This window comes from Mesorhizobium carmichaelinearum (assembly GCF_900199455.1).
Classification (GTDB): Bacteria; Pseudomonadota; Alphaproteobacteria; order Rhizobiales; family Rhizobiaceae; genus Mesorhizobium; species Mesorhizobium carmichaelinearum.
The window spans coordinates 510,074-565,502 of sequence record NZ_FZQR01000003.1 but is presented as its reverse complement, the minus strand read 5'-3'; the positions used below and the strand labels follow the sequence as shown (position 1 = coordinate 565,502).

Below are 55,429 nucleotides of genomic sequence, written 5' to 3'. Positions count from 1 at the left end.
AACCCACCTTAAAACGAGTATTCCCTGAGAACCGTGGAAGACGACCACGTTGATAGGCCGGGTGTGGAAGAGCGGCAACGCTTGAAGCTTACCGGTACTAATAGTTCGATCGGCTTGATCGTTCTCATTCCTTATGCCCATCTGACAAAGTCAGATGGTCTTACCAGCGCTCACGCATGAGCGGCCCTTACGGGCCTATGCTCCGCGAGGGCGCCGGAAAACCGGCGACGCGCAGTCGCGCTTGCGGGCTTACGCCCGAAAGCCACAAACGTCGCCCTGGCACAAAAAACAGCTTCTCGAACAACGTGCGTTTTGCCGACCTGGTGGTTATGGCGGAGCGGCTGCACCCGATCCCATTCCGAACTCGGCCGTGAAACGCTCCAGCGCTGATGGTACTTCGTCTCAAGACGCGGGAGAGTAGGTCGCTGCCAGGTCTGCTAAACGCACGTTGAACTCACATCCAATCGGATGTCAGTGAAATCTTCTCTCTACGAACAAGGCCCGCCAAGGGACCACGGGCCGCGTAAGCGGCCCTTTCATTTGGTGAGCCATCTACCTATTTGTAAGCCAGCCTATTCGTAGGCCTTGGCTTACGTCCAAAGCAAGCAAACGCTTGCTCAGATCAGCAAGCAAACGCTTGCTTAGTTCGGCAAGCAAACGCTTGCCTAGAGGTGGCGCGGGGTGGAGCAGCCCGGTAGCTCGTCAGGCTCATAACCTGAAGGTCACAGGTTCAAATCCTGTCCCCGCAACCAACATCAAAATCGGCCCGCATCAAGCGGGCCTTTTTTGTATCCCGTCCACACGCCCCAGCCGATCCAAACCCTCAGCAGCGCTCCGCAAACAGGCCTTGCCAGCCGCGGGACAGAAAACTCAAAGCCTCTCCCCAAAACCAACATAAAACGGCCGCATGGCTCCAAGCCAGCGGGCCGTGCGCGTCGGGGGCTGTTAAGTGCATCAGCGCAGGCAGGTGGTTACGTATCAATGTAACTCTTCACTGACATTATGCACTGCATGTCGCTTCACCCCTTGGCGGCGCCGCGCGCCCGCTTTCTCTCGGCCGCCGCCAGCAGGTCGACGAAGGCGCGTACTTTGGCGGGTCTGAAGCGGGCTGGCGGAAACACCGCGTGGATGCCGCCGGTCGGCAAGGTCCAGTCAGCGAATATCCGCACAAGCCGACCCCCGACGATATCCTCATCGACCGCATAGTCGGGAAATATACCCAGACCGATACCGGCCAGCACGCAAGCATAGGCCGCCGGGCTTTTGTCGCAGACGACGACGGGATTGAGTTCGGTCAGCACCGTCTCGCCGTCCCTGGAAAACAGCCATTGGCCGACGCCGCGCAGTTGGGCGTTGCCGACCCAGGCCAATGACCGCGCCTGACGCGGGGTGACGTCGGGCGGCAGGCTTGCAGCGAAAGCCGGGCTCGCCACCACGACCTGCCGTATCGTGCCCAAGCGCCGCGCCTGGTTGGAGGAATCAGTGAGCCAGCCGACGCGGATACCCAGGTCGATCTGCTCATCGACCAGATTGCTCACCGCATCGTCGAAAATCGCCTCGACCCGCATGTTTGGATAGATCTTCAGATATGCCGCCATCACCGGCGCCACTATCCTGGTGCCATAGTCGAGCGGCGCGGTCAGCCTCAGCATTCCGCTTGGCTCAATCGCGCCGTGCGAGATTTCGCCATAGGCCGCCTCCGCCTCGCGCAGGATGATTACCGCCCGGTCATAGAAGAGCCGGCCTTCCTCGGTCGGCGTGACGCGCCGGGTCGTGCGCTGCAGCAGCGTCGCGCCCAACTCCTCTTCGAGCCTGCCGATCTGATGACTGACCACGGCCTTGGCGACGGCGAGCCGGTCCGCCGCCGCCGTGAACGAACCGGTTTCCATCACCGTGGTGAAGTAGACGAGCCGGTTGAGGTTCAGAAGGTCGGCCAAGGCGAGTGCGTTTGTCTGATCTAATCAGACAGGTTGTATTATTGAGTGGCATTTATCGCAAGACTGCCGCCTGCCACATGTGGGCCAAGACATTCGACCGGCCTCGCAGCCGGTATCCCGCAGCAAGAACGGCAGCGATCGTGAGCAATCCAGACGTCACTTACCTTTTCGACCCGCTCTGCGGCTGGTGCTACGGCGCCACGCCGATGCTGGACCGGCTGTCGGCCAATGGCGTGCACATCGAATTGCTGCCGACCGGCCTGTTCTCCGGTGCCGGCGCGCGGCCAATGGATGAGGGTTTTGCCGCCCATGCCTGGGCGAACGACCAGCGTATCGAGCGTTTGACCGGACAGGCATTCACACAGGCCTATCAGCGCAATGTCCTTGGCATCCGCGGCACCTTGCTCGACTCACATGCCGCGACCCTCGGCATCTGTGCCGCCGGCCTCGAAGACTCCAGCCGCCGGCTCACCGCGCTGAAAGCGATCCAGCGTGCGCGCTATGTCGACGGCCGCGATATCGTGACGGTCGATGGTGTCGCTGCCGTGCTCGCCGACGCCGGCATGGCGGATGCCGCAGTCATGCTGAAGAAGCCGAGCGAGACATTGCTGGCAGCTTACCGCGAACTGGTCGGGCGCGGCCGCGCCCTGTTCCAGCGCCTGCATGCCAATGGCGTGCCCTCACTCGCAATTATCCGCAACGATGCGCCCCGGCTCATCGGCTCCAACGCGCTGTTCGGCAGCTTCGACAATCTCCTCGCCCATATCGCGGCGGCGTGATCCCTCCCAACTGACCTCCAACAAGGACTGGAAAAGACATGGCAAAAGTCGCTCTCATTGGCGCATCCGGCGCTGTCGGTTCGCGCCTGCTCAAGGAACTCTCCGACCGTGGCCATACGGTCACCGGTATTGCCCGCAATCCTGAAAAGATTGCCGCCCTGCCTGGTGTGACGGCCAAGAAGGGCGATGTCTTCGACAAGGAAGGCCTCACCGACCTGATCCGCGGCCATGATGTGGTGATCAGCGCCGTGCATTTTCTGGACAGCGACCCCGATACGCTGATCGCCGCCGTGCGTGCCTCCGGCGTCAAGCGCTATCTCATTGTCGGCGGCGCCGGCAGCCTCGAAGTCGCGCCCGGCAAAAGGCTGGTCGATACCCCCGAATTCCCGGCGATCTACAAGGCCGAGGCACAGAAGGGCGCCGACTTCCTCGACACGTTGAAGACCGTCGGCGACCTCGACTGGACCTTCCTGTCGCCTTCCGCCATGTTCATTCCGGGCGAGCGCACCGGCAAATACCGCCTTGGCAAGGACACGCTTCTCGCCTCGGACAAGGGCAGCAGCATCTCCTTCGAGGACTATGCCATCGTCATGGTCGACGAGATCGAGAAGCCTGCCCATGTCAGGCAGCGTTTTACGGTCGGCTATTGATCAACCGGCGGCGGCCGTGTCTCGATCGAGGCCGGCCGACGCCAGCCGCATCAGCGCTTCGCGGACACCGACGCGCCGATAGGTTTCGGTGGCGAGGCCGTCCTGTCTCAGTTCCTGGCGGCGGCGTTCGACAAAGGCGCGTTCGTCGGCGGTCAAATCGTGCTCACGCTTGCGAAGCCAGTCCTGGTAGGACGAATCGAGTTCCTTGACCGGCTTGGCCGCAGTCGAAACCGAAGCCGGCCGGCTGTCGGTGTAGCGCGGCCGCAAGGCGCTGTTGGGATTGTATTCGGTTCGCTTGTCGTTGCCCGAAATGACAAGATCCGGATCCGCAACCCGGCCCGAAGGGCTGTAGACGAAGGCAGAGGCGATGCGGTCGAGCGCCGCATCGACCTCCTTCGGCCGGTGCACCACTTCGCGTGGCGCGCGATCGGGAACGGCCAGCCTTGTGATGCCGCGATCATTGATGGCGTCGAGCACCTCACGGCGCATGCGCGCCATAACCCTTGCCGATGTGGAAGGCATAGATTTCGGGATAGACCGTCAGCTCCGTGCGGCGGCTCGGCTTGACGTCGTAGAAGGCGGTGATGGCGATCTGCAGCAGATGGGTGGCGCCGATGCCGCCAAGCGCGTCGTCGATCACCAGGCCGAACCGGTCATGCGGGTTCCAGTCCGGCAAGGCCTGCGCGATCGAGGCGGGTTTGCCGTCGATCTCGACGTCGAACATATCAGCCTTCAACAATGTCATGACATGCATTGCGGTCTCCGTCGTCTTGCGCCGATTCGTCAGAACATCATCTGATCACCGACGCTTGCGCTTGTCAGCCGGCATCCGGCTTAACCGTTCGGATCGAGGCAGCGCAGCTGGGTCTTGCGAGACGCCTTCCCCATCAGCGTCGGCATGGTTAATAGTGTCGACTTCGCGGAGGATCGATCATGGAGCAAAGCCGGCTATCGAAGAAGGAGCGGCATGCACTCATCCTGTCGGAAGTGCGCCGCTCGGCCTCGATCCGTATCTCCAGGCTCGCTTTGCGCCTGGGTGTCGCCGGCGAAACGATCCGCCGCGACCTGATCGAGCTTGGCGATGCTGGACTGCTCAACCGAACCTATGGTGGCGCGACGATCTCGCTGGTGACATCCGAGCCGGTGATCGCCGAGCGCAGCCAGACTATGATCGAGGAGCGTGCCCGGATCGGGCGTGGCGCGGCCGGACTGGTCGAGAAAGGCCAGATCGTGATGATCGATGGCGGCTCGACGACCTACGAGGTGGCGCGCAGTCTCTCGCAGCTGAAGCGCGAGCTGACCATCATCACCAACTCCATCGGCGTGGCCTCGGTAACTGGCGCCAATCCGACGTTCCGGGTTATCCTGTGCCCCGGCACCTATGACAGCCGCGAAGCCAGCGTGGTCGGTGAGGATACGGTGGAATTCGTCAGGCGCTATAATGCCGATATTGCCATCATCGGGGCGTCGAGCCTGTCCGCGGACGGGCCCAGCGACATGATCTCGGGGGCTGCGGCGGTCAAGCGGGCGATGATCTCTCGCGCGCTGTCAACGGCGCTTGTGGTGACCAACGACAAGTTCGGCCGCAACAGTCTCGAACGCGTCTGCGCGCTCGGCGAGCTTTCTGACATCGTCACCGATCGCGAGCCGCAGCCGGTGCTGCGCGCCGTCATCGAAGCGGCGGGAACGGAACTTCATGTCTTCAGCGGCGACTGAGCGACCGCTGCGGGAGGATCAGTCGCAATCCGACCCCCGCGGAAGGTTTGCAGCCATCAGGCCGGGAACAGGAAGGCCGAAGCGGGATCGAAAAAGATGCGCTGACCTGATGCAATGGCGCTGTCCGCCCCCTCTGCATCAGAGGTTGGCCTGACGTCGATCTCGTCGCCGCCGGCCAGGCGCGCCACGACGCGGCGGCGGTCACCGAAAAAGGCGGTATCGACGATCTCGACGGCCAATGCCGCGTTCGCCGGTCCCGGCGTGAGGCGGAAGGCTTCCGGGCGGACCATCAGCCGGACCTTCTGGCCTTGGCCGAAGGACGTTGTCGTCTTGACGCCGGTCACGATCGAGCCGTCGGCCAGGCGGATCGTTGACGCGCCACCAGTGGTTTGCAAATGCTCGGCCGGCAGGAAATTCGAGTTGCCGATGAAGCCGGCAACGAACTCGCTCGCTGGCCTGAGATAAAGATCCTCGCCGGTGCCGATCTGTTCGATGCGGCCTTCCCTGAACAGAGCGATGCGATCCGAAAGGTGCAGCGCCTCCTCCTGGTCGTGCGTGACATAGAGGATGGTGACGCCGGTCTCGCGGTGGATACGGCGGATCTCGGCCTGGATCTCCTGGCGCAGCTTCTTGTCGAGTGCCGATAGCGGCTCGTCCATCAGGAGGATCGGCGGGTCGTAGGCGAGCGCGCGGGCAAGCGCCACGCGCTGCTGCTGGCCGCCCGACAGCGCGCCCGGAAAACGGTCGGCGAAGTTTTCGAGACGCACCAGCGCCAGCATATCGGCGACCTTGCGCTTGACCTCGCCGTCGGACCGGCGGCGCACGCGCAGCGGAAAGGCGACATTCTCGGCGACGCTCAGATGCGGGAACAGCGTGTAGCGCTGGAAGACCATGCCGATGTTGCGCTTGTGCGATGGCACCGAGAGCAGCGACCTGTCCTCTAGGAGCACATCGCCCGAGCTCGGATCCTGGAAACCGGCGATGGCGTAGAGCGTCGTCGACTTGCCGGAGCCCGACGGGCCGAGGAACGTCAGGAACTCGCCCTTGGGCACATCGATGGTGACGTCATGGACGGCGACGAAGGCGCCGAACGTCTTTCTCACCGCGCGTATGGACAGGAACGGTCGGGTCATCTGGACAATTTTCTGCGAAGGAGTGCGGTCACGGTCATCAGGCAAAGCGTCAGGCCGACGAGCAGGCTGGAGGCGGCGGCGACGACCGGGCTGAGGTCGGCGCGCAGGCTGCCCCAGATCTTCACCGGCAAGGTCTGCAAGGTCGGGCTCGCCATGAAGATCGCCACCACGACCTCGTCCCATGAGGCTAGGAAGGAGAAGATCGCCGCCGAGAAGATGCCGATCCTGATCGACGGCAAGGTGATCCTCAGCCGTGCCTGCAGCGGGCTGGCGCCGCAAACGATGGCCGCGTCCTCGATGGATTTGTCAAAACCCTCGAGCACCGCGGTGATCGGGGTGATGGCAAAGGGCAGCGCCAGGATGGTGTGGGCGATGACGAAGCCGACCGTGGTGCCGGCGAGGCCGATGCGCAGGAAGAAGGCGTAGATGGCGATGGCGAACACGACGACCGGCAGCACCATCGGCGTCAACAGCACCCCGCGCAGGACTTGGCGTCCGCGAAACTCACCCCTGACCAGGCTGAAGGAGGCGAACAGGCCGATGATGACGGCGAGGATGGCGGCCATGGCGGCAATCCGGGCGCTGGTCAGCGCGGCATCGATCCAGCTCGGGTCGGCCAGCAATTGCTGGTACCATTTCAGCGTCCAGCCGGGCGGCGGGAAAGCCAGCCAGTGCGATGAGCCGAATGAGAGGAGCACGATGAAGATTACCGGCAGCAAAAGGAAAGCCGCGACCGCCGCGGTGAAGCCGACAAGCGCCACGCGCAGCCATCCGAGCCGGTCGTAATCGAGCAGCATCTCAGATCCCTCCGCCAGCGCGGCTGGCGCCGACCAGGCGGAGCTGGATCGCGTAGAGCGCCATGGTGACGACGAGCAGGACGAAGGCGGCCGCACTGCCGAGCCCCCAGTTGAGCAATGACTGCACCGTCTGCGCGATCATCTCGGCCAGCATCATGTTGGATGTGCCGCCGAGCAGGGCAGGCGTGACGAAGTAGCCGAGCGACATGACGAAGACCATCAGCCCTCCGGCGGCGATGCCGGGAAGCGACAGCGGCAACAGGATGCGGCGGAAGGCCTCGAACGGGCTCGCGCCGCAAAGGGCCGCGGCGCGAAGCGTCATCGGGTCGATCGCCCTCAGCGTGCCGACCAGCGGCAGGATCATGAAGGGCAGCATGATGTAGACCATGCCGATGGTGACGCCGGCCAGATTGTTGATGAGCGGCAGCGGCTCATGGATGATACCGAGTGCCATGAGCGCCCGGTTGATGACGCCGGTGCGCTGCAGCAGCACCATCCACGCATAGGTGCGGGTGAGAAGGTTCGTCCACATCGACAGGATGATGATGCCGAAGACGATCGAGCCCAGGGCGGGCGGCATGATCGCCAGCATCCAGGCTACGGGAAAAGCCACCACAATGGTGACCGCGGTGACGACCGATGCGACCAGGAAGGTGTTGAGGAACACCCGCACATAGGTGCCGCTGCCGAACAGCGCGGCGTAATTCTGCAAGCCCGGTTCGGGATCGGTGACGCTGCGCAACAGCAAAGCGACCACCGGCACGATAAAGAACAGGCCGACCAGGAGAAGGGCCGGCAAGGCGCTGCCGCTGCCGGCTGGCAGGCCGGCAATCGAGCTGCGTCTAAAGGAACTTCCCTGCATCGAGCGGTCCTGTCTCGAAACGGGGCGCGCAAGCCGCGCCCCGTCGGTCTGCAACGGTGCTACTTGGTCTGCCAGGCATACCAGCGCGTGGCGATCTCGTCGCGATGCTCGGCCCAGTAGTTCATGTCGAGATTGATCTGGCCATCGACATGGGCATCGGGCAGGGCCTTGACGGCATCAGCCGGCATCTCCGCCTTGGCCTTGGTGTTGATGGGGGCATAGCCGCTTGCCTCGGCGAATTTCGCCTGACCGGTCGGGCTTGTGGCGGCGGCGAGGAACTTCATTGCACTGCCCTTGTTCTTCGCGCCCTTCGGCACGACGAGCACGTCGGCGGCGGTGAGGTTCTGGTTCCAGGCGACGCCGACATCGGTGCCATCCTGCTGCAGGGCGAAGACACGCCCGTTCCACAGCTGGCCGAAGGCGGCCTCGCCGGAAGCAATCAGCTGCTGCGACTCGGCACCGCCGCCCCACCAGACGATATCGGACTTGATGGTGTCGAGTTTCTTGAAGGCACGGTCGAGGTCGAGCGGATAGAGTTTGTCCGCCGGCACGCCGTCGGCGAGCAGCGCGATTTCGATGACGCCGGGTGCTGACCATTTGTAGAAGGTCCGCTTGCCGGGAAATTTCTTGGTGTCGAACATGTCGGCCCAGCCGGTCGGTTCGCCCGGGACGGCGCCCTTGTTCCAGGCGAGCACGAAGGAATAATAGAAGCTGCCGACGGCATGCTCATTGCTGAAGCGCGGGTCGAGATCGGCCTTGGGTACGACCGCATAGTCGATCGGCTCCAGCAGCCCGTCCTTGGCAGCCTTTATGGCGAAATCCATTTCCACGTCGACGACATCCCAGGTGACGTTGCCGGCGTCGACCATGGCCTTGAGCTTGCCGTAGTCGGTCGGCCCATCCTGCAGCACCTTGATGCCGGAGCTGGCTTCGAAGGGGGCCGCCCAGGATTTGGTCTGCGCCTCCTGCGTGGTGCCGCCCCAGCTGGTGAACGCCATTTCATCGGCCTTGGCGGCGGTCGCTGCGAGCAGCCCGGCCAGCAGGCCGGTCAAAATCAGTTTCATGTCATTCTCCTCTGTTGGTCTGTTCTTGTTTTTCTCAGTGCACCTGCGTCCCGCGGTTCTCAGCGCATGACGAAGGGATCGGGGATCGGCTCGTCCGAAGTGTTGATCCAGACGGATTTCGAGCGTGTGTAGTCTCTGATGGCGTCGAGCCCGCCTTCGCGGCCGAGGCCCGACAGGCCGTAGCCGCCGAAGGGAACGAGCGGCGATACGGCGCGATAGGTGTTGACCCAGACGACGCCGGCATGGATGTCGCGCGCCATGCGGTGGGCCTTGCCGAGATTGCTGGTGAAGACGCCGGAAGCCAGGCCGAAGGGCGTGTCGTTGGCGAGTGCCAGCGCTTGCGCTTCGGTGTCGAAGGCAAGCACGCTGAGCACCGGTCCGAACAATTCCTCGCGCACGCAGGGCAGATCGCTGCCGCCGGCGTCGATGATGGTTGGTGCGTAATAGAAGCCACTGCCGGCCGGCCGTGTTCCGCCGGTGACCAGCATGCCACCCGCGGCGAGGCTTTCCGCGACCACCTTCTCGATCCAGTCACGTTGCCGCAGCGTGGCGAGCGGACCCATTTCGGTCGCCGGGTCCTGCGGATCGCCGATGCGGATCGCCTCGGCTTTGCGCTTCAGCCTGCCAAGGAATTCATCCTTCACCGAACGCTCGACCAGCAGCCGCGATCCAGCGACGCAGCTCTGGCCGGTCGCCGCGAAAATACCGGCGACGACCGCGTTGGCGGCGCTGTCGAGATCGGCATCGGCAAAGACGACGACCGGGCTTTTGCCGCCGAGTTCGAGCGTGGTGTGGGCAAGGTTCTCCGCCGTGTTCCTGACGATGGCGCGCGCTGTCGACGAACCGCCGGTGAAGGCGACGCGCGAGACCAGCCTGTGGCTGGTCAGGCGCTGGCCGCATTCCTGGCCGAAGCCGGTGAGGATGTTGACGACGCCTGAGGGAAAGCCGGCCTCCTGGACGAGTTCGGCAAAGGCGAGCAGCGGGGCCGGGCCATCCTCGGAGGCCTTGAGCACGATGGTGCAGCCGGCGGCGAGCGCCGGACCGAGCTTGACGGCCGAGAGGAAGAGCTGCGAATTCCACGGCACCACGGCGGCAACGACGCCGATCGGCTCGCGACGGATGGTGACATCGAGATCGGGCTTGTCGATCGGCACATGCGCGCCTTCGTGCTTGTCGGCGAGCCCGCCATAATAGCGGTAGTAGTCGCCGACATAGGCGATCTGGGCGCGGGTCTCGCGGATGATCTTGCCGGTGTCGCGCGTCTCGAGTTCGGCCAGGCGCTCGGCATTGGCGGCGACGAGGTCGCCGAGCTTGACCAGCAGCTTTCCACGCGCCGTGGCTGTCATCGTCCGCCACGGGCCCGAGCGCAACGCGCGGTGCGCAGCCTCGACGGCACGGTCGACATCGGCTTCGCTCGCCGCCGGCATCTTCGCCCAGGCCGCGCCGGTCGACGGGTCGACACTGTCGAACGTGGCGGATGGCTCGTCGAAGCGGCCGTCGATGAAGTTCCTGAAGAGGGCGTCGGTCATTGGCTGGTCAGTCAAGGGCTCGCGATCAGAGAAAGGCCGGCATCACCCGGTCGATGAACAGTTGCAGCGATTTTTTCTTGCGCTCGTGCGAAAGCCCGCTGTCGATCCAAATCGAATACTGGTCGTAGCCGAGCGCCTCATAGGCCTTCAGCCGGGCGATGACCTCATTGGCCTCGCCGATCACCAGATTCTGCCTGATCTTGTCCGGCGCATATTGCGGCATGGCCGCGATCTCGTCCGCCGTCAGCGGCTCCAATATGCCTTGATGCACCGGCTTCTTGTTTTGGAACCAGGCGCCGAACTGGCAATAGAAAGTCGACAGGTCCTGCGTGAGGCGATCGGCGTCGGCCGCGTCCTCGGCGACGAATGTGTGCATCAGAAGCATGATTTCGGGCCGTTCGATCTCCGGGTGCGCGGCGCAGGCGGTGTTGAAGCGCTGCATCAGGCTCGTCACCTCGTCATCGCCGGACGCCAGCGGCGTCACCTGGACCTTGCAGCCATTGGCGACGGCAAAATCGTGCGAATTCGGGTCGCGGGCCGCCACCCAGATCGGCGGGTAGGGTTTCTGCAGCGGCTTGGGCGAGGAGGTGGTGGCGGGGAATTGCCAGAACTCGCCGGAGAGTTCGAAGTCGCCGTCCCAGAGGCCGCGGATCGCCGGTATGATCTCGCGCATGCGCTGGCCGGCGCCCCAGGCGTCGAGGCCGGGAAAGATGCGTTGATATTCATAGCTGTAGGCACCGCGCGCGATGCCGATGTCGAGCCGACCGCCACTGATGACGTCGGCCATCGCCGCTTCACCGGCGAGCTTGATCGGATGCCAGAAGGGCGCAATCACGGTTCCGGTGCCGAGCCGGATGCGGCTGGTCTTGGCCGCGAGATAGGCGATGTTGATGAAAGGGTTCGGCGAGATGGTGAATTCCATGCCGTGATGCTCGCCGATCCAGGCCGTCTCGAAGCCAGCTTCTTCGGCCATCAGGACCAGTTCTTCGAGCTCGGTCACAAGCTCGGAATGCGGTTTGGCCAAGTCCGACCGTTCCATGTGTACGAAGAGCGAGAATTTCATCCCTGGTCACCTGTATTGACGGCGGAAGCACCGGCCCTGGCGAGCGGCCGGACCTCGCCTTCGACATCGTTGCCGACATAGACGCCGAATGCGTCCACCGAGCATTCCCTGATATAGCGCGCGAGCATGGAGCGGATCGCCGGATCGGCGATCTTCAATCCTTCGATCGCGTCGATCTCGATCAGCCTGATGCCGCGATCGCTGGAAGCGGGCACGTCGAACGTGCCGCGATAATAGACATGCGTGCGTGAAACAGATCCGGCGTCGTCCCAGACGGCGAACAGGAAGCCGAGTTGGGCCTCGATGGCCTTCGCCGCAAGCAGGCCTCGCAGGCTTTTGCCATCCCCGGCCGAGCCCAATCCCCGGCCGCGCGGCAGTTCGAAACCGTCCGCTGTCTCCAGGAACAGGATCCGGCCGCCATTTTCGAGGATGGCGCCGACGTCGGTGCCGGGCTGCGTGGCGGCCAGCGCGTCCTGGCTGAGGCCGGGCGCGACATAGGCGCCGCGGCAATAGCCGAGCGGCTGCGCGGAATTGTGCTCGAAATCGCGGACGCGGCCGATGAGGATCGAATGATCGCCGGCCTCGACCAGCCGCTCCATGTCGCAGTCGAAGCATGCGACGGAACCGTCCAGCACGGGGCTGCCGGTGCGTCCCGGCCGCCAGGCCACGGAAGCGAACTTGTCGGCGGCTTTCGAGGCAAAGATGCCGGACGCCGCCTTCTGACCCTCGTTGAGGACGTTGATGGCGAAGCTTTTCGAGGTCGCGAAGACGGGATGGCCAAGCGCCTTGTGGGCGATGCAGACCAGCACCAGCGGCGGATCGAGCGAGACAGAGGTGAAGGAGTTGGCGGTGAAGCCGCGCGGCTCGCCTTCGGGGCCGATCGTGGTGACGATGGTGACGCCGGTGAGGAAGGAGCCAAGCGCACGGCGGAACTCGCCGCTGTCGAACCCGGTATTGGTCTTCGCAGTGCCGTCTTGTTCGGCCGCTTCGTCCTCTGCGAGGAAGTCAACGATATGGCGCGTGGTGAGGTCCGGTGCCGCCACCGCCATCATGTGCCTCTCGCCAGGCAGCACCGTGCAGCGACCGCGCGGCGCCAAGCGTGCCATAGCGGCCGACATTGCCGGCGAAGAATTCTTGTCCTCGGAGCCGGTCATGAACAGGGCCGGTACGGCCAGCGTCGGCAGGCGGTCGGCATGATCGCCGTCGGCACGAGCGAACAGACGATAGGTGCGGGCATAGCCTTCCGGGTCGACCGCGCTCAGTGCGGATGCCGTCTTCTGCGCTGCCGTTTCCAGATCGGCCTGCACCGGATCGCCGAACCAGCGCGCGATGGTCTGTGCCGAGCCGGCAGCGTCGCTGTGGCCGTTGAGGGCCGCCGCTCGCTCGTGGACGGCCTTGGCCAATTCAGGCGGGCGCCGGAACACGGCATTGAGGGAGACGATGCGGCGGACGCGCTCCGGTGCACGCAAGGCCAATTCCTGGGCAACGAGCGCGCCCATCGAATGGCCGACGACGGACACCTGGGCGAGGCCGAGATGATCGAGCAGACGAATGGCCTGATCGGCATAGTCGGCCAGCTCCGGATGCTGCGGCGGCAATGGCGACTGGCCGTGGCCGAGCATGTCGATGGCGATGACGTCGAAGCTGTCGGCCATGCGCTCGATCTGCGGCTGCCAGATCGCTGCGTTCATGCCGACGCCGTGGATGAACAGCACCGGCGTGCCCGATCCGGCGCGGATGAAGCCGGTGCCGTCGGGCGCCGTGCCCTGTCGAGCCCATGCCGAAGCGTCAGCCATGCACGCCTCCAAGCTCCTTGAGGTCCTGGTAGCGATCACCGATGCGATGATGCGGGCGGCCGCCGATCGAAGCGCCGAGCGCCACCACCAGCTCGTCCGGCGCCGGCGCATCGCCGATCTGGAAATGCACGGTCAGGTAATGCGAGCGCCGCCCTTCGTCATTCTTGTCCATCAGCGGGATCATGATCGGCGTGTTCGGCCCGCCGCGCAGATTGGTGAAGGCAAGATAGGTCTTGGCGCCGACGGCGCGGCGATAATGGTTGCCGAAATGCAGCGTGTGGATCAGCGCCGAGGCATGCTCGATCTCACCCGACGTGCCGCAAATGGCGGCCTTGCCATAGCCCTCGATCGCCTCGCCGGAACCGGCGACGGCAATGATCTCGCGGGTCAGGATCTCTCCCAGCACCGGCGCGCAGGCGCGAATCTCGGGCGACAGATCGTCGCTGAAGCCGCGACCGGCCCAGGGGTTGGTCAGAACCGCGGCGACGCCGATCAGGCGCAGCGGGCTGGACGCGACCTTGCCGCCTTCGATCAGCGTGTTCTCGGTGTAGGTCACGATCTTGCGAATGGCAGGCTGCATGGAATCCTCGGGTCGGCGATGCTCAGGGGATCGTCCGATTCCTGCATCATCTTATGGTATACCATGCTATGGAGCGCCAAGTACCTTGTCAACCGGGCATGGAATCTGTTTTCGTGACGGCGCAGGAGACAACACATGCAAGACGACACGCTTCGCATCGACCGCAGCGCCAAGACCTTGAGGACATTGGCGCTGGAGCGCATGCGCGAGGCGATCATGGATTTCCATTTCCAGCCCGGCGAAAGACTGGTCGAGCGGCCGCTTTGCGACCAGCTTGGCGTCAGCCGTTCCGTCGTGCGCGAGGTTTTGCGCCAGCTGGAGGCCGAGGGGCTCGTGCAGATGATCCCTGGGCATGGGCCGGCGGTGGCAAGGCCGGACCTCGGCCGCACCGACGAGATCTATGAGCTCAGGGCGCTGCTTGAAGGCATCGCGGCACGCGCCTGCGCCCTGTCGGCGACCAGCGAACAATTGGCGACGCTGGAGCGCGCTTTGGCCGACCTGTTCGAGGCGTGGGCATCGGGGACGCCGCCGGCGGTGATGCGGGCGACGACCAAATTCTACGAGGCGCTGTTCGAGGCCGCCGACAAGCGCGTCGCCTGGGAAATCGTCAGCGGGCTGAATGTCCGCATCAATCAGCTTCGTTCGATGACCATCGTCTCGGCCAACCGGCGCGAAGCGGCAATCGCCGAGATGAATGAGATCATGGATGCGATCCGGGGACGCAGGCCCGACGAGGCGGAAGCCGCGGCGCGGCGCCATGTCGAATCCGCTTGGCAGATCGCTCGCACGGCGCTGCGGCCGCCGGCGTGAAGGCGCCTATGCACCGCCAGCCATGACCGCCCGCAGCCAGGCGGTGATGGCATCGAAGTCGATCGGCTTGGTCGTGTCGACGTCGAAGAGCGGTCCGCGCCGCAGCGGCTCGGCGCGCTTGGCGAGCTCGATCAGTTCGGGGATATAGGCCGCACCGGGATGGCCGGCGGGACGCTGGTCGAGCCGGGCGCCATAGCGCTCGGCAAGGATTTCGCCGGGTGCGTGGCACCAGATTTCGAAAGTCTGCTCGACGCCGGCTTTTCTGAGATGATCCTCGAGAACCTCGCGCGGCTGGAAGCCGAACCAAGCATCGACGACCACGGTGGTGCCGGCGGGAGCTTCGCCGACGACCGACCAGATCGCCTGGTAGCTGGCGCGGCCGAGCGTGCGGTTGAACAAGCGGTCGCCGCCGCCGAGCACTTCGAGGAACGGGTTCTTGATCGTGTCGAGCGCCAGCAATGGCCAGCCCATGCGATCGGCGATGCCGCGCGAGACCGTGCTCTTGCCGCTGGCGGGGATGCCGTTGACGAGCACGGCGCGCCGCGCGCGGCTGGACTGGGCCAGGAGCGAAGCCGGAACCGCGTACGGTTCTGCCGCCAGTGCCTGCAGGCCAGCGCCGATCACACCGGCGTCGTCGCCGAGCTGCGCTGGTTCGACCTGGCATTGGTACCAGGGCGCCAGCGCCGGGGCGCGGTCGAGGGCTGCATGTGCCGCCCGGCCAAGGCCGCCGCCAAGCAGTACCAGGTCGGGAGCAAGCATGGCAACGGTGGTGTCGATGGCGGCACGCAACGGTTTCGCCCAGGCATCCAGTATGCCGCGCGCCTGGATGTCGCCGGCCGCATCGCGGGCAAAGAGCTGGTCAACCGAAATGTCGGCGCCGAGCCCGGCGCGCGCAATGTGGCGGCCGAGCGCCGTGCCCGAACTGGTGGTCTCCACACAGCCGCGCCGGCCGCAGGCGCAGACCTCGCCATTGACGTCGACGGTGATGTGGCCAAGCTGGCCCGCCGTTGCCGAGCCACGCGTGATCCGCCGATCCTGGGCGACAGCGCCGCCAATGCCGGTGCCGATGGTGAACATGACGATGTTGCCATGGCCCCGCCCGGCGCCGAGCGCCATCTCGGCGGCCAGCGCCATGTTGCAGTCATTGTCGATGACGACAGGCTTGCCTGTCATGTCTTCCAGGCGCTGCGCCAACGCAACCGAGGCGAGGTTGACGTAGCCACCCGACAGAACCGCGCCGCGCCGCGCATCGACGCGGCCGGGAACGCCGACGCCGATGGCCTTCACATCCGGCGTGTCGAGAAGGCGCACCATGTCGGCGATGCGGCCGAGCACCAGCTCCGGGTCGGGTGCGCTCTTTTCGGAAACGCGCTTGAGGATTTCACCGGTGCCGGAAATGCGGGCGGCACGCAGATTGGTGCCGCCAATGTCGATTCCTATGCTGAGAGGCATGGCGTCCTGCATTTGTTTCTACGCGATTCCGGACGCAAAACCGCTTCACACTTTTGCTGGAATAGCTCTGGTCCAAACGCGATTATCAGGCAGCGGCTTTCTGCCGGTAATGCCCGATCACGGCCTGGATCTCACGCAATCGCGGCACCGCAATGGTCTTAAGCCTTTCGCGCTGGATGTCACGGTCGAGCGAGATGCAATCCTTCCACAGTGAGCGGCCGGCGATGACGCCAGAGGCGCCGTTCTGCATGGCGATCTCGACCTGGCCAAGGAAGGTGGCGTGGTTGACGCCGGCCGAAAGCACCGCCCACGGCACGTCGCCGGCCATTTTGGTGATGTTGGCGCAGGCTTGCGGCGTTCCGGGGTAGGGGAGCTTCAGCACCTTGGCGCCGCACTCCAGCGAAATCCTGGTGCCTTCTTCGACAAGCCATGGCGTCTTGGCCGCATAGTCCTCTGGGCTTTCGCCGTCGAGCTGATAGGTCAGGAACTCGACGACCAGCAGCAGGTCTTCCTGCCCGAAATCGGCGATGCATTGGCGCAGAATGGCGATGTTGTGCTCGTTGGCTTGCGGCTTGTCGGCCCGCAGATAGACCATGATCTTGCCACCGGTGCCGCCGAGTGCGCGGACACGGCGCGCGTCGATGTCGGGAACCAGGCGTGACAGGCGGTAGCCTTCGGGCGAGACGTCGAAACCGGAAGCGTCGAGGCCGATGAGCAGCGCCGTATCGCGGTTCAAGACGCCCTCGTCGACAATGCGCGGCACCGCGCAGAGCGGGTCGAGCAACACGCAGGACGCCGCACTGGCGAGGTAGCGCGTAATGTCGGCCTTGGTGTCGCCGAGCATGTCGTTGGTGATCTTGGCCTGTTCCGCCGGATCCGATGCCAGCAAGGTCCGCATGCCGCCGCGCTGGTCGCAGGCGATGGCCACCATGGCTCCATCCTTGCCGCATATCTGCTGATAGCCGCGCAGTTCCGCGGTGGTCATCTTCGTCATGGTCTCAATCCGATGTTGGCGCTCTCGTGCCGAGAGCGCGGATCCCGTGGAAACGTCAATGTTCAGTTCTGCCCGCCTGCCGGCAGGACGCCGTGACGCGCCATCGCCCTCGAAGAAAGCGGCTCGCCGGGCTTGCGGCCTGGGAGCCATCTTACGTTGCGAGTTGGCTGGATTTGCGCGATAACTCCCGTCGGCGTATACGTGTGTAACACGTTGCTGAAAGGAATTGCAAGCTGTCAGTTTCCCCCATCCAGGATGCGACCGCATCGCGGACGATGCTGCACACGGTGGCCAAGCTGCATTATGTGGAAGAGATGTCGCAGGTCGACATTGCGCGGCGCCTCGGGGTCTCCACCGCGACGATTTCGCGCCTGCTGCAGCGGGCACGGGCGGAAGGGATCGTGCGCATCGAGGTTCTCGACCTGGCGACGCCGGAGGATATCACCAGGCAGCTGATCGATAGCTTGAAATTGCGGGATGCCGCCGTGGTCGAGACGCCGGCGGCGGGCACGCTGGCGGCACTCGCGGCACCGCTTGGCGGGCTGCTCAGGCAGGCGCAACTGGTGGCGGGTTCCGTCGTCGCCATCGGCTGGGGGCGCGCCGTGCGCGAGGTGATCCGGGCCGGTTTGCCGCGCATGCCCGGCGTGCTGACCGTGGCCGCCACCGGCGGCATGCAGCAGCAGGCGGCGCATTTCCAGGTCAACGAATTCGTGCGGCTCGCCGCCGAGGAGTTCGGCGGTACACCGCATTTCATCCATGCGCCCTATCTGCCGTCCAGCGAATTGCGCGAGGTCTTCCTGCGCGACACCGCCATCCGCGATGCCGTCGCGCTGTGGGAGAGGACCGATGTCGCGATCGTCGGCATCGGCCTGCCGCATGCCATCAATGCCCCCGAAGCCAGTGCCGCCACGCCGAGCGAGCAGGCGCTGGTTCATGCCGCCGGCGACGTGCTTCGCCATTACTTCGACGCCGAGGGCACGCTGATCGCCTGGGAAGGGGAGAGCCGGATGATCGCCATGTCGCCGGCGCAGCTGCGCGCCGTGCCTCTGGTCATCGGCCTTGCCGCGTCGCCGGAAAAGGCGACGGCAATCATCGCCGCCGTTCGCGCCGGGCTCATCAACACGCTGGTAACGGACACCAAGACGGCGCAAGCCATCCTCGCGGCGCTCGCGTAGCGATGGAACGGGCAGGGGGCGCTGCCACGAAAACCAGTTGTGCTGCCGAAAGCCCCGGGTGATAGTCGGCCAGGGGCTCTGCGGAGCAGTCGGATGTTTTACGGTGTGAAAGCCCGGCGCTGCCAGCTCGGAAAAACCGAGTTGCAATTTATTTCTGCAAAGTGTTACAAGTTCGAAACGCCCCGCCGGCAAGGCGTGGCGCGGGAGACAGTTTGCCGGACCTCGCGGAGGCAGAGGTTCGGGACTGTGGCCAGGTGCGCCGGTCGGCTGACCGGCTGACATATCGACTGGAGGGCGCTTGGGAGGAGCTGCCCGCGAAAGGCAAACAGGCGTTCCCGGCCGTCGGCATCTGAACCGATGACGGCCATTCCAATGTCACTTGCAACGGCAGATCTGCCAATAATGAGGAGGATGTCATGAAGAAGATTGTTGCCGCGCTCGCGGCGCTCGCCGTCAGTGCGACGGTGCTGATCGCGCCCGCACAGGCGCAGGACAAGAAATACACCATTGCGCTCGTTCCGGGCCTGACCACCGACGGCTTCTACATCACCATGCGCAAGGGCGCGCAGGCGGCGGCTGACGCGCTTGGCGTCAATTTGGTGTTCCAGGGCGCGCCGGACTTCAACCCGGTGACGCAGGTTCCGGTGCTCGACGCGGTCATCGCCAAGAAGCCGGACGCGATCCTGATCGCGCCGACCGACAAGGTCCAGCTGGTCGAGCCGCTGCGCAAGGCCAATGACGCCGGCATTCCGGTGATCACCGTCGACACCTTCATCGGCAGTGGCGTCTACCAGACCGGCGCCGGCGATGCCGATTTCCCGCTGGCCTATATCGCTTCCGACAATGTGCTCGGCGGCGAGATTGCCGCGCGGGCGCTGGCCACCGCCATTGGCGACAAGGGCAAGGTCTATGTGTCGAACGTCAATCCCGGCATCTCGACCACCGACCAGCGTGAAGAAGGCTTCAAGAAGGAGATGGCCAAGCATACGGGCATTACCGTGCTCGAGACCCAGTTCAACAACAACGACGCCAACAAGGCGGCCTCGCAGCTGCAGGCGGTGTTCGCGCGCAACCCAGACCTGGTCGGCGTGTTCGGCGCCAATTTGTTCTCGGCTTTGGGTGCGGCCAACGGTGTCAAGCAGGCCGGGCAGAGCGGCACCATCAAGGTGGTGGCGTTCGATGCGCCGACCAGCATCGTCGACAACATCAACACCGGCCTGATCGACGTGGCGATCGCCCAGCATCCGGCCGAGATCGGCTATTACGGCGTCGTCTCGGCCTATGCCCATCTGACCGGCCACTCGATCCCGGTCACCATCGGCACCGGCTTCACGATCATGGACAAGTCCAACATCGCGGACCCGAACATCTCGAAGTATCTCTACTCCGAGTAAGTCCAGACCAGCTCGGCTCCTCCCGGTTCGCCGGGAGGAGCCTGCACCGGGTCCTCGCCAATCGAGGCCTGTTTGAAGGCGCCGCGGAGTATCCATGACCTCGACATCACCAGCCCAGCCTGCCGAGAAGCATGTCGCCCCTCAGGCCGATCATGGCGATCCGGCCCGCAGCCTGGTCGCACGCATCGCCGAAGGGCGCGCCTGGCTGTTCCTGGCCGGCCTGCTCATCTGTTTCGAGATCTGGTCGCGGCTCGCCTTCGGTGCGACCTTCGTGCTCAATCCGTTCAATCTGCAGTCCATTGCCATCTTCGCCGTGGCGCCGCTGCTGCTGGCGACCGGCCAGACCTTCGTCATCATTTCGGGCGGCATCGACCTGTCGCTCGGCTTCATCATGGGGCTTGCCGCCGTCATCGCCGCGCATGCCACCAACATGGCGGGCGCCGCCATTCCCCTGCCGCTGGCGATGCTGGCTGGCATCCTCGCCTCGGTAATCGTTGCCGGCGTGCCGGGCGTCATCAACGGCCTGCTGATCTCGCGCCTCAAGGTCCCGCCCTTCATCGGCACGCTCGGCATGTTCGGCGTCGCACGCGGTGCAGCCTTCCTGCTTGCCGGCGGCACCACCGTGCCGGTGCAGAATTCCTGGTTCGCGCTGCTCGGCAACGGCAAGTTCCATGGCGTGCCCTATCTGGTGATGATCACCGCCATCTTTGTCATCGTCATGCACTATCTGCTCAGCCAGACCCGGTTCGGCCAGCACAATTATGCCATTGGTGCCAACGTGCAGGCGGCGCGCCGCGCCGGCATCGACATCAGGGGGCACATATTGCGGCTCTACGTGCTGTCGGCGATGTGCGCCGGGCTCGGCGGCGCGCTCTATGCCGCGCGCTTCACCGCGGGCGCCGCACAAGCCGGTGAGCCCCTTCTGCTCGACAGCGTCGCGGCCGTGGTGATCGGCGGCGCCAGCCTGTTCGGCGGCTCCGGCACCATCTTCGGCACGGTCGCCGGCGCGCTGGTGATCGCGGTCATCCAGTACGGCTTGGTCTTCGTCAATGTCGAACCGTTCTGGCAGTTCATCGCCGTCGGCGTCGTCATCATCATTTCCGTTCTTATCGACCAGGCGCAGCGCCGGTTTAGTGGAGCCCGTCAGGATGAATAGCACCAACCAGAACGGCCCCTTGCTGGAAGTCCGGAATCTGTCGAAGCACTTCGGCGCGGTGCGTGCGCTCAACGACTTCTCCATGGCCGTGCGGCCGGGCGAAGTGGTGGCGCTGGCCGGTGACAACGGTGCCGGCAAGACGACGCTGATCAAGGCGATATCGGGCGTGTTCCAGCCCACGGGTGGCGAGATCCTGCTCCGGGGGCAGCCGGTGACGTTCGCCACGCCGCAGGAGGCGCGCGAGAAGGGCATCGAGACGATCTACCAGGACCTCGCGCTCGCAGACAATCTGTCGATCGGCGCCAACATCTTCCTCGGCCGCGAGCCGATGCGCAAGGCGTTCGGCTTCCTGCCGGTGCTTGACCGCAGGGCCATGGCCGAGGCGGCCAAGGCGACGATGGGCCGGCTGGACTTCCATGTCAGCCGGCTCGAGGCCCCGGTCAGCAATTTCTCCGGCGGCCAGCGCCAGGCCGTCGCCATCGGCCGCGCCGTCTACTGGGATGCGCAGATCCTGATCATGGACGAGCCGACCGCTGCCCTTGGCGTGCCCGAGCAGCGCAAGGTGATCTCGCTGATCCACCAGCTCAAGGCACAGGGGCGCGGCGTGATCTTCATCTCGCACAATCTGCAGGACATCTTCGCCGTGTCGGACCGCATCGTCGTGCTGCGGCGCGGCGTCCAGGCCGGCGAGCGCAAGATTTCCGAAACCAACCATGACGAAGTCGTCAAGCTGATGGTCGGCGGCTAAGGTGTATTGACCTTCAGGTGATGCCGGCCTGCAAACGACGGCTGCCTGCGCTTCCTTAGCCGGCGTCCCGGTTCGTCAGCGCGATGTGGCAGCATCCGGAGCCGTGGCCTGGTGTCCAGGTGACGTTGTCGAACCGTACGCCGGTCGCTTCGAACAGGCCGCGGTCGAAGGCGCCGGCGATGCGGCAGAGCGTGGCGAGCTTTTCGTCGCCAACGCCTGCCTCGACCCAGGCATCCTTCAATGGGCATCGCTTGACCTTGAAGGCGATGCGGTCGTTGCCGCGTTCGACATCGGTCGGATACATCAGGCCGCCATCCGGGCTGACCGACAGGAAGGCTTCGCCGATCGCGCGTGCGTCGTTGGCGCCGAAGCTGGCGAAGGCGGCCGCGGCCACTTCCTTGCCGCGCTGCTCGATGGCGCGGATCATGATCGCCTCCGCCTTGTCAGAACCCAGCTCTCCGGTCAGTTCTTCGAGGAACAGGCGGTAGAGATCGGCGCGGTTGCGGAAGGCGGAATCGAGTTCACGCGCCAGTTTCTCGGCTCTGACTTCAGGGTCGGTCATGATGCGTCCTGCGTGGTTCTTTTGAGCTTTGGCGCTGATGCCACCAGTGCCTTGCCGATGGCCGATTGCGGCGCGTCGATGACGGCGCGGGCGTCGCCGCTCTCGGCGATCCGTCCGGCATCGAGAAGGATGACGCGATGGGCAAGGGCGCGCACGACGCCGAGATCATGTGAAATGAAGAGATAGGCGATCCGTTCCTGCCTTTGCAGGTCGAGCAAAAGGTCGAGGATCTGGCCGCGCACCGAGACGTCGAGTGCCGAGACCGCTTCGTCAAGCACGATCAGCGACGGTTTCGTGGCAATGGCGCGGGCGATGGCGACGCGCTGCCGCTGGCCGCCGGAGATTTCGTGGATGGCGCGGGGCGCAAGATCGGCCGCCAGCCCGACACGCTCGAGCAAGGCGGCGATGCGGCGCGGGCGCTCGGCGCGGGAGGCGATGCCATGGATGCGCAAGGGATCGTCGAGTACACGCGCCACCGTGGCGCGCGGATTGAAGGCAGCAAGCGGGTCCTGGAACACCATTTGCAGGCGCGCGCGGCGCGCTCTGAGCGCAGCACCGTGCAAGGTCAGGAAATCATCGCCCTCGAATTCGATGCCGCCAGCGTCCGGCTCAATCAGGCGCAGCACCAGCCGCGCGATCGTCGACTTGCCGCTGCCAGAGGGGCCGGCCAATGCCAGTGTTTCGCCGGGCTCGATGTGAAAAGAGATATCGTCGACGGCGATGACGGTGTTACCGCCGCGACGGTAGCGTTTGCTGAGGTTGGACACTGTGAGCAGGCTCATAAGGTGAGCCCGGCACGGTTTAGCAATGGTTCGGCGTCGAGGCCGATATGGGCGTCGAGCAGGGCGCGTGTGTAGGGCTGGGCCGGGGCACCGACAATTTGCGCCGTCGTGCCAAGTTCGACCAATTGACCATGGCGGAACACGGCGATGCGCTCGGCGAGTTCGGCCGCGAGCGCGATGTCGTGGCTGACGAACAGCAGCGTCATGCCATCCTCGGCCACCAGTTGTCGGATCAAGCCGACGATTTCGGCCTGCACGATGGTGTCGAGCGCGCTGGTCGCCTCGTCGGCGATCAGCAGTTTCGGCCCGGCCGCGATGGCGGCGGCGATTGCCACGCGCTGCTTCTGGCCGCCGGAGAGCTGATGCGGGAACGCATGCAGGGCGGAGTCTGGATCAGGCAGGCGGACGCGTTCGAGGAGGGTTTTGGCTTTTGCGTAGGCCTGCGGCCAGCCGAGGCCGAGATGCGTGTGCGCGACTTCGGCGATTTGTTTGCCGATTTTCATGACGGGATCGAGGCTGGCTGAAGGATCCTGGAAGACGAAGCCGATGTCGCGGCCGAGGAGGGGCACTCCACCGCGAAGATGACGAAGTTGGCGCTCTACGGCGCTCCCCTCTGTCCTGCCGGACATCTCCCCCACTTGGGGGGAGATTGCGCTGTCGCCACCGCTTTCGCCAATCTCCAACGCTGCAGGGGGAGTGCCGGCGACGGAGCTGCCGATCTCCCCCCTTGTGGGGGAGATGTCCGGCAGGACAGAGGGGGGCGCCTGGGCACCCAAGATTGACGATGGGCGTATGAACCAATCGATATGCCCCTCGATCCTGGCGGTCGTCGGCAGCAATCCGGCAATCGCCAGCGCCAGCGTGCTCTTGCCGGAGCCGCTTTCGCCGATGATGGCCAGACGCTCGCCAGCCACAATATCGACGCTGACGTCCTTCAGCGCCGCCACCGCGCGACCGTCGCGGCGGTATGTCACTGTCAGGTCGCGGATGGCAGCGAGTGCGGTCACGACAGACCTCTCTTGACCGCTGTCGTCTCGACGATGCCTTCGCCAGCGAGATAGACGCCGAGCACGGTCAGCACCAGCGCGATGCCCGGGACGATCGACAGGAAGGGCGCGGTGCGCAATACCGCGCGGCCTTCGGCGATCATGCCGCCCCAGGTGACGCGGTTGGGGTCGCCGAGGCCGAGGAAGGACAGCGCCGCCTCCGTGAGGATCGCGGCGGCGACGATCACCGACGACATAGCCAGCACCGGCGGCAAGGCATTGGGCAGCACCTCGCGAAAAGCGATTTCGAGCGGATGCATGCCGATGGCACGCGCGCTGGCGACATAGTCGCGTTCGCGGATGGAGAGGACTTCGGCGCGGGCGATACGGGCAGGGCCGGTCCAGGTGCCGAGCGCGATGGCAATCACGACGATGCCGAGCGATGGGCCGACGACGCTGACGAAGGCCAGCGCCAGCAGGAAGCTCGGCACGGTCTGGAAGGCGTCGGTGATGCGCATCAGCACCTCGTCGACGAGGCCGCCGGCAAAGCCGGCAAGCGTGCCGACCACTGAGCCGATGGCTAGTGCCGCCACGGCAGCCGCAAGGCCGACAGCGATCGAAGTGCGGGCGCCGTGAAAAAGTTCGGCCAGCACGTCGCGGCCGAGCCGATCGGTGCCGAGCGGCAGTGACCAGTCCTGGAAGGGCGGCAGCAGCGCCGGGCCGGCGATGGCTTGCGGGTCGCCTGGAAACAGCAGCGGCGCGATGAGCGCCATCGCAACCAGTGCGCCCAGAAGGATGGCGCCGGCTATAGCCTCGGGCGTGCGCAGGAAGCGGCGGAGCGGGCTCATGCGCCGGCCTCGCCGGCGCCGACGCGCGGATCGAGAAAGGCATAGGCGATGTCGACGAGCAGGTTGATGACGACGACCAGCACGGCGCTGGTGAGGATGATGCCGAGCAGCAATGGCGTGTCGCGCGAAGCCACCGCTTCCTGCGCCAGCCGGCCGAGGCCGGGCACGGAGAAGACGCTCTCGATGACGACACTGCCGCCTAGCATCTGCGCCGATTGCAGGCCGAGCATGGTGACCAGCGGCAAGAGCGCGTTGCGGGCGACGTGGGCGAGCACGATACGGCGGCGCGACAGCCCCCTGGCGCGGGCGGCCAGGACAAAATCCTGGCGCCAGACCTCGGCCATGCCGGCGCGCATCATGCGCAGGTAGAGCGCGAGGTAGATGAAGCCGAGTGCGGCCACCGGCAGGATGAGATGGATGGCGATGTCGGCGGCGCGGTCGAGGCCGGTCTTGTCCGAAGCGAGCGTCTCGATACCGCCGATCGGCAGCCAGCGCAGGTCGACGGCGAAGACGATGATCAGCATCAGGCCGAGCCAGAAACCCGGCACGGCATAAAGCGCCAGCGAGCCGATCGACAGGAAGCGATCGCGGAAACTGCCGGGCCTGGCGCCGGCATAGATGCCGAGGGCGGAACCCAGCCCGAAGGACAGCGCGGTGGCGCTGACCATCAGCAGCAGCGTGTTGGGCAGGCGCTCAAGGATGACGTCGCGGGTCGGCCTGGAGAAGGTCACCGACTGGCCGAGATCGAGATGCAGCAGCGCCCAGAGATAGTTGGCGAGCCGCGTCAGTTCCGATTGGTCGAGGCCCCAGCGATGACGCAGCAATTCGATCATGCCGGCATCGCCGCCGGTCGAGACGATATAGGCATCGACGGCATCGCCGGGGGCGGCTTCGAGCAGCAGGAACGTGCCGACGACAACGATCAAAAGCACGAAGATGCTGCCGACGAGGCGACGGCGGAGAAGGATGAGGGCGCGGGTCATGGTCTTCTTACCCTCCTCCTTGTGGGGAGGGTCGATCCGCGAAGCGGAGCGGGGTGGGGGGCTTTGCGCCAGTACCCCCACCCCGCCGAACGGTTGCCGCTTCGCGGCACCCCTTCGTCGACCCTCCCCACAAGGGGGAGGGTGAACCCTGCGGAGATGTCCGGCAGGACAGAGGGGGGCGCGAAGGAACTCTCATTCTCGAACCTGAGCACCCGGATTTGCGATGCGCAAGCCTGCAGAGAACGCTTAGCCAGCCAGATACGTGTCCGCCCAGTTCGATACCGCCCAGCGCGGATTGTTGGCGATATTGCCTACCGTATCACGCGCGACGCTGATGAAGCTCCACTCGGCGACATTGATCAGCGGCAGGTCGGCGGCCACCTCTTTCTGGAACTCCTTGTAGAGGTCGGTACGGGTCGATGTATCGAGCGTTTCCGAGGCCTTGGCGATGAGTGCGTCGAGCGCGTCGTTCTTGTAACCGCCCTGGTTGGAGAACGGCACGCCGTCGGGGATGCCGCTCTGCACCAGGATGGTGGTGGAGATCGCCGGGTCGCCGCGGAACACCGGCGGGCCGACGGCGAGATCGAAGGCGTGGTCGGTGTAGACGGCCTTGATGTGCGCGGCGGAGTCGTTGTTGACCAGCTCGGCATCGATGCCGATGGCCGCGAGCGCCTGGCGCAGATAGTCGCCGAACTGCTTGGTCTCGTTGAAATAGGGCGCCGGCAAAAGTTTCAGCGTGAAGCGCTTGCCGTCCGGGCCTTTCTTGTAGCCGGCCTCGTCGAGCAGCGCGTTGGCCTTGGCGACATCGAAGGCATAGGTCGGGACATCGGCGGTGTAGAATTGCGGATCGTTCTTCGGCACCGGGCCGGTGGCGGTCGCGGCATAGCCGAGGAACACCGTCTTGACGACGAAATCCTTGTCGATGGCGTGCGCGATCGCCTGGCGCACTTTCACATCGGCCAGTTCCTTGCGGCGATGGTTGATCTCGACGACGAGCTGGTAGGTCAGCCCCTCATAGCCCTTGGTGATCACCTTCAGGCCCGGCACCTTGGAGATGCGGTCGAGGTCGGCCAGCGGCACGGCCGAAAAGGCGGCGAGCTGGATCTCTTCGGCCTCTAGCGCGCTCGCGGCCGACGTGCGGTCGGGCAGCACCTGATAGATGATTTCGTCGAGATAGGGCTCGTCCTTACCCCAATAGTCGGTGTTCTTGGTCAGCTTGTAATACTGGCCGGCCTTGTACTCGCCGAATTTGAACGGACCGGTGCCGATGGGGACGTTGTTGGCGGGATTGTCCTCGATCTTACCGACCTCGTAGATGTGTTTCGGCACGACGCTGCTCAGCGCCGGCAGCGCGTTGCGGATCAGCTGGAACGGCGTCGGCTTGGCGAATTTGAACACGGCGGTGAGATCGTCAGGCGTCTCGACGCTGGCCAGATCCTTGAACAAGGTACGGCCGAGATTCTGCAGCGGCTTCCAAATCTGCAGCGCCGAGAAGGCGACGTCGGCCGAGGTGAACGGCTTACCGTCATGCCATTTCACGCCGTCGCGCAGTTTGAACGTCACGGAGAGCCCATCGTCGACCCCTTCCCAGCTCAAAGCCAGCCGTGGCGCGAGCCCGTCCTTGCCGTCGAAGGAGGCTTCGGCCAGCGTCTCGACGATCTTGCTGGAGATGAAGAAGACGCCGTTGGAGGCGACGATCGCCGGGTTGAGGTTGCGTGGCTCGGAATCGGCGGCGAGCACCAGCCGGCCGCCCTTCTTCGGTGTCTGCGCCCAACCCAGTGCCGGCATGGCGGTGGAGGCCAGCAGCATCGCCGAGCCGGCAAGCATTTTGCGTCTGGAAATCGTGAAACCTGACATGATCGAACTCCGTCCTCTCCGCGACCCGATCGGCGCGACAACACCCCTCGAATGCCGGCATCGGCATCCTTGCGGTGGCGATTATGAGCCTTGCCGAGGGTTTCGCCAGAGACGGAATTGGCGCATCCTTGCTTGGCTTTGAAATTTTCGTCCGCTGGACCAGTTCAAGAGAACGGGTTCAATTCGATCTATCTGGTAGGACCAGATTTGGCGGATGGACGACGGATGACGACTTGGTGACCGCTCAGCCGCGCTGTTTGCGTATTTCTGGCTAGACCAGAGCGGGCAAAATGGTGCAGATTTGATCCACAGCCAAGGGATCGGGAGCGGAACAAGGTCGATCCCAGGCAAATTCAGGGAGAGAGAGATGAACATTGCCCCGGGCAAGAATGCCGTCAGCAATATTCCGTTCGACCAGGCAAGGGTCGACCGGCTGATGGAGGAGGCCGGCATCGATGTGCTGCTCGCAACCTCCAAGCACAACACGCAATATCTGCTGGGCGGCTACAAATTCATCTTCTTCGCCGCCATGGATGCGATCGGCCACAGCCGCTACCTGCCGATCGTCGTCTATGAGAAAGGCGGGCCGGATCACGCGGCCTATATCGGCAACCGCATGGAAGGCGGCGAGCACCAGAACAACCCGTTCTGGACGCCGACGCTGCATGCCGCCTGCTGGGGCACGCTCGATGCCGCCAACCTCGCCGTCGAACATCTGCAAAAGATCGGCAAGGCGGGTGCCCGCCTCGGCATCGAGCCCGGCTTCCTGCCGTCGGATGCCTATACGCTGATCCGCAAGGCGCTGCCGGAGGCGAAGCTGGTCGATGCGACCGCCATGCTGGAAAGCATGCGCGCCATCAAGAGCGATGCTGAGCTGGAGAAGCTGCGCACCGCCTCCGAGCTGATCACCGATTCCATGCTGGCGACCATTGCCTGGGCGCACGAAGGCACGACCAAGGCCGAGATGATCGAGCAGCTGCGGTGCGAGGAGACCAATCGCGGCGCGCATTTCGAATATTGCCTGCTGACGCTGGGCTCCAGCCACAACCGCGCCGCCTCGCCGCAGGCGTGGAAGCAGGGCGAGGTGCTGTCGATCGATTCCGGCGGCAATTACCACGGCTATATCGGCGACCTCTGCCGGATGGGCATTCTGGGCGAACCGGATGCCGAGCTGGAGGATCTGCTGGCCGAGGTCGAGACGGTGCAGCAGGCGGCGTTCTCGAAGGTCAAGGCGGGCACGCTCGGCGGCGACATGATTTCGCACGCCGAGGGCGTGCTGAAGGCCTCGAAGGTCGCCGCGTATACCGACTTCTTCGCCCACGGCATGGGCCTGATCACGCATGAGGCGCCGTTCCTGATGACCAACCATCCGGTGACCTATGAAGGCACCTATGCGGCCAAGCCGTTGGAGAAGAACATGGTGCTGTCGGTGGAGACGACGATGCTTCACCCGACGCGTGGGTTCATCAAGCTGGAGGACACGCTGGCGGTGACGGAGACCGGCTATGTGATGTTCGGTGATCGCGGGCGCGGGTGGAACAGGGGCGGGGTGGCCTAGCGCGAACGGCGCTCCCCCTCACCCGGATTGCCAACCGAATTGCAAGGGCAATTCGGGGCAATCCGACCTCTCCCCGAGGGGAGAGGAGGTGCCAGCGCCGGCGCTCTCCTCTTCTCCCCCACGGGGAGAAGGTGGCCGCGTAGCGGCCGGATGAGGGGGCCTCCCCGCAATCGAGGGGTGAGGAAAGATCACATCCCAGCCGGGATCAGCCTGAAATCCGGCAGATCCCTCAATACCAGTTCCGGCCCAGCCGGCGAGTAGACGACAAACAACTGCATCGGCGCATCCCCCGTATTCAGCGTCGAATGAAACCGACTCTCAGGCACATAGATGGTGCAGCCGGGGCCGACCTTGGCGACCACCGGATTGCCTTGCTCGTCCTCGACCATCTGTTCGCCATGGCCGGAGATGACGAAGATGATTTCCTCGGCGCCCGGATGGTTGTGGCGGGTGTGGCCCTTGCCGGAGGGCAGGTCGACGACGCCGCCGGAAAAACGCTCAGCGCCATTCACTTCAGGCGCGACCGTCAGCGCCAGCCTGCCCCAGTCGAAACCGAAGGCGCTGACGTCCTTCGGATAGACAAACACCTTGCTCTTGTCGGTCATGGTCTCATCCCTTCTTTTTTCTTCGCGGTCGTTTTGTCGCCACCCAGTGTGACGGCCTTGAAATCGGCCGTCTGCCTGGCGATTGCCGCTTCCGCCGGCAGCCGCTCCATCGAGCTCGCGCCATAGAAGCCATGCAGGCCTTTGGCGCGAGACAGAATGTAACGGGCATCGTCCGGCATGGAGATCGGCCCGCCATGGCAAAGCAGGATGACGTCCTTGCGCACCGAGCGGGCGGCATCAGCGATGGCGTCGATCGCGACCACGCAGTCGTCGAGCGACTTGGCCGAGGTGGCGCCGATCGAGCCGCCTGTCGTCACGCCCATATGGGCAACGACGATGTCGGCGCCGGCCTTGGTCATGGCGCGCGCCTCGTCGGGATTGAAGACATAGGGGGTGGTGAGCAGATCGAGCTTGTGCGCCTCGGCGATCATGTCAACCTCGAGCCCGAAGCCCATGCCGGTCTCCTCGAAACTCTGCCGCATGCTGCCGTCGAACAGGCCGATGGTCGGAAAATTCTGCACGCCCGAGAAGCCCATCGTCTTCAGTTCTGCCAGCAGCAGCGGCATGATGACGAAGGGGTCAGTGCCGTTGACGCCGGCCAGAACCGGCGTCTTTTTGACCACCGGCAGCACCTCATAGGCCATCTCCTTGACGATCTCGTTGGCATTGCCATAGGCGAGCAGGCCGGCGGCCGAGCCGCGCCCGGCCATGCGGTAGCGGCCGGAATTGTAGATAATGATCAGATCGATGCCGCCGGCCTCCTCGGCCTTGGCCGACAGGCCGGTGCCGGCGCCACCGCCGACGATCGGCACGCCCTTGTCGATCATTCCCCTGAATTTCTTCAGTATGTCCTTGCGCGGTATGGCGGGCATTTTTTTGGACCTCAGTGTCTGGCTATGTCGAGGAAGGCGGCGGTTGCCGCCCTGGCGAATTCGGGGTCGTTGATGTGCAGCGGCAGGCGGGTGACGCGGCGCGTTGCATTCGGTTTGATCGTGCGCTCAATGGCTTCGAACAGCACGGCGTCAGCCTCTCGATCGAAGAAGGCGCCGCCCTCGATGTCGAGCGACGAGACGCCTTTCTCCGGGATCAGGAAATGCACCGGCCCCTCGCAGAGCGCGAGCCTGGTGCCGATCCACTCGCCGATCGCGCGGCATTCGTCCGCGCTTGTGCGCATCAGCGTGACGTTGGGATTGTGCTCGTAGAACAGTCTTCCTCGGTACTGTTCCGGTATGGTCGAGGGTGCCCAGAAATTGACCATGTCGAGCGCGCCGACCGAGCCGACATAGGGCAGTTTGCTGCGGGCGATCGCGCCGAAGCGATCCTGTGTCGCCGGCAGCACACCGCCGAACAGGAGGTCGCAGACCTCGGTCGTGGTGATGTCGATGACACCGGACAGCAGGCCGCTATCGGCCAGCTTTTCCATGCTGCGGCCGCCAGTGCCGGTGGCGTGGAAGACCATGCAGTCATATCCGGTGCGAAGCTGGTCGGCGATGGCGGTCACGCAAGGCGTGGTGACGCCGAACATGGTCAGCCCGATCGACGGCCTGCCGTCGGGCGGCGGCGCCGGCCTTGCCGCCATGCCCGATATCGCCTGGGCGGCGTTGTGCAGCACGACGCGGGAGAGCCGGTTCAGCCCGGCCATGTCGGTCACAGCCGGCATCATGATGATGTCGGAGACATCGACATAAGGCGCCGTGTCGCCCGAGGCGAGCGTCGAGACCATGATTTTCGGCAGGCCGAGCGGCAGCGCGCGCATGCCCGATGTGATGATCGACGTGCCGCCGCCGCCGCCAATGCCGATCATCGCGGCGATGTCGTTTCGCGACTGGACGAAGCGGCTGAAGGCGATGCCCATGGCTGCGACCGCGGCGCCGCGGTCATCGCCGCCAAGTACGGCTGTGCTGCCGTCTGGGTGATGGTTGGCAACGTCCTTTGCGCCGATGTCGACGGGGATGGTTGCCTCGCGTGTTCCGACATCGACGCGTGAAACGGCGGCGCCCGTGGCGCCAATCGTATCGGCCAGGAAGGCGAGTTCCTCGCCCTTGGTGTCCGCTGTGCCCACGACGTAGATGCGCTTCATGGGCGGTCCCCAGGTCATTGCAAATTTTTGAGACGCGCGTATCATATTGACATGGATGTCTCACGTCAACGATCCGCTGCAAGCGGCGACACCGAGCGGGGAAGCGGCGAGGCCGTGGAGCGTGGACCCCGGGCACGCACGAAAAGGCTGATGCTGGAGACGGCGACACGGCTGATGCAGGCGGGTGTCACGCCGTCGGTCAGCGAGGTGGCGGAAGCGGCGGAAGTTTCTCGCGCCACCGCCTATCGCTATTTCCCCAGCCAGACGGCTTTGGTGCAGGCTGTCGTCGACGAGGGGTTGGGACCGATCCTGACCTGGCAGTCGACCTCGGCAGATGCCGAGCGCCGGGTGGCGGAGCTGTTCGACACGGCCATGCCGCGCATCGAGGCTTTTGAAGCAACGTTCAAGGCGGCACTGAAGCTGTCGCTCGATCAATGGGCGCGACGCCAGGCTGGCACGCTGGGCGGCGAACCGGCGTTCACGCGTGGTCATCGCGTCGACTTGCTGCAGCAAGCGATCGCGCCGCTCAAGGGGCATTTGCCGCCGCGCGAGTTCAAGCGCCTGGCGCAGGCGTTGTCGCTGATCTTCGGCGTCGAGGTGCTGATCGTGCTGAAGGATATATGGGGCCTGGACAGCCGCGGGACGAGGTCTGTTGCGCAATGGGCGGCCGGGGTGCTGGTGCGCGCCGCGATGGCCGACTCGGCGATCGGTGGAGAGATGGCACCAAGTGCAGGATGACATTATCTGGTTCGACCAGATAGTTGAGCCGGATGCTGATCTTAATGGCGATGCGGAGCCGGAAACAAGGCCACTGCATATCAAGGAGTAGGAAAAACAAGGGAAAACAGACAGATGCTGCGCCGAACGGCTTATCGTGCCGCCCTCGATCGCTGAAGAAAGAACTTGACGTCTATCTAGAATTGGTAATACCAGATTAGGAGCGACAAAGCGGATCGAAAGTGAGGGCTGCGATCCATTTTCCGGCAGGGCGAGGAGGCCCGAAACCGGAGAAATGCCATCACCGGAGGAACTACCAGGGCCGACCACGCTGCCGGCTCGCATGACAAGGGTAGAATGCGCACCAGGGAGGAACATTATGCGCAAGATAATGACCAGCGTGCTTGCTGGTATCGGCCTGACGCTTGCCTACGGAACATCCGTCCACGCGCAGGACAAGGAACTCACCATTTTCTGGGCGGAATGGGATCCTGCGAACTATCTGCAGGAACTCGTCAACGACTATACGGCCGAGACCGGTGTGAAGGTCACGGTGCAGACGACGCCGTGGCCTGATTTCCAGACCAAGGCCTTCACCGAGTTCAACGCGCATGGCGACGCCTACGACATGGTGGTCGGTGACTCGCAATGGCTGGGCGCCGGTTCGACGCAAGGTCACTACGTCGACCTGACCGACTTCTTCAACCAGCACAAGCTCACCGACGTGATGGCGCCCGCGACCATCAAGTACTACGCCGAATATCCCGGCGGCTCCGGCAAATACTGGGCGATCCCGCTGGAAGGCGACGCGATCGGCTGGTCCTACCGCAAGGACTGGTTCGAGGACCCGAAGGAGAAGGAAGCCTTCAAGGCCAAGTACGGCTACGACCTCGCCGTGCCGACGACCTACGCGCAGTTGCGCGACATCGCCGAGTTCTTCCACCGTCCGGACCAGAAGCGCTACGGCGTCGCCATCTACACCGACAATTCCTATGACGCGATGGCGATGGGCGTCGAGAGCGCCATCTTCAGCCATGGCGGCGATCTCGGCGACTACGCCACCTACAAGGTTGACGGCATCATCAACTCGAAGGAGGCTGTCGCCGGCCTCGAGATGTACAAGGAGCTCTACAAGTTCACGCCTCCCGGCTGGGGCAAGACCTTCTTCGTGGAGGACAACCAGGCGATCACCGGCGGGCTCGCCGCGATGAGCATGAACTTCTTCGCCTTCTTCCCGCCGCTGGTGAACAAGGCCACCAACCCCTTTGCCGACCAGACGGGCTTCTTCGCCAATCCGGCCGGCCCGGACGGCAAGCGCTTCGCCGCACTCGGCGGTCAGGGAATTTCAGTCGTCTCGTATTCGAAGAACAAGGACGAGTCGATGAAGTTCCTCGAGTGGTTCATCAAGGACGAGACCCAGAAGAAGTGGGCCGAGCTCGGCGGCTACACCTGCAGCCAGGCCGTGCTGAAGTCAGACGCCTTTCAGAAGGCCACGCCTTACAACAAGGCGTTCTATGACACGATGTTCATGGTCAAGGACTTCTGGGCGACGCCTGAATACGCCGAAGTGCTCGATCAGCTGAACCAGAACATCTATCCGTTCGTGGTCGGCGGAAAGGGCACCGCCCAGGAAGCGCTCGACAAGACCGCCGCCGACTGGAAGGCGACGTTCACCAAGTACAATCGTTACAAGTAAGCATCACAGCCAGAATGCCGGAGGAGGATTTCCCCTCCGGCATTCCTGTTTTCAGGGAGACGCTCGTTGGCTTCGGTAGCCCTCACCCATCTCGATCCCGCCTCAAGGGCCGCCGCGCGCGGCTGGTCGGATCTGACCATCCGCAACGTGTTCATCATCCCGACGCTGGCGTTCCTGATCGTCTTCAACATCTTTCCGCTGATCTACTCGCTGGGCTATTCCTTCACGAACTTCGCAGCGAACCGCAGCGATCCCTGGCAGTTCGTCGGGCTGCAGAACTATCGCGAACTGCTCAGCGACGATCACATCTGGTCGAATTTCGTCATCACGGCGAAATACGTCATTGTTTCCGTGGCCGGCCAGATGATCGTTGGCTTCGGCCTCGCCCTTCTGCTCAATCGCAGCTTTCCGATGAAGGGCTTGATCACCACGCTTTTGCTGTTGCCGATGATGATGTCGGCGGCCGTTGTCGGCCTGTTCTGGCAGTTGCTCTACAGTCCGTCCTGGGGCCCGATCAACTATGTCTTCGGCCTTGGCGACTTTGCGTGGCTCTCCAATCCCGACAGCGCTCTTTACGCCGTCGCGATCACCGACATCTGGATGTGGTCGCCGTTCGTCATGCTGCTCTCGCTTGCCGGCCTCTCTGCCGTGCCGCAGCATCTCTACGAGGCCGCCGCGATCGACCGCGCGGGTTGGTGGTACACCTTCACCCGCATCACCTTGCCGCTGGTCTCGCCGATCCTTTTGATCGCGCTGATCTTCCGCACCATGGAAGCCTTCAAGACCTTCGACATTGCCTACACGATGACGACCCAGCCGACCGCCGAGCTCATTGCGATCCGGCTCTACAAGCAGGCCTTCCAGCAGTGGGACACCGGCAAGTCCTGCGCGCTGGCCTATATCGTGCTGATCATGGTGCTGGCCATCACCAACCTCTACGTCAAGTACCTCAACAAGGTGAAGGAGCGTTGAGATGGCTGCAGTTCGTACAAGCAGCGAAATCGCGCTCAACCGCGTCGCCATCGTCTCGGTGCTGATCGCTACGCTGATCTTCTTGGCGCCGATCTACTGGATCGCCTCCACGGCGTTCAAGCCGAAGGAACTGGCGATCACGGTGCCGCCCACCGTGCTGTTCCAGCCGGAGATCACACCGTTCATCCGTCTGTTCACCAAGCGCGTGCAGATGCAGAAGGCCGTCGACCCGCAAGTCTACGAAGCCGCGCCTTGGTGGGAGAAGCGCATCTATGATGGCGGCGAGCGGGTGCTGAAGGTCGGCAAGGACGTGCAGCTTTCGCAGTACCCCAACCGGTTTATGAACAGCCTGATCGTGGCGATCATCAGCACGGTACTCGCCGTCGGTATGGGAACCTTCACAGCCTACGGCTTCTCGCGTTTCAAGATCGCCGGTGAGGCGGACCTGCTGTTCTTCATCCTATCGACGCGCATGCTGCCGCCGGTGGTTGTGGCGATCCCGATGTTCCTGATGTACCGGCTGGTCGGCCTCAACGATTCGCATATCGGGCTGATCATTCTCTACGTCGCCTTCAACCTGTCCTTCTCGGTCTGGCTGATGAAGGGCTTCATGGACGAGATCCCGAAGGAATATGAGGAGGCGGCGCTGGTCGACGGCTACACGCGCATGCAGGCCTTCTTCAAGATCGTGCTGCCGGAGGCTGCAACCGGCATCGCCGCCACCGCCGTCTTCTGCTTCATCACCGCCTGGAACGAGTATGCCTTCGCGCTGATCATGACCAACCGGCGTGCGCAAACCGCGCCGCCCTTCATCCCCAGCCAGATCGGTTCCGGTCTACCGGACTGGACCACGATCGCGGCGGGCACCTTCCTGTTCCTGTTGCCGGTCGCGATCTTCACCTTCCTGCTGCGCAACCACCTGCTTCGCGGCGTGACCTTCGGAGCGATCCGCAAATGAGCTTTCGCGCGGTCAATGAGAAGTACCTTTTGCCGGCTTCGCAGATACTCATGGTGCTGGGCATCGTCGCGCTCTGCCAACCGTGGAGCCTTGGCCTGCATTCCTATGGCGTGACGATCATCCTGATCGGGCTGATCGGCTTCAATGTCACCTCCAAAATTGCGCCGGAGCGCGCGGCGGAAACCGGCGCGACGATGCATGGGGAGGCCCGGCAGTGACCCAGATCGAACTTCGCGGCATCGAGAAATTCTTCGGCGCCGTCCAGGTCATCCACAATCTGAACCTTGCTATCGCCGACAACGAGTTCATCGTGCTGCTCGGCCAGTCCGGCTGCGGCAAGACGACGACGCTGCGCGCGATAGCGGGGCTCGAGACGATCGACCAGGGCGACATCCTGATCGACGGCAAGCCGGTGCAGCACCTCAAGGCCGCCGACCGCGACATCGCAATGGTGTTCCAGTCGTTCTCGCTCTACCCACACATGACGGTGTTCGAGAACATCGCCTTTCCGTTGCGTGCAACGCGCATGGGCAGCGACGAGGTCGACAAGTCGGTTCGCGAGGTCGCCCGGGTCCTGCGCATCACCGACCTGCTCGGCAAGAAGCCGTCGGCGCTCTCCGGCGGCGACATGCAGCGCGTAGCGATCGGCCGCGCGCTGGTGCGGCGCCCGAAGGCGATGCTGATGGACGAGCCGATCGGTGCGCTCGACGCCAAGCTGCGCGAGGAGATGCGGGCCGAGATCAAGCGGCTGCACATCAAGCAGGGTTCGACCACGATCTACGTCACCCACGATCAGATCGAGGCAATGAGTCTCGCCGACCGCATCGTCATCATGCATGAGGGCTTCATCCAGCAGGTCGGCACGCCGGACGAGGTCTATTCGCACCCGGCCAATCTGTTCGTGGCCCAATTCGTCGGCAGTCCGGTGATGAACGTCGCCGACGCGAGCGTTGCCGAAGCGGCCAGCGCCGCCACTGTGACGATCGGCGATGCGCCCGCGGGTTTCGAGTTCCCGCGTGAGCTCTTGTCCAAGCTCAACGGCCACGCCGCCAATGGCGGGCTGACGCTGGGTATCCGGCCCGAGGGCGTGCTCGTCCGGCGCGATGCCGCGCCCGGCTACGTGCCGGTCGAGGCGCATATCATCGAGCCGCTCGGCTCCTTCGATGTTGTCGACCTCAAGGTCGGCTCCAAGATGCTGCGCGCCCGCACCAAGGCCGGCTATGTCGCCGGTCCCGGCGAGAAGGTCCATGTCCGCATCGATCCAGAGCAGGCACATTTCTTCGATACGGCAAGCGGCAAGTCATTGGGGGTGAGATTGTGATGGCCGGAGGACACGACAGGCCAATGATTTGGCCTTTCGAACAATCGAACGCCCGGAGCCATAGCAGAGGGCAGACGCCCTCGAACAGAAATTGAGACGGTAACATGGCCCATATCGAACTGAAGAACATCACCAAGAAGTTCGGTGGCCACACCGCGCTGACAAGCCTCAACCTCGAAATCGCCGATGGCGAGTTCTTCGTGCTGCTTGGCGAGACGGGTGCAGGCAAGACGACGACGCTGCGGTTGATCGCCGGGCTGGAGAAGCCGACGGAAGGCCAGGTCCTGATCGACGGCGTCGACGTCGCCGATTGGGGTGCCGCCGAGCGCGATGTGGCGCTGGTGCTGCAGCAATATTCGCTCTATCCGCGCTACACGGTGCGCGAAAATCTCGAATTCCCGCTGAAGCCGAAGATCCGCAGGCTGCCCGATGCCGAGATCAAGGATCGCGTCGATCGCGCCGCCCGCACTCTGCGCATCGAGCATCTGCTCGACCGCAAGACCGACCGTCTGTCCGGCGGCGAGATGCAGCGCGTCTCCATCGGCCGCGCCATCGTGCGCAAGCCGCGCGTGTTCCTGATGGACGAGCCACTGTCGGCGCTCGACGCCAAGCTGCGCGAGGCGTTGCGCACGGAGCTGAAGAACCTGCAGATGCAGCTCGGTGCGACCTTCCTGTTCGTTACCCACGACCAGATCGAGGCGATGTCGATGGGCGACAAGGTCGGCGTCTTGAACCATGGCCGCATCGTCCAGACCGGCACGCCGCAGGAGATCTACAACAATCCGCGTGACACCTATGTGGCGAGCTTCGTCGGCTCGCCGCCGATGAACCTGATCGACGGTAAGCTCGTGAACGGTCGCGCGGTGATGGCGCCGCTGAATTTCGAACTGCCTTTTTCAGGGGGAGCCAAGGCGAGTGCGGCGACCGATGGTCGCCCGCTCGTCTTCGGCATTCGTCCGGAAGATGTCTATCTGGAAAGCGGCGCTCCGGTCGAAGCGCGCGTCCACGATGTCGAGAACCATGGCGTCGAGAAGATCCTGACGCTGCGCGTCGGCGACACGACATTGCGCGCCACGGTGCCGGCCAGGACCGACGTCGCCATCGAGCAGCCGGTGCGCTTTGCCTGGAACCCGGACAAGGTGGTGCTGTTCGACAAGGGCAGCGGTGTCAGCTTGCGGCACGCCGGATAGAGCGTTACTTCGCGAAGTAGGTCTCGTAAGGCGTGTCGTTGATCAGCAGGATCACGCACTCGGTGTCGGACAGGCAAGCATCGTCATGCATCTCATCGGCCTTCTGGGTCCAGTAGGATCCCGGCGGCAGTTCGACCTTGGTCGCCTCGCCGCCCTGCATCTGCCAATGCGCCCACAGCCCCTTTATGACCACCGCGCGGTAGTCGGCGGTGTGCGCGTGAACGGGAGCGCGCCAGTTGCCCGGGACTTTCAGCAAGGTTCCTGCAGGGCCCTTGGCCCTTTCGCCCCACAGGGGGCCAAGGCGGTGCGGCTGACCGGGCACTTCGGCGACATAGGGGATCTTGTCGGCCGGAAGATAGCTGTCCTCAAGGGCGAAGGCGCGTTCGGAGACGACGAGCATGGCGGCGAGCGTCAGGATCTTCAGGTGGCTTGGCATGGCTCTTCTCCCCTTGAGCCGACTTTGCCGACGGCTCCTCATTGCTTGGCAACGGCAAGCTATTGCATGCAGTCAGCCCGGCAATGACATTGCGTCCGGAAGACTTGGCAATTCATCCAGATACGGCAATCCAGCGTAAAGTCCGGGTGTGGCCTCAGTGTTGCTCGGAGGTGCCGTTGCCGGTGCGCAAATGGCTGGGCGCCGTGCCGACGATCCGCTTGAACGCCCGGCTGAACGATGCTTCGGACTCGTAACCCAGTCTGGCGGCCACCACCGAAATCCGCATCCGGTCTTCGATCAGCCATTGCCGTGCCTGGTGCATGCGCACGCTGGCGACATATTTCGCTGGTGTCTCGCCGACGATTGCCGTGAAACGTTCGGCGAAGGCTGAACGTGAGGCACCCATTTCGTGGGCGAGGGCTTCGACTGTCCAGTTCCGGTCGGGCTGGCGATGAATGGCCACCAGCACGCGGCCGACGTCGCGATCCCTGATCGCCGCGGTCCAGCCGGTGGTATCGCCGCTGCCGTTCTCCACCCATGAGCGGATGATGCTTGCTGCCAACACGTCGGCGAGCCGAGCCAGTATGCCGCCCGAGCCGGCGCGATTGCCGGTCACTTCGCTGGCCATCGCTTCCAGAAGGTGCGGAATGCCCGGCTCGCCCACCATCAATTCCCGGGCGCGCATCATGTCCGGCATCATGGCGAGCACAGGATGCGATCCACCCAGATTGAAGCGCATGCTGCCGCAAAACAGCAGGGTTTTCGCGCCATGGCCGCCGTTCGAGACGGCGTAGACGTTGTCCTGCAACGGCTCGATGCTGTAGCTTTCGATCGGCACGGCATGGACGCCCGGCGCGCTGGCGAGGATGTGCTCGGCGCCGCGCGGCAACAGCAGCGCATCGCCGGCTTTGAGCTCCAGCCATTGCCTGGATGGCGAAAACAGCCAGCATCCGCGCCGGCCGACGAAGTGGAACCGCGCCGCCTCCTGGGCTGGAAAGAGCACGGCCCATGGCTCGCCAAGTTCGCAGCGGCCGTAATCGACGCCATCAAGCCGCAACCCACGCAGCATGTCGGTCAGCGGACCGCCCGAAGCCGGCGAGACACCCTCGGATGACGTGAAATCCATGCCGGTTTCTAGCGTGGAATCACCCGTCAGTCACGGCCAACCTTGCCTTACCCGGCCTGGCGGATGTCGGCCTGTTCCTCGGCGCGCAGGTGGCTGGGCGCCGAACCGATGACGCGCTTGAAGGCACGGCTGAAGGCGGCGTCCGATTCATAGCCAAGGCGGGCGGCAACGACGGAGATTTTCATGCGGTCGCGGACCAGCCATTGCCGCGCCTGATGCATCCTGACCTGGGTGACATATCTTGCCGGCGTCTCGCCGACGATGGTGGCGAAACGCTCGGCAAAGCCCGAGCGCGAAGCGCCCATCATGCGGGCGAGCGACTCGACCGTCCAGTCATGGTCGGGTTCGAGATGGATGGCGGCCAACACGCGGCCGATGTCGCGGTCCCTGACGGCGGCGATCCAGCCGGAGGAGTCGCCGCAGCCGCGTTCGACCCATGAGCGGATGACTGTGGCGGCCAGCACGTCAGCCAGCCGCGCCAGGATGCCGCCGGAACCGACGCGCTCCATCGTCACTTCGCGCGCCATCGATTCCAGCAGATGCGGAATGCCCGGTTCATAGGCCTCCAGCTCATGTGTGCGCATCACATCCGGCATCATGCCGAGCAGGGGGTGCAAGCCGTCAAGATTGAAGTACATGCTGCCGCAGAACAACAAAGTTCCCGGCCGGCAGCACTCCGACATGCCTTCGTTCGACATGCAGTAGACGTCCTTGCAGACCTCCTCGACTTCATAGCCATGGATCGGCCAGGCCTGCGCGCCGGGTTCGCTGGCAAGCACATGGGCCGCACCGCGCGGCAGCAGGATCGCATCGCCGGCATTGATCTCCACCCATTCGCCGGACGGCTGCTTCAGCCAGCAGCCTTTGCGGCCGATGAAATGAAACCGTGCCGCCGGCTGGGCCGGGAATTGGATGCCCCAGGGCTCCTTCAGCTCGAAGCGGCCATATTCGACGCCGTCGAGGCGCAGGCCGCGCAATATGTCCGTCAGCGGGTCGCCGGTGATCGGAATTCTGGACGAACGGTCAAACATAATGGGGTTTCTAGCATGGAAACTCCAGACCGTCACTCCCTATGTTGTTGCAGTGCAGCCAAATGTTGCGCCGCAAACAAGCCGGAGATCAGCCCCATAGCCAAGCCATCACGGCAAGGCATGGAACGGGTGGAGCCCCGGCCGGTCATTCCCTATGTGGCGCTGCAAACAGATCGGAGACTGACCATGGCCGAACCCGCGACTGATGTCATCGACGCCGCACTTCTGAATCCCGCAGACATCGATGAACGAACCGAGCCGGCATGGGGTGCCGTGGTCTCGCTGGCGCTCGGGGTGTTCGGCCTCGTCACCGCCGAATTCCTGCCCGCCAGCCTGCTGACGCCGATGGCGCGCGATCTCGGCGTCACCGAAGGTGTCGCCGGGCAAGCGGTGACGGCAACCGCCATCGTCGGCGCCATTGCCGCACCCACCATGGCCATCATCACCAGACGCATGGATCGCAGGCTGGTGATGTGGATGCTGACGTCGTTCCTCATCCTGTCCAACCTCCTCGCCACCTTTGCCTCGTCGCTGCCCATGCTGTTGCTGGCTCGCGTCGTGCTCGGCGTGGCGCTGGGCGGCTTCTGGGCGATGTCGGCGGCCATGGCATTGCGGCTGGTGCCGATGCGGCTGATGCCGCGCGCCATGTCGATCATCCTGACCGGCGTTTCCCTGGCCACGGTCACCGCCGCCCCGGTCGGCGCCTATGTCGGCGACATCTGGGGCTGGCGCACGGCGTTCATGATCGCGACCATCGTCGGCGCGTTGGCGCTGCTGGTGCAATTGGCCACCATTCCGAAGCTGCCGCCGATGGGTGTCGCGAGCTTCCGCACCTTGCTCGATGTGCTGGAGCGGCCGTCGATCCGGGTGGCCCTGCTGGTTGTGCTGCTGGTGGCATCCGGGCACTTTGCCGGCTTCACCTATGTGCGCCCCTTCCTCGAAAAGGTGCCGGTGCTCCACATAGAGACGATCTCGCTGGTGCTGCTGGCCTATGGCATAGGCGGGTTCTTCGGCAATATCGCCGGTGGCTTCCTGGCTGAGCGCAACCTCAAGATAGCCGTGGCGCTGGCGCCCCTGCTGATTGCGCTCGCGGCCGCCTCGATGCTGATCTTCGGCGCGTCGCCTGCGATCGCCGCGGCTGCCGTCGCCGCCTGGGGCTTTGCCTTCGGCGCGGTGCCGGTCGGGCTGCAGAGCTGGCTGGTGCGGGCAGCACCCGACCAGGCCGAAAGCGCCGGCGGGCTGATGGTGGCGACCTTCCAGGTGGCGATTGCGCTGGGCGCCGTCGTCGGCGGCTTGCTGGTCGACCATGCCGGCGTCGCCAGCGCCTTCGCCTATTGCGGCGCCGCAACACTGCTGGCGGCCATCGTGGTGTTCCTACGCGGCCCGAAGCAGGCAGACTAGTTCTCTCATCTCCGACCTATCCTGCGGCCCGGGAACCATCATGGTTTTCGGGCCGCTGTTTGTTGTGACGGCGGCGACGAACGCATCGCAGCCAGATGCGGCGGCATGCCGTTGGCTTTAGACCGCGCGCCCGTCGAAATCGAAGATCGACAAGGTGGACGGGTCGATGTCGGCAACGCAGTTGAGGTTGACATAGGCGCTGCGTTCACTGCCTTCACGGACGTCCTCGGCGAAAGGATGGATGCCGCAGGTGCGGCAGAAGCGGTGCGCCATGGCGTGGTTGCCGAATGTATAGGTGCCCAGATCATCGCCCCAGGCGAGGACCGTCAGGCTCTCATGCGGGATGGCGCATAACAGCGCGCCCTTGCGCGAGCAGATCGAACAATTGCACCGCACGGCGCCCGTCAGTTCCGCCTTGAACTGGAAGGCGACCTTGCCACAGTGGCAGCTGCCTTTGTACAGCATCAGTATCTTCCTATCGCTGGCAGGTGCAAAGGCACGCTGGCCGGGCTATCCCTTCCGCAAGCCCAACTGGCTGCGTTAAGTCATTGTTTTTTCGCAATTCCGGACGGAAAACCGCTACACACTTTTCCTGGAATTGCTTTAAAGACGTTCCATCCTGGCGGAGTCCGACATCGACATGCAATCCATCCGCGACCGTCTCGAAATCATCCTGTCACGTCTTGCCAATCGTGCGGCTGACGAAAAGGTCTATACGAAGCTCTATACCGAAGCGGCGCGTGCCGCGGCTGACGCCAGCGACGCCCGCGGCCGAGCCGGCGTGACGCTCGGGCCGCTCGACGGCGCCATCGTTTCGATCAAGGATCTGTTCGATGTCGCCGGCGAGGCGACCACGGCCGGCTCGCTGATGCGAAAGACCGCCACGCCCGCAGTGCGCGATGCCGCCATCGTCAGCCGGCTGCGGCAGGCCGGTGCGGTCATTATCGGCAAGACCAACATGACCGAATTCGCCTTCACCGCGATCGGCGACAACATGCATTACGGCACGCCCGGCAATGCCGCCGATGCCAGCCGCATTCCGGGCGGTTCGTCCTCAGGTGCAGGAGTGTCTGTGGGTGAGGGGACGAGCGAAGCCTCGATCGGATCCGACACCGGCGGGTCGATCCGCATTCCGGCGGCGCTCAACGGTGTCGTTGGCTTCAAGCCGACGGCGCGGCGCGTGCCGCTCTCTGGCGCTTTTCCGCTGTCGGGCACACTGGACTCTATCGGGCCGCTTGCCCGAACCGTCGCGCAATGTGCCGCCGCAGACGCGGTGATGGCCGGCGAGGTGCCGAGCGAGTTGGCGGCCATATCGCTCGCCAGGCTTCGTGTCGGTGTGCCGCGTGACGTTCTCTTCGAGGATACGGAAGACAAGGTCGCCGAGGCCTTCGAGCGTTGTCTTGGCCAGATCGAGCAGGCTGGCGCACGCATTGCGGATCTGTCCATCGATGACATGATCGCGGAGCTGCGCGCGGCCACCAAGCGTGGCTCGATCGCCGCGATGGAAGGAGCCGAGATTCATGCCGACTGGCTGGCGACGGGTGCAGCGGTGCCAGTCGATCCGCATGTCAGCGGGCCGCTGTCGCGGGCGGCGATGCTGCCGGCGCCGGTCTATATCAGGGCCCTGCGCCGCCGCACCGCTCTGGCAGCCGCCATGGATGAGCGGTTGACATCGGTCGATGTGCTGGCTCTGCCAACCACGCCGGCGACGGCGCCGACCATCTCTTCCCTGGCCGAGGATGACGAACTGCGCGACCACGTCGAAGGCCTGCTGCTGCGCAACACGCAGGTCGCCAACCAGTTCGACCTCTGCGCGATCTCGTTACCGATGCCCGGCATGGCGCTGCCGGCCGGACTGATGTTGGTCGCGCGCAACGGCCATGACCGGCATCTGCTGCGGATTGCTGCTGAAGTGGAGAGGCTGCTGGGCGGCTGATCGGCAAATGCCGGATAGTCAGTGCGCCGAACAGTGCTTGCGTTCGCTGTCCTTGGCGGTGCGCACGATGCGGGTCGCGACCAGCCAGGGCAGGCTGTAATCCTTGCCGGTGATGGTCTGGGCGCGTTGCTCGATCGAGCCTCTGACGACGATCTCGCCGCTGTAAAGCACGCCGGACTGATCCACTATCGCCTTGTCGGCCTGCGGCAAGCCGCTGGTGTCGATCGACACGCCTTTGATGATCGCGCCGGTGGCAAGGTCGAGCGCGCTGTTCGACGGGCAGGGCGCCTTGAAGCAGCGCAATCCGTTGTCGCAATAGACGTAACTGCTCTCGGCCGCGGCGAATGCCGGCATGGTGCAGATGGATGAGGCTGCGGCAACCAGCAATGCAAGGCGAAGACTGGACATGGCAGCACCGTCGCGGAGAATTGGGGCGAAACCGCGATCCGCTATATGTCGGGCGGAAACCGCTGTCGGTAGTGATCGACCACTTCCGGATTGCGCAGATTGACCGGCAGCTTGCCCGCCAGCACCAGCAAGGCTTCGCGGGCCGCGCCGACGCCCATGCGCATCATCGATTCCTCGGTAATGCCCGCCATATGCGGGGTGATGATGACGTTGTCGAAGCCGAAATAGGGATGATTTGACGGCAGCGGCTGCGTCGAAAACACGTCGAGTGCTGCACCGCCGATGCGGCCCTCCCGCAAGGCCTCGATCAGCGCGTCGTCATCGACCACCGGCCCGCGCGACACGTTGATCAAAAGCGCAGTGGGTTTCATGCGGGCGATGCGCTCGCGGCTGATCAGGCCGCGCGTCTCCGGCGTCAGCGGACAGCAGAGCACGATGATATCGCTCTGCTCGACCAGCGCGTCGATCGACAGGAAGCCGACTTTTTCGGGCGCCGGCTGCATGCTGCGCGTCGTTGCCACCACCTTCAGGTCGAAACCGTGCGCCGCGATATGGCCGACGGCCTGGCCGACGGCGCCGAGGCCGACAATGCCGATCGTCTTGCCGGCGAGTTCGATGTTGGCGTTGGCATGCTCGCGTCCGGCGAGCCAGCCTTTGGCGCGCAGGTCGCGGTCGACTCTGCGGAATTGCCGCAGCAGCGCAAGTGCGGTGAACATGACATGTTCGGCCACCGAGCGCGCATTGACCGCCGGTACGTTGGCCACCAGCACGCCGGCGGCGGCCGCCGCTTCCATCGGGATCATGTCGAGCCCGGCGCCATGGCGGATGGCAGCACGCAGCTTCCAGGCGCCCTCGAACAGCGCCGGCGGCAGCGGCGCACGCACGATGACGATGTCGGCGTCCTTGGCTTCCCTGGTCAAGGTGGCGGGATCGAGCGCCGATGCGATCACAAGCTGGCCGGCACCGGCAAGCCTGGCCGAAGCACGCGGGTGCAGCGGATGGGTCGACAGGATCTTCGGCACGGTCTGGGCCACGATCAGGCCTTTTCGAGTACGGCGCTCGCGGGCGCAACCGCCTTGCCGCCCTCGATCAGGCCCTTCCAGTAGCTCTCCGCGCCTTGCAGATGGGCGCTCATCAGCGCCTGGGCGAGATTGCCGTCGCGGCGCAGCAGCGCCTCGTAGATCTGCACATGCTCGGCATGCGAGCGCACGCTGCGTTCAGGATCGTTGAAGTAGATCGGCAGGCGCTGTTCGCCCATCAGATAGTAGACGCTGCAGATGTTGTGGAAGACGCTGTTCTTGGTGGCGCGCACGATCTCCAGGTGGAACTCGCGGTCCTCCTTGGCCAGGCCTTCGCCGGCGGCGATGCGTTCCTCGGAAGCTTTGAGGATTTCGCGCAGCCGCTCGAAATTCTCCTCGGTGGCGCGCGAGCAGGCAAGCTCGGCGGCCTTGATCTCGTGGATCTTGCGCAATTCGACCGTCTCGTAAATCTGCAAGGGATCGAGCGGCAGGCCGGCACGCGCGAACAGCGCCAGCGCCTCGACGCTCGCCTGCTTGGTGTCGATGTAGATGCCGGACTTGGCGCGGCGCTCGACGATGCGCATGGCTTCCAGGATGGCCAGCGCCTCGCGGATCTGGCCGCGGCTGACGCCAAAATGCTCCGCCAGCTCACGCTCCGACGGGGTGCGGCCGGTCTCGCTGTCCGAGTGGGAGAACAGATAGGCGGCGAGTTCCGCGAGAAGGTTCTTTTCTTTCATCGTCAATTGCGTTGCGCGTGCGCCTCCAGGAATCGCTCCGAAACGGTGAACCCCAATCCGGGCTTTTCCGGGATCGCTATCATACCGTCCGTTGCTTCGACAGTCTCTTCGATCAGATCGTGGATCATCGGGTTGGCGCCGAGCGAATATTCGACGGTGAAGCTCGATGGCGAGGCGGCGCAGACATGCAAGCCAGCGAAGAAGCAGGGCGCGCCGGCCCACAGATGCGGCGCGAAGCGCAGATTGAAGGCGCTGGCGATGGTGCCGATCTTCATCGCCTCGCTGATGCCGCCGCAGAAGGCGGGGTCGGGCTGGAAGATGTCGGCCGCCTTGAGCACGGCGAGGTCGCGGAAGGCGTAGCGCGTCGCCTCGCTTTCGCCGGTGGCGATCGGCACGGCGCCGGAGGCACGCACTTCCGCCATGCCCGGCTTGTCGTCGGCGATCACGGGTTCCTCGAACCAGGCGAGATCGAGGTCGCTGACGAGATGGATGAAGCGTTTGGCTTCGGCAACCGTATAGGTGCCGTGGGCGTCGACCATCAGCTCGACATCGGGGCCGAGCGCCTGGCGCGCTGCACGGACACGGGCAGCGGAAATGTGTGCGGCGCCATCCATGGCGCCGACCCGCATCTTCAGCGCCTTGAAGCCGCCCCGGGCGATGTAGGATTTCAACTGTTCGCCGATAGCATCTGCCGAGGCCCAGCCGCCCGAGGCATAGGCCTGCATGCGGTCGACCTTGCGGCCGCCGAGCAGCCGCCAGACCGGCTGGCCGAGCGACTTGCCGAGGATATCCCACAGCGCGATGTCGATGGCGCTGATGGCGGCGATGCTCATGCCGCGCCGCGCCAGTTGCGGCATGGCGTGGCCGGCGCGCGCGGCGCTGTCATGGCGCACGCCATTGTAGAGCATCTCCCAGATGATGCCGATATCGGCCGGATCGCGGCCGATCAGCTGCGGCCCGACCTCATGGTTCAGCATATGGACAAGGGCGCCGTAGCTGCCGGCGCTGCCGGCGGCGTTCTTGCCTTCGCCCCAGCCGACCAGCCCGTCATCGGTTTCGATGCGCAGGATGGCGGCGTCGAAGGTCGTCACCTGGCCGAAGTCGCTGCGGTGCTGCCGCGCGGCTTCGATCGGGATGCGGACCCACCAGGCTTGGACGGTCTTGATGCGCATGTCTTTCCCCAGCCCTGCCGCCTGTCAGGGCGAAAGGGCAAATTCCCAGGAAGCGGTCGACTACTTGATCAGCGGCAGCAGCGTTTCGGCCGTGATGCGCATCTGGTCGGTGTAGAATTTTTCGGTGAGCACGCTGGAGCCGTGGTCCTGGATGAACTTCAGCTGCTCAGGCGAGATATCGACCGGGTGGCGCTCGACCATTTCGGGATAGGGCGCTGCCGGCGTGCGGTCTACCGGGGCGACGAACTCGTTGGTCAGCGCGCCGTCGTAGCCGACTTCCTTCAAGGTGGCGACGATCCTGGGCCAGTCGATCTGGCCGAGGCCGGCGGCGAAGCGGTTGTTGTCGGCGACATGGAAGTCGAACAGGCGCTTGCCGACCTGACGGATGGCGTCATGGACGTTAAATTCTTCCATATGAATGTGGTAGGCGTCGAGGCAGACGCCGCATTCGGGGCTGACCGCGTCTGCCAGCGCCAGGGCCTGAGCGCCGCGATTGAACAGATAGGTCTCGAAGCGGTTGAGCGGCTCGACGGCGATCTTGACGCCGACCTTCTTGGCATGGGTGAAGCATTCGCGGGTCGCATCGACCACCCACTTCCATTCCTCTTCCTCGGTACCATCCGGCACCACCTTGCCGACGGTCGCCGGAACCAGGGTGATAATCTCGCCATCAAGTTCGCTGACCATAGTCAGCACGTCCTTGACATACTGCACCGAGCGCTCGCGCTGTCCCTGGTTCTTGGCGGCAAGGTTGCGTTCGCCCAGCATCAAGGTCACCGCGCCCCAGCAGCGAATGCCATGCTCCTTCAAGAGCGACCGCGTCTCCTTGGTCTTGTACTGCTCGGGCTCGCCGGAAATCTCGATCGACTCATAGCCAAATTTCTTGATGCGCTTCAGCGTCACCTCCAACGGCTCCGCGCGCATCCAGTTGTGCGTCGAAAGATGCATGGTCTGTCCTTCCCAAATTCGTCCGTATGGTTTGCCTGCGACATGCATCGCCAAAAGGCGACGCAGGGTTCCTCCCCAAGGCATCCCCAGCCTTTTTTCGCAAACTGGTTCGACCAATTGGGCCTGAAGCGAGGTCTACAGCAAATTGCCTGGAACGGCAAGAAGTGCGGCGGCGCAACTTTTTGTGCGAATTATTCCATTGATTGTATTGCGATATATGCCGATATTTCTGACGTGCCGAGGGCTTTGAGGATGTATTGCGAGGCTTGACCAAATTCCGCTATTTGGTAATACCAGAATGGCAGTGCCTGCAAAGCGCCCGATGCGAAAAGACCAAAATGGCTGGCCCTGCTTCCAATCGGCGCTATGCTTGGTCGCGACACAATGAGGGAGGATGCCGATGCCGACGACAATGAAGGGCCCTGGACTGTTTCTGGCGCAGTTCGCGGGTGACGCAGCGCCATTCAATTCGCTGGCCTCGATCACCAAATGGGCCGCCGGTCTCGGTTATAAAGGCGTGCAGATCCCGACCTGGGACGCGCGGCTGTTCGATCTCAAGAAAGCAGCCTCTTCCAAGGCTTATTGCGACGAGGTGAAGGGCATCTGTGCCGATGCCGGCGTCGAGATCACGGAATTGTCGACGCATCTGCAGGGGCAGTTGGTGGCGGTGCACCCTGCCTATGACGCCCAGATGGATGGTTTCGCGCCGGCCTCGGTCCACAACAATCCGAAGGCGCGGCAGAAATGGGCGGTCGAGCAGATGAAGTTCGGCGCCAAGGCATCGCGCAATCTCGGGTTGAATGCTTCGGTGTCGTTCACCGGCTCGCTGGCTTTTCCTTACCTCTATCCCTTCCCGCAGCGGCCGGCCGGACTGATCGAGGAGGCCTTTGGCGAACTCGGCAAGCGCTGGAAGCCGATCCTCGATGTCTATGAGGACAATGGCGTCGATGTCGGCTACGAAATTCACCCCTCTGAGGACGTTTTCGACGGCGCGACCTTCGAGATGTTCCTTGATGCAGTCGGCGGCCACAAGCGCTGCAACATCAACTACGACCCGTCGCACTTCCTACTGCAGCAGCTCGATTATCTCGAATTCATCGACATCTATCACGAGCGCATCAAGGCGTTCCACGTCAAGGACGCCGAGTTCAACCCGACCGGGCGGCAAGGCGTTTATTCCGGCTATCAGAGCTGGACCAACCGTGCCGGCCGCTTCCGTTCGCTCGGCGACGGGCAGGTGGATTTCGGTGGCATCTTCTCCAAGCTGACGCAGTACAATTACGATTCCTGGGCGGTGCTGGAATGGGAGTGCTGCCTGAAGCATCCCGAAGACGGCGCGGCCGAAGGGGCGCCTTTCATCCAGCATCACATTATCCGCGTGACGGAAAGGGCATTCGACGATTTTGCCAGCGGCACCACCGACAAGAAGCTGCTGCGCGCGATGATGGGTATCTAGCGCTACTTTCCCTCCCTCTTGAGGGGAGGGTGGCCCGAAGGGCCGGGTGGGGTCGGTTCAGGCCGAGTTCTGCCCTCTACGACCCCACCCGATCCGCTGCGCGGATCGACCTCCCCTCAAGGGGGAGGTAACAGCCAGGAGAAAAAACATGGTCGGCGCATCGAAGTCGGAAACGGGAGGCGGCCCGATCCGCTACGGCATGGTCGGCGGCGGGCAAGGCGCCTTCATCGGGGCGGTGCACCGGATCGCGGCACGCTTGGACAATGAGTTCGTGCTGGTGGCCGGTGCGCTGTCGGCGAATCCCGAGCGTGCCAAGGCGTCGGCCGCCGAACTCGGGCTCGATCCGGACCGCAGCTACGCCTCCTATGCCGAGATGGCCAAGGCCGAGGCCAAGCGCCCTGACGGCATCGAGGCGGTGGCGATCGTCACGCCGAACAATGTGCACGTACCGGCAGCCAAGGCTTTTCTCGAGGCCGGCATCCACGTGATCTGCGACAAGCCGCTGGCGACGACGCTGGCCGAGGCGAAGAAGCTCGCGGCGATCGTCGAGAAGACCGGCAAGGTGTTCGTGCTCACCCACAACTACACCGCCTATCCAATGGTGCGGCAGGCACGCGAAATGGTGGCCAAGGGCGTGCTTGGCGACATCCGCATCGTGCAGTCGGAATATCCGCAGGACTGGCTGACCGAGGACCTCGCCGCCACCGGCCAGAAGCAGGCCTCGTGGCGTGGCGATCCCAAGCAGGCGGGTGCTGGCGGCGCGCTGGGCGACATCGGCACCCATGCCTACAACCTTGCCCGTTTCGTCTCCGGGCTGGAACTGGATTCGCTGTCGGCCGATCTCGACGCCTTCGTGCCGGGGCGGCTGCTCGACGACAATGTCAACGTCATGCTGCGCTTCAAGCCCACCGGCAAGACGCATCCGGCCAAGGGCATGATCTGGGCCAGCCAGGTGGCGCCCGGCCATGAGAACGGGCTGAAGCTGCGCATCTATGGCTCGAAGGGCGGGCTGGAATGGGTGCAGGCCGATCCGAACTACCTCTGGTACACGCCATTTGGTCAGCCGAAGCAGCTGATCACCCGCAACGGCGCCGGCGCGCTGCCGGTGGCGGGCCGGGTCAGCCGCGTGCCGTCGGGCCATCCCGAGGGCTATCTCGAAGGTTTCGCCAACATCTACCAGGAAGCCGCGCGGGCGATCCGGGCAGCGCGCAAGAAGGGTGGCAAGCCGGCAAAGGATGTCGTCTTCCCGACCATCCAGGATGGCGTCGAAGGCATGGCCTTCATCGAAGCCTGCGTGAAATCGTCGAAGAAGAATGGAGCGTGGACGAAGCTCTAAAACAAAAATGATCCGGGGGGATCAAACGGGGGGAGGGCTGTCGATGAAAATCGGCATGTGCATGTTTTTGTGGACGACGGCGGTGTCGAAGAAGCATGAGCCGCTGCTGCGCGACATCAAGGCGACGGGCTTCGACGGTGTCGAGATACCGATTTTCGCCGGCACGCCGGACGACTATAAAAGGCTCGGTGACCTGCTCGATCGCATCGGGCTGGAGCGGACCGCGGTCTCGGCGATGGGCGATCCCTCGATGAACCTGATCTCGCCGGATGCCGCGACCCGCAAGGCCGGTGTCGCCTACATGAAATGGGCTGTCGATTGCGCCGATGCGCTTGGCGCCAGGACGCTCAGCGGACCGCTGCACTCGACGCTCGGCGCCTTCTCCGGCAGCGGGCCGACACCCGCCGAGAAGAACCGTTCCGTCGCGTCGCAGCGCGCCATCGGCGACCATGCCGGCAAGCGGAACGTGACCATCGGGCTGGAGGCGCTGAACCGCTTCGAATGTTATCTTCTCAACACGATGGCGGATCTGTCGGAACACATCGATGCTATCGGCCGTCCGCACATCAAGGCGATGTACGACACTTTTCATGCCAATATCGAGGAGGCCGACCCGATCGGCGCCTACACAAAGCACCGCAGGAATGTCGTGCACATCCACATATCGGAGAACGATCGCGGCGTGCCGGGGCGCGGCAACATTCCCTGGAAAGAGACGTTCGCGGCGATCCGCAAGAGCGGCTACGACGAGTGGTTGACGATCGAGTCGTTTGGACGTTCGCTGAAGGATTTAGCGGCGGCAACGAAGGTGTGGCGGGATTTCGCGGAGACGCCGGAAGCGGTTTATCGCGAGGGGTACAAGCATATCAGGAATGGGTGGAAGAAGGCGGCTAGGTGCCCTGGTCGCGCCTCCCAACAAGCCTAGTGATGCTGAAGGAAAGCTACGTCGGCGATCCTTCGCGCCCCCCTCTGTCCTGCCGGACATCTCCCCCACAAGGGGGGAGATTGGCAGCTTTGGCGCTCCGCTTAATCCTGCAACGGGGACAATTGGCGAAGGCCACGATGAAGGCCGATCTCCCCCCTTGTGGGGGAGATGTCCGGCAGGACAGAGGGGGGCGCTGTCCCGCTGGCCTTTCGCCTAATTGTGCATCACAGGACGAGCTATCCCTGCTCGGCCTGGATCCTGTTGTAGTCGTGGATGGTCCGGCTCAGCCGGCGGCGCAGGAAGTTGGAGATGTTGTCGAAGATGAAGACGACCAGCAGGATCAGCAGCACCATGTAGAAGACGTTGGCCCAGTTGGAGTTGGTGCGCATCGCTTCCCACAATTTCAGGCCGATGCCGCCGGCGCCGACGGCGCCGATGATGGTGGCGCCGCGGGTGTTGGATTCCCACTGGTAGAGCGTCTGGCTGATGAAGACCGGGATGACTTCCGGCATCACGCCGTAGCGCTGCACCAGAAGGCCGTTGGCGCCGGTCGACAGCACACCTTCACGCGGCTTGTCGTCGATGTTTTCGAGGGCCTCGGAATAGGTTTTGCCGAGCGTGCCGATCTCGGTGAAGAAGATCGCGGCACTGCCGGCCAACGGACCGGGGCCGAAGGCGCGGGTGAAGAACAGCGCCCAGATCAGCATGTCGACCGAGCGCATGAAGTCGAAGAAGCGCTTCAGCACCTGGCTGAGCACGCCGCTCGGCGTGATGTTGCGGGCGGCGAAGAAGGCAAGCGGGAAGGCGACGATGCCGCCGAGCAGCGTGCCCAGAAACGCCATGACGATGGTCTGCAAAAGCTTCGTCCAGACGTCGCCGTGCTGCCACTGGGCGTTGTTGCAGATGTTGTCGCCGGCCAGGGCGAGGTTCGAGGTGCCCGGCTTCAGTTCGGGACCGGACACGATCAGCGAGACCACTTCTCCGGCCGATTTGCCGAAGAAGGGTGAGCGTGTGTCGAAGACGAAATTCGCCCAGCCGAGGAAGCGCTTGCGCACCTTGACGCGGTCGACGGTGACGCGCACCTCGCCGACGAAGCCCATCTTGGCGACCACTTCGTCGTCATGCGCGGTGATCCAGTCCGGCACCGGCCCCGTGATGACAGGCTTGCCGTTGCTCAGCGCAACCGGCACCGTCTCGCCGTTGGCCACGATCGTCGCCTGCGCCTTGTCGAAGGTGACGGATTTTGCCGGGCCGTCGATCAGCACGGTGAAGGTGCCGTCCGGATTCTTGATCACCCAGTCGGGGTTCGGGTTTTCGCCAAGTGCGGAAAAGCGCGGGTATTTGGGCGTGATCTCCGGCTGGTCGAGGCGGAACTCAGGCTGCAAATCGTAGCTGATCCATTGTGTCAGGAACAGCGGCAGACGTTCCCAGTGCGATTCCCGCAGCACCTGCGGCAGGCTGAAGAACCACAGGACATAGATGAGGTAAGTCAGGATGCCGACGAACAGGAAGAGCGGCGCGAAGCGCTTGTACAGCGGCCGCCGGAATACTTGCGGATAGCGCTCCTCGATCGACAGCATCTCCTCGGCGGTCACGGTCGCCATGGTTTGTCTTTCCATTTGACCATGATCTCGTCCGAAAACCGGCTCCCACTTTTCGGGATCATGGTCTAAGCCCCCATCATAAAGGCTTGTTCGCCGACCAGCTTGCGGCGCAGCCAGGCGGAAAACTGGTCGATGATGAAGATGGTCGTGAACAGAAGCAGCACCAGCGCCAGCGTCTTGGCGCCGAAGCCGCGCGAGATGGACAGCTTCAATTCCTCGCCGATGCCGCCGCCGCCGACGGCGCCGATGATGGTCGAGATGCGGACATTGATCTCGACGCGCAGCAACGTATAGGACATGAAATTGGGCAGCACCTGCGGCAGGCCGGCAAAGCGAACCCGCTCGAACCAGTTGGCGCCGACCGCGCGCAGGCCTTCCTCGGCACGCATGTCGATGTTTTCGTTGATCTCGTAGAACAGCTTGCCGAGCGCGCCGATCGAATGCAGGCCGATGGCGATGATGGCGGCGATCGGGCCGATCGAGACGATGGCCGCGAACAGGCCGGCAATGACGATCTCCGGAAAGGCGCGCAGCAGCTCCATGAAGCGCTTGACGATCAGCCGCAGCAGCGGATGGGGCGTCAGGTTGCGCGCCGCGATGAAGGAAAAGGGCACGGCGAAGATGAAGCCGATGAAGGTCGATACCAGGGCGACATTGACCGTGGTGATCATCAGCTCGAAATATTCGGGGATGTAGAACCCGCCCCAGACATAGATACGGCCGAGCGGGAAGTTGAATTCCTGCGTGCCGGTGTCATGCGGCGAGGCAACGTCGAACAGCGCCCGCCAGACATCGTTCCAGTCCTTGGGGATGAGCCAGCTCAGGAAATCGAGAATATGCGGCAGCCGGTCGAAGAAGTGGCCGGCATTGGCCTCGTCGGCGAACCACATGCTGGCGAACATCGCGGCGAGCAGCAGGCCGACGCCGAGCACCGTATAGAACCGGCGCAGCGACGTCTGGCGTCGCCAGGCATCGGCCATCTGGTGGGTGGCGCCAGAAGGGGTTGTCAAAGAAGGGGCTGTCACGGAAAGGGTCATGATCGGAGATGCAAAAAGGGCGGTGTTTTTGAACACCGCCCTTTTCGATTTCGCCGTTAGCCGCCGATGGCTGCCTTACGGGCTTCGACGATGACGCTGTAGAAGTC

Annotated in this window: 55 protein-coding genes, 1 tRNA gene and 2 rRNA genes (2 of these 58 cut by a window edge); 24 read left to right on the top strand and 34 right to left on the bottom strand. The window is 64.1% G+C overall.

The genetic code is table 11. The features are described 5' to 3' along the window. From CKW40_RS09410 to CKW40_RS09400, 3 genes are all read left to right on the top strand, one after another. A 23S ribosomal RNA gene (locus CKW40_RS09410) occupies positions 1-122 on the top strand (it extends 2,678 nt beyond the left edge of the window). Positions 123-319: 197 nt separating this feature from the next. Continuing rightward, positions 320-434: ribosomal RNA gene (gene rrf, locus CKW40_RS09405) — 5S ribosomal RNA — on the top strand. 241 nt (positions 435-675) lie between these two features. Next, positions 676-752 (top strand) — tRNA-Met (locus CKW40_RS09400). A gap of 267 nt (positions 753-1,019) precedes the next feature. Here the strand turns inward: CKW40_RS09400 and CKW40_RS09395 are convergent. Then, positions 1,020-1,937 carry a LysR family transcriptional regulator gene (locus tag CKW40_RS09395; RefSeq protein WP_095199635.1) on the bottom strand — a complete coding sequence of 306 codons (918 nt, stop codon included), beginning with the start codon at positions 1,935-1,937 and terminating at the stop codon, positions 1,020-1,022. 140 nt (positions 1,938-2,077) lie between these two features. Between CKW40_RS09395 and CKW40_RS09390 the strand changes: the two genes are divergently transcribed. Together CKW40_RS09390 and CKW40_RS09385 are read left to right on the top strand one after the other, a co-directional pair. Further along, entirely contained in the window at positions 2,078-2,716 is a 639-nt protein-coding gene (locus CKW40_RS09390) for a DsbA family protein (protein WP_095199751.1), read from the top strand. A gap of 38 nt (positions 2,717-2,754) precedes the next feature. Continuing rightward, a complete protein-coding gene (locus CKW40_RS09385) occupies positions 2,755-3,366 on the top strand; it encodes an NAD(P)-dependent oxidoreductase (RefSeq protein ID WP_095199634.1) in 612 nt (203 codons plus the stop codon). Here the strand turns inward: CKW40_RS09385 and CKW40_RS09380 are convergent, their stop codons facing one another. Next, positions 3,367-3,864: a hypothetical protein gene (locus CKW40_RS09380; protein WP_095199633.1), complete on the bottom strand. Its 498-nt coding sequence runs from the start codon at positions 3,862-3,864 to the stop codon at positions 3,367-3,369. After that, the gene (locus CKW40_RS09375) at positions 3,845-4,120 is read right to left on the bottom strand and encodes a hypothetical protein (protein WP_095199632.1); all 276 of its coding nucleotides are present in this window, start codon (positions 4,118-4,120) and stop codon (positions 3,845-3,847) included. Before CKW40_RS09375 ends, CKW40_RS09380 begins: the two co-directional genes overlap by 20 nt. 179 nt (positions 4,121-4,299) lie before the next feature. On the opposite strand from CKW40_RS09375, the gene CKW40_RS09370 reads away from it, so the two are divergent. Then, positions 4,300-5,082 carry a DeoR/GlpR family DNA-binding transcription regulator gene (locus CKW40_RS09370; protein ID WP_095199631.1) on the top strand — a complete coding sequence of 261 codons (783 nt, stop codon included), beginning with the start codon at positions 4,300-4,302 and terminating at the stop codon, positions 5,080-5,082. A 56-nt stretch (positions 5,083-5,138) separates the two neighbouring features. On the opposite strand, the gene CKW40_RS09365 is transcribed toward CKW40_RS09370, so the two are convergent. From CKW40_RS09365 to CKW40_RS09330, 8 genes are read right to left on the bottom strand one after another with little or no spacing between them, the layout of a single operon-like run. Continuing rightward, positions 5,139-6,215 (bottom strand): ABC transporter ATP-binding protein, encoded by a 1,077-nt coding sequence (locus tag CKW40_RS09365; protein WP_095199630.1) that lies wholly within the window; start codon positions 6,213-6,215, stop codon positions 5,139-5,141. Further along, the gene (locus CKW40_RS09360; protein ID WP_095199629.1) at positions 6,212-7,012 is read right to left on the bottom strand and encodes an ABC transporter permease; all 801 of its coding nucleotides are present in this window, start codon (positions 7,010-7,012) and stop codon (positions 6,212-6,214) included. Before CKW40_RS09360 ends, CKW40_RS09365 begins: the two co-directional genes overlap by 4 nt. Position 7,013: 1 nt before the next feature. Next, complete coding sequence (locus tag CKW40_RS09355; RefSeq protein WP_095199628.1) at positions 7,014-7,874, bottom strand: ABC transporter permease; 861 nt, start codon at positions 7,872-7,874, stop codon at positions 7,014-7,016. A gap of 59 nt (positions 7,875-7,933) precedes the next feature. Then, a complete protein-coding gene (locus tag CKW40_RS09350; protein ID WP_095199627.1) occupies positions 7,934-8,938 on the bottom strand; it encodes an ABC transporter substrate-binding protein in 1,005 nt (334 codons plus the stop codon). Positions 8,939-8,997: 59 nt separating this feature from the next. Beyond that, on the bottom strand, positions 8,998-10,467 hold the full coding sequence (locus tag CKW40_RS09345; protein WP_095199626.1) for an aldehyde dehydrogenase: 1,470 nt from the start codon (positions 10,465-10,467) through the stop codon (positions 8,998-9,000). Positions 10,468-10,492: 25 nt separating this feature from the next. After that, positions 10,493-11,530: an LLM class flavin-dependent oxidoreductase gene (locus CKW40_RS09340; RefSeq protein WP_095199625.1), complete on the bottom strand. Its 1,038-nt coding sequence runs from the start codon at positions 11,528-11,530 to the stop codon at positions 10,493-10,495. Continuing rightward, positions 11,527-13,326, bottom strand: coding sequence for an alpha/beta fold hydrolase (locus CKW40_RS09335; RefSeq protein WP_095199624.1), 1,800 nt, complete (start codon positions 13,324-13,326; stop codon positions 11,527-11,529). Before CKW40_RS09335 ends, CKW40_RS09340 begins: the two co-directional genes overlap by 4 nt. Further along, positions 13,319-13,906, bottom strand: a complete 588-nt coding sequence (locus tag CKW40_RS09330; RefSeq protein ID WP_095199623.1) for an amino acid synthesis family protein — start codon at positions 13,904-13,906, stop codon at positions 13,319-13,321. The genes CKW40_RS09335 and CKW40_RS09330 overlap by 8 nt, the downstream gene beginning before the upstream one ends. Positions 13,907-14,041: 135 nt before the next feature. On the opposite strand from CKW40_RS09330, the gene CKW40_RS09325 reads away from it, so the two are divergent. Continuing rightward, positions 14,042-14,716, top strand: a complete 675-nt coding sequence (locus CKW40_RS09325) for a GntR family transcriptional regulator (RefSeq protein WP_095199622.1) — start codon at positions 14,042-14,044, stop codon at positions 14,714-14,716. Positions 14,717-14,722: 6 nt separating this feature from the next. Here the strand turns inward: CKW40_RS09325 and CKW40_RS09320 are convergent, their stop codons facing one another. Both CKW40_RS09320 and CKW40_RS09315 read right to left on the bottom strand, forming a co-directional pair. Further along, positions 14,723-16,168, bottom strand: coding sequence for an ROK family protein (locus CKW40_RS09320; RefSeq protein WP_244571137.1), 1,446 nt, complete (start codon positions 16,166-16,168; stop codon positions 14,723-14,725). A gap of 85 nt (positions 16,169-16,253) precedes the next feature. After that, positions 16,254-17,162 (bottom strand): tagatose-bisphosphate aldolase, encoded by a 909-nt coding sequence (locus CKW40_RS09315; RefSeq protein WP_095199620.1) that lies wholly within the window; start codon positions 17,160-17,162, stop codon positions 16,254-16,256. A gap of 275 nt (positions 17,163-17,437) precedes the next feature. Between CKW40_RS09315 and CKW40_RS09310 the strand changes: the two genes are divergently transcribed. From CKW40_RS09310 to CKW40_RS09295, 4 genes are all read left to right on the top strand, one after another. Continuing rightward, the gene (locus CKW40_RS09310) at positions 17,438-18,337 is read left to right on the top strand and encodes a sugar-binding transcriptional regulator (RefSeq protein ID WP_095199619.1); all 900 of its coding nucleotides are present in this window, start codon (positions 17,438-17,440) and stop codon (positions 18,335-18,337) included. Between the two features lie 416 nt (positions 18,338-18,753). Further along, positions 18,754-19,731 carry an ABC transporter substrate-binding protein gene (locus tag CKW40_RS09305; protein WP_095199618.1) on the top strand — a complete coding sequence of 326 codons (978 nt, stop codon included), beginning with the start codon at positions 18,754-18,756 and terminating at the stop codon, positions 19,729-19,731. A gap of 94 nt (positions 19,732-19,825) precedes the next feature. Further along, positions 19,826-20,887 carry an ABC transporter permease subunit gene (locus CKW40_RS09300; RefSeq protein ID WP_095199617.1) on the top strand — a complete coding sequence of 354 codons (1,062 nt, stop codon included), beginning with the start codon at positions 19,826-19,828 and terminating at the stop codon, positions 20,885-20,887. Continuing rightward, positions 20,880-21,635, top strand: a complete 756-nt coding sequence (locus CKW40_RS09295) for an ATP-binding cassette domain-containing protein (RefSeq protein WP_095199750.1) — start codon at positions 20,880-20,882, stop codon at positions 21,633-21,635. Before CKW40_RS09300 ends, CKW40_RS09295 begins: the two co-directional genes overlap by 8 nt. 55 nt (positions 21,636-21,690) lie before the next feature. Here CKW40_RS09295 and CKW40_RS09290 read toward each other — a convergent pair whose 3' ends face one another. The 6 genes from CKW40_RS09290 to CKW40_RS09265 form a co-directional block, all read right to left on the bottom strand. Then, positions 21,691-22,197, bottom strand: coding sequence for an L-2-amino-thiazoline-4-carboxylic acid hydrolase (locus CKW40_RS09290; protein ID WP_095199616.1), 507 nt, complete (start codon positions 22,195-22,197; stop codon positions 21,691-21,693). After that, on the bottom strand, positions 22,194-22,979 hold the full coding sequence (locus tag CKW40_RS09285) for an ABC transporter ATP-binding protein (protein WP_095199615.1): 786 nt from the start codon (positions 22,977-22,979) through the stop codon (positions 22,194-22,196). The genes CKW40_RS09290 and CKW40_RS09285 overlap by 4 nt, the downstream gene beginning before the upstream one ends. Further along, positions 22,976-23,986, bottom strand: coding sequence for an ABC transporter ATP-binding protein (locus tag CKW40_RS09280; RefSeq protein ID WP_244571136.1), 1,011 nt, complete (start codon positions 23,984-23,986; stop codon positions 22,976-22,978). Before CKW40_RS09280 ends, CKW40_RS09285 begins: the two co-directional genes overlap by 4 nt. Continuing rightward, positions 23,983-24,813 (bottom strand): ABC transporter permease, encoded by an 831-nt coding sequence (locus tag CKW40_RS09275; RefSeq protein WP_095199614.1) that lies wholly within the window; start codon positions 24,811-24,813, stop codon positions 23,983-23,985. The genes CKW40_RS09280 and CKW40_RS09275 overlap by 4 nt, the downstream gene beginning before the upstream one ends. Continuing rightward, positions 24,810-25,796 carry an ABC transporter permease gene (locus CKW40_RS09270; protein ID WP_095199613.1) on the bottom strand — a complete coding sequence of 329 codons (987 nt, stop codon included), beginning with the start codon at positions 25,794-25,796 and terminating at the stop codon, positions 24,810-24,812. The genes CKW40_RS09275 and CKW40_RS09270 overlap by 4 nt, the downstream gene beginning before the upstream one ends. A gap of 246 nt (positions 25,797-26,042) precedes the next feature. Further along, complete coding sequence (locus CKW40_RS09265) at positions 26,043-27,653, bottom strand: ABC transporter substrate-binding protein (RefSeq protein ID WP_095199612.1); 1,611 nt, start codon at positions 27,651-27,653, stop codon at positions 26,043-26,045. Positions 27,654-28,020: 367 nt separating this feature from the next. On the opposite strand from CKW40_RS09265, the gene CKW40_RS09260 reads away from it, so the two are divergent. Next, the gene (locus CKW40_RS09260) at positions 28,021-29,211 is read left to right on the top strand and encodes a M24 family metallopeptidase (protein WP_095199611.1); all 1,191 of its coding nucleotides are present in this window, start codon (positions 28,021-28,023) and stop codon (positions 29,209-29,211) included. Between the two features lie 188 nt (positions 29,212-29,399). Here the strand turns inward: CKW40_RS09260 and CKW40_RS09255 are convergent, their stop codons facing one another. Genes CKW40_RS09255 through CKW40_RS09245 form a run of 3 tightly spaced genes read right to left on the bottom strand, consistent with a single transcriptional unit; the run spans position 29,400 to position 31,896 of the window. Then, positions 29,400-29,816 carry a cupin domain-containing protein gene (locus tag CKW40_RS09255; RefSeq protein WP_095199610.1) on the bottom strand — a complete coding sequence of 139 codons (417 nt, stop codon included), beginning with the start codon at positions 29,814-29,816 and terminating at the stop codon, positions 29,400-29,402. Continuing rightward, on the bottom strand, positions 29,813-30,688 hold the full coding sequence (locus CKW40_RS09250; protein ID WP_095199609.1) for a phosphoenolpyruvate hydrolase family protein: 876 nt from the start codon (positions 30,686-30,688) through the stop codon (positions 29,813-29,815). The genes CKW40_RS09255 and CKW40_RS09250 overlap by 4 nt, the downstream gene beginning before the upstream one ends. A gap of 11 nt (positions 30,689-30,699) precedes the next feature. Then, positions 30,700-31,896, bottom strand: coding sequence for a Tm-1-like ATP-binding domain-containing protein (locus CKW40_RS09245; RefSeq protein ID WP_095199608.1), 1,197 nt, complete (start codon positions 31,894-31,896; stop codon positions 30,700-30,702). Between the two features lie 51 nt (positions 31,897-31,947). On the opposite strand from CKW40_RS09245, the gene CKW40_RS09240 reads away from it, so the two are divergent. The 7 genes from CKW40_RS09240 (at position 31,948) to CKW40_RS09210 (ending at position 38,750) form a co-directional block, all read left to right on the top strand. Further along, complete coding sequence (locus CKW40_RS09240; RefSeq protein WP_095199607.1) at positions 31,948-32,634, top strand: TetR/AcrR family transcriptional regulator; 687 nt, start codon at positions 31,948-31,950, stop codon at positions 32,632-32,634. A gap of 358 nt (positions 32,635-32,992) precedes the next feature. Then, positions 32,993-34,309, top strand: a complete 1,317-nt coding sequence (locus CKW40_RS09235; protein ID WP_095199606.1) for an ABC transporter substrate-binding protein — start codon at positions 32,993-32,995, stop codon at positions 34,307-34,309. Between the two features lie 66 nt (positions 34,310-34,375). Continuing rightward, the gene (locus CKW40_RS09230) at positions 34,376-35,281 is read left to right on the top strand and encodes a carbohydrate ABC transporter permease (RefSeq protein ID WP_095199605.1); all 906 of its coding nucleotides are present in this window, start codon (positions 34,376-34,378) and stop codon (positions 35,279-35,281) included. A gap of 1 nt (position 35,282) precedes the next feature. Further along, on the top strand, positions 35,283-36,239 hold the full coding sequence (locus tag CKW40_RS09225) for a carbohydrate ABC transporter permease (protein ID WP_095199604.1): 957 nt from the start codon (positions 35,283-35,285) through the stop codon (positions 36,237-36,239). Beyond that, positions 36,236-36,457 (top strand): hypothetical protein, encoded by a 222-nt coding sequence (locus CKW40_RS09220; protein WP_095199603.1) that lies wholly within the window; start codon positions 36,236-36,238, stop codon positions 36,455-36,457. The genes CKW40_RS09225 and CKW40_RS09220 overlap by 4 nt, the downstream gene beginning before the upstream one ends. Beyond that, positions 36,454-37,560 (top strand): ABC transporter ATP-binding protein, encoded by a 1,107-nt coding sequence (locus CKW40_RS09215; protein WP_095199602.1) that lies wholly within the window; start codon positions 36,454-36,456, stop codon positions 37,558-37,560. Before CKW40_RS09220 ends, CKW40_RS09215 begins: the two co-directional genes overlap by 4 nt. Positions 37,561-37,664: 104 nt before the next feature. Further along, positions 37,665-38,750, top strand: a complete 1,086-nt coding sequence (locus tag CKW40_RS09210) for an ABC transporter ATP-binding protein (protein WP_095199601.1) — start codon at positions 37,665-37,667, stop codon at positions 38,748-38,750. Between the two features lie 4 nt (positions 38,751-38,754). Here the strand turns inward: CKW40_RS09210 and CKW40_RS09205 are convergent, their stop codons facing one another. The 3 genes from CKW40_RS09205 to CKW40_RS09195 form a co-directional block, all read right to left on the bottom strand. Then, positions 38,755-39,186, bottom strand: coding sequence for a DUF4437 domain-containing protein (locus tag CKW40_RS09205; protein WP_095199600.1), 432 nt, complete (start codon positions 39,184-39,186; stop codon positions 38,755-38,757). 154 nt (positions 39,187-39,340) lie between these two features. Further along, entirely contained in the window at positions 39,341-40,312 is a 972-nt protein-coding gene (locus CKW40_RS09200) for an AraC family transcriptional regulator (protein WP_095199599.1), read from the bottom strand. A gap of 47 nt (positions 40,313-40,359) precedes the next feature. Further along, positions 40,360-41,343 carry an AraC family transcriptional regulator gene (locus tag CKW40_RS09195; RefSeq protein WP_095199598.1) on the bottom strand — a complete coding sequence of 328 codons (984 nt, stop codon included), beginning with the start codon at positions 41,341-41,343 and terminating at the stop codon, positions 40,360-40,362. A gap of 186 nt (positions 41,344-41,529) precedes the next feature. Between CKW40_RS09195 and CKW40_RS09190 the strand changes: the two genes are divergently transcribed. Then, entirely contained in the window at positions 41,530-42,744 is a 1,215-nt protein-coding gene (locus tag CKW40_RS09190) for an MFS transporter (RefSeq protein ID WP_095199597.1), read from the top strand. 117 nt (positions 42,745-42,861) lie between these two features. Here CKW40_RS09190 and CKW40_RS09185 read toward each other — a convergent pair whose 3' ends face one another. After that, positions 42,862-43,209 (bottom strand): GFA family protein, encoded by a 348-nt coding sequence (locus tag CKW40_RS09185; protein WP_095199596.1) that lies wholly within the window; start codon positions 43,207-43,209, stop codon positions 42,862-42,864. 175 nt (positions 43,210-43,384) lie between these two features. On the opposite strand from CKW40_RS09185, the gene CKW40_RS09180 reads away from it, so the two are divergent. After that, positions 43,385-44,680: an amidase gene (locus CKW40_RS09180; protein ID WP_095199595.1), complete on the top strand. Its 1,296-nt coding sequence runs from the start codon at positions 43,385-43,387 to the stop codon at positions 44,678-44,680. Positions 44,681-44,698: 18 nt separating this feature from the next. Here the strand turns inward: CKW40_RS09180 and CKW40_RS09175 are convergent, their stop codons facing one another. Genes CKW40_RS09175 through CKW40_RS09155 form a run of 5 tightly spaced genes read right to left on the bottom strand, consistent with a single transcriptional unit; the run spans position 44,699 to position 48,964 of the window. Then, entirely contained in the window at positions 44,699-45,088 is a 390-nt protein-coding gene (locus CKW40_RS09175; protein ID WP_095199594.1) for a hypothetical protein, read from the bottom strand. A gap of 41 nt (positions 45,089-45,129) precedes the next feature. Continuing rightward, on the bottom strand, positions 45,130-46,122 hold the full coding sequence (locus CKW40_RS09170; protein WP_439330972.1) for a hydroxyacid dehydrogenase: 993 nt from the start codon (positions 46,120-46,122) through the stop codon (positions 45,130-45,132). A 2-nt stretch (positions 46,123-46,124) separates the two neighbouring features. Then, entirely contained in the window at positions 46,125-46,844 is a 720-nt protein-coding gene (locus tag CKW40_RS09165; protein ID WP_095199593.1) for a FadR/GntR family transcriptional regulator, read from the bottom strand. A 2-nt stretch (positions 46,845-46,846) separates the two neighbouring features. Then, complete coding sequence (locus CKW40_RS09160; protein ID WP_095199592.1) at positions 46,847-48,016, bottom strand: mandelate racemase/muconate lactonizing enzyme family protein; 1,170 nt, start codon at positions 48,014-48,016, stop codon at positions 46,847-46,849. Positions 48,017-48,076: 60 nt separating this feature from the next. Beyond that, complete coding sequence (locus CKW40_RS09155) at positions 48,077-48,964, bottom strand: sugar phosphate isomerase/epimerase family protein (protein ID WP_095199591.1); 888 nt, start codon at positions 48,962-48,964, stop codon at positions 48,077-48,079. Positions 48,965-49,364: 400 nt separating this feature from the next. Between CKW40_RS09155 and CKW40_RS09150 the strand changes: the two genes are divergently transcribed. The 3 genes from CKW40_RS09150 to CKW40_RS09140 all read left to right on the top strand — a co-directional run bounded on the left by CKW40_RS09150 (position 49,365) and on the right by CKW40_RS09140 (position 52,681). Continuing rightward, entirely contained in the window at positions 49,365-50,420 is a 1,056-nt protein-coding gene (locus CKW40_RS09150; RefSeq protein ID WP_095199747.1) for a sugar phosphate isomerase/epimerase family protein, read from the top strand. A gap of 148 nt (positions 50,421-50,568) precedes the next feature. Next, positions 50,569-51,756: a Gfo/Idh/MocA family protein gene (locus tag CKW40_RS09145; protein ID WP_019861283.1), complete on the top strand. Its 1,188-nt coding sequence runs from the start codon at positions 50,569-50,571 to the stop codon at positions 51,754-51,756. Positions 51,757-51,799: 43 nt separating this feature from the next. Continuing rightward, a complete protein-coding gene (locus CKW40_RS09140; RefSeq protein WP_095199590.1) occupies positions 51,800-52,681 on the top strand; it encodes a sugar phosphate isomerase/epimerase family protein in 882 nt (293 codons plus the stop codon). A 236-nt stretch (positions 52,682-52,917) separates the two neighbouring features. Here CKW40_RS09140 and phnE (CKW40_RS09130) read toward each other — a convergent pair whose 3' ends face one another. From phnE (CKW40_RS09130) to phnD, 3 genes are all read right to left on the bottom strand, one after another. Further along, complete coding sequence (gene phnE / locus CKW40_RS09130; RefSeq protein ID WP_095199746.1) at positions 52,918-54,285, bottom strand: phosphonate ABC transporter, permease protein PhnE; 1,368 nt, start codon at positions 54,283-54,285, stop codon at positions 52,918-52,920. 65 nt (positions 54,286-54,350) lie between these two features. After that, a complete protein-coding gene (gene phnE / locus CKW40_RS09125; protein ID WP_095199589.1) occupies positions 54,351-55,322 on the bottom strand; it encodes a phosphonate ABC transporter, permease protein PhnE in 972 nt (323 codons plus the stop codon). A gap of 56 nt (positions 55,323-55,378) precedes the next feature. Beyond that, positions 55,379-55,429: the 3' portion of a phosphonate ABC transporter substrate-binding protein gene (phnD, locus tag CKW40_RS09120; RefSeq protein ID WP_095199588.1), read on the bottom strand. Its footprint extends 858 nt past the window's final position; only the last 51 of its 909 coding nucleotides appear in the window; its start codon lies beyond the right edge, outside the window; its stop codon occupies positions 55,379-55,381.

Bases quoted from the DNA above. Each gene is read 5' to 3' on its own strand.
- CKW40_RS09180 (WP_095199595.1), top strand. From the start codon at position 43,385: ATGCAATCCATCCGCGACCGTCTCGAAATCATCCTGTCACGTCTTGCC.
- CKW40_RS09270 (WP_095199613.1), bottom strand. From the start codon at position 25,796: ATGACCCGCGCCCTCATCCTTCTCCGCCGTCGCCTCGTCGGCAGCATC.
- CKW40_RS09310 (WP_095199619.1), top strand. From the start codon at position 17,438: ATGCTGCACACGGTGGCCAAGCTGCATTATGTGGAAGAGATGTCGCAG.
- CKW40_RS09245 (WP_095199608.1), bottom strand. From the start codon at position 31,896: ATGAAGCGCATCTACGTCGTGGGCACAGCGGACACCAAGGGCGAGGAA.
- CKW40_RS09375 (WP_095199632.1), bottom strand. From the start codon at position 4,120: ATGCATGTCATGACATTGTTGAAGGCTGATATGTTCGACGTCGAGATC.
- CKW40_RS09150 (WP_095199747.1), top strand. From the start codon at position 49,365: ATGCCGACGACAATGAAGGGCCCTGGACTGTTTCTGGCGCAGTTCGCG.
- CKW40_RS09325 (WP_095199622.1), top strand. From the start codon at position 14,042: ATGCAAGACGACACGCTTCGCATCGACCGCAGCGCCAAGACCTTGAGG.
- CKW40_RS09370 (WP_095199631.1), top strand. From the start codon at position 4,300: ATGGAGCAAAGCCGGCTATCGAAGAAGGAGCGGCATGCACTCATCCTG.
- CKW40_RS09255 (WP_095199610.1), bottom strand. From the start codon at position 29,816: ATGACCGACAAGAGCAAGGTGTTTGTCTATCCGAAGGACGTCAGCGCC.
- CKW40_RS09285 (WP_095199615.1), bottom strand. From the start codon at position 22,979: ATGAGCCTGCTCACAGTGTCCAACCTCAGCAAACGCTACCGTCGCGGC.
- CKW40_RS09265 (WP_095199612.1), bottom strand. From the start codon at position 27,653: ATGTCAGGTTTCACGATTTCCAGACGCAAAATGCTTGCCGGCTCGGCG.
- CKW40_RS09290 (WP_095199616.1), bottom strand. From the start codon at position 22,197: ATGACCGACCCTGAAGTCAGAGCCGAGAAACTGGCGCGTGAACTCGAT.
- CKW40_RS09165 (WP_095199593.1), bottom strand. From the start codon at position 46,844: ATGAAAGAAAAGAACCTTCTCGCGGAACTCGCCGCCTATCTGTTCTCC.
- CKW40_RS09330 (WP_095199623.1), bottom strand. From the start codon at position 13,906: ATGCAGCCTGCCATTCGCAAGATCGTGACCTACACCGAGAACACGCTG.
- CKW40_RS09220 (WP_095199603.1), top strand. From the start codon at position 36,236: ATGAGCTTTCGCGCGGTCAATGAGAAGTACCTTTTGCCGGCTTCGCAG.
- CKW40_RS09365 (WP_095199630.1), bottom strand. From the start codon at position 6,215: ATGACCCGACCGTTCCTGTCCATACGCGCGGTGAGAAAGACGTTCGGC.
- CKW40_RS09340 (WP_095199625.1), bottom strand. From the start codon at position 11,530: ATGAAATTCTCGCTCTTCGTACACATGGAACGGTCGGACTTGGCCAAA.
- CKW40_RS09275 (WP_095199614.1), bottom strand. From the start codon at position 24,813: ATGAGCCCGCTCCGCCGCTTCCTGCGCACGCCCGAGGCTATAGCCGGC.
- phnE (WP_095199746.1), bottom strand. From the start codon at position 54,285: ATGGCGACCGTGACCGCCGAGGAGATGCTGTCGATCGAGGAGCGCTAT.
- CKW40_RS09350 (WP_095199627.1), bottom strand. From the start codon at position 8,938: ATGAAACTGATTTTGACCGGCCTGCTGGCCGGGCTGCTCGCAGCGACC.
- CKW40_RS09335 (WP_095199624.1), bottom strand. From the start codon at position 13,326: ATGGCTGACGCTTCGGCATGGGCTCGACAGGGCACGGCGCCCGACGGC.
- CKW40_RS09250 (WP_095199609.1), bottom strand. From the start codon at position 30,688: ATGCCCGCCATACCGCGCAAGGACATACTGAAGAAATTCAGGGGAATG.
- CKW40_RS09175 (WP_095199594.1), bottom strand. From the start codon at position 45,088: ATGTCCAGTCTTCGCCTTGCATTGCTGGTTGCCGCAGCCTCATCCATC.
- CKW40_RS09205 (WP_095199600.1), bottom strand. From the start codon at position 39,186: ATGCCAAGCCACCTGAAGATCCTGACGCTCGCCGCCATGCTCGTCGTC.
- CKW40_RS09160 (WP_095199592.1), bottom strand. From the start codon at position 48,016: ATGCGCATCAAGACCGTCCAAGCCTGGTGGGTCCGCATCCCGATCGAA.
- CKW40_RS09295 (WP_095199750.1), top strand. From the start codon at position 20,880: ATGAATAGCACCAACCAGAACGGCCCCTTGCTGGAAGTCCGGAATCTG.
- CKW40_RS09145 (WP_019861283.1), top strand. From the start codon at position 50,569: ATGGTCGGCGCATCGAAGTCGGAAACGGGAGGCGGCCCGATCCGCTAC.
- CKW40_RS09305 (WP_095199618.1), top strand. From the start codon at position 18,754: ATGAAGAAGATTGTTGCCGCGCTCGCGGCGCTCGCCGTCAGTGCGACG.
- CKW40_RS09385 (WP_095199634.1), top strand. From the start codon at position 2,755: ATGGCAAAAGTCGCTCTCATTGGCGCATCCGGCGCTGTCGGTTCGCGC.
- CKW40_RS09155 (WP_095199591.1), bottom strand. From the start codon at position 48,964: ATGCATCTTTCGACGCACAACTGGATGCGCGCGGAGCCGTTGGAGGTG.
- CKW40_RS09315 (WP_095199620.1), bottom strand. From the start codon at position 17,162: ATGACGAAGATGACCACCGCGGAACTGCGCGGCTATCAGCAGATATGC.
- CKW40_RS09360 (WP_095199629.1), bottom strand. From the start codon at position 7,012: ATGCTGCTCGATTACGACCGGCTCGGATGGCTGCGCGTGGCGCTTGTC.
- CKW40_RS09380 (WP_095199633.1), bottom strand. From the start codon at position 3,864: ATGGCGCGCATGCGCCGTGAGGTGCTCGACGCCATCAATGATCGCGGC.
- CKW40_RS09240 (WP_095199607.1), top strand. From the start codon at position 31,948: ATGGATGTCTCACGTCAACGATCCGCTGCAAGCGGCGACACCGAGCGG.
- CKW40_RS09235 (WP_095199606.1), top strand. From the start codon at position 32,993: ATGCGCAAGATAATGACCAGCGTGCTTGCTGGTATCGGCCTGACGCTT.
- CKW40_RS09210 (WP_095199601.1), top strand. From the start codon at position 37,665: ATGGCCCATATCGAACTGAAGAACATCACCAAGAAGTTCGGTGGCCAC.
- CKW40_RS09300 (WP_095199617.1), top strand. From the start codon at position 19,826: ATGACCTCGACATCACCAGCCCAGCCTGCCGAGAAGCATGTCGCCCCT.
- phnE (WP_095199589.1), bottom strand. From the start codon at position 55,322: ATGACCCTTTCCGTGACAGCCCCTTCTTTGACAACCCCTTCTGGCGCC.
- CKW40_RS09140 (WP_095199590.1), top strand. From the start codon at position 51,800: ATGAAAATCGGCATGTGCATGTTTTTGTGGACGACGGCGGTGTCGAAG.
- CKW40_RS09200 (WP_095199599.1), bottom strand. From the start codon at position 40,312: ATGGATTTCACGTCATCCGAGGGTGTCTCGCCGGCTTCGGGCGGTCCG.
- CKW40_RS09185 (WP_095199596.1), bottom strand. From the start codon at position 43,209: ATGCTGTACAAAGGCAGCTGCCACTGTGGCAAGGTCGCCTTCCAGTTC.
- CKW40_RS09225 (WP_095199604.1), top strand. From the start codon at position 35,283: ATGGCTGCAGTTCGTACAAGCAGCGAAATCGCGCTCAACCGCGTCGCC.
- CKW40_RS09355 (WP_095199628.1), bottom strand. From the start codon at position 7,874: ATGCAGGGAAGTTCCTTTAGACGCAGCTCGATTGCCGGCCTGCCAGCC.
- CKW40_RS09320 (WP_244571137.1), bottom strand. From the start codon at position 16,168: ATGCCTCTCAGCATAGGAATCGACATTGGCGGCACCAATCTGCGTGCC.
- CKW40_RS09190 (WP_095199597.1), top strand. From the start codon at position 41,530: ATGGCCGAACCCGCGACTGATGTCATCGACGCCGCACTTCTGAATCCC.
- CKW40_RS09195 (WP_095199598.1), bottom strand. From the start codon at position 41,343: ATGTTTGACCGTTCGTCCAGAATTCCGATCACCGGCGACCCGCTGACG.
- CKW40_RS09345 (WP_095199626.1), bottom strand. From the start codon at position 10,467: ATGACCGACGCCCTCTTCAGGAACTTCATCGACGGCCGCTTCGACGAG.
- CKW40_RS09260 (WP_095199611.1), top strand. From the start codon at position 28,021: ATGAACATTGCCCCGGGCAAGAATGCCGTCAGCAATATTCCGTTCGAC.